This is a genomic window from Kribbella sp. NBC_01510 (assembly GCF_045040325.1).
Taxonomy (GTDB): domain Bacteria; phylum Actinomycetota; class Actinomycetes; order Propionibacteriales; family Kribbellaceae; genus Kribbella.
In genome coordinates this window covers 8066355-8121072 of record NZ_CP109418.1, presented here as the reverse complement: position 1 = coordinate 8121072, position 54718 = coordinate 8066355, and the positions used below count along the sequence as shown (strand labels likewise).

General features: G+C 69.2%; 60 protein-coding genes (2 of these 60 only partly in view). 41 read left to right on the top strand and 19 right to left on the bottom strand.

Annotated elements, in window-relative coordinates; translation table 11 throughout:
* Together OG558_RS39720 and OG558_RS39715 are read right to left on the bottom strand one after the other, a co-directional pair.
* Positions 1–3668, bottom strand: the 5' portion of a protein-coding gene (locus OG558_RS39720; RefSeq protein WP_405067628.1) for a nitrate reductase subunit alpha. 43 nt of this gene lie to the left of the window's left edge; 3668 of the gene's 3711 nt are visible here — the first part of the coding sequence; its start codon is at positions 3666–3668; its stop codon lies beyond the left edge, outside the window.
* Positions 3665–4936 (bottom strand): nitrate/nitrite transporter, encoded by a 1272-nt coding sequence (locus OG558_RS39715; protein ID WP_405067627.1) that lies wholly within the window; start codon positions 4934–4936, stop codon positions 3665–3667. Before OG558_RS39715 ends, OG558_RS39720 begins: the two co-directional genes overlap by 4 nt.
* 220 nt (positions 4937–5156) lie before the next feature.
* Here OG558_RS39715 and OG558_RS39710 point away from each other — a divergent pair, with 220 nt between their 5' ends.
* Positions 5157–6122: an ATP-binding cassette domain-containing protein gene (locus OG558_RS39710; protein WP_405067626.1), complete on the top strand. Its 966-nt coding sequence runs from the start codon at positions 5157–5159 to the stop codon at positions 6120–6122.
* A gap of 59 nt (positions 6123–6181) precedes the next feature.
* Here the strand turns inward: OG558_RS39710 and OG558_RS39705 are convergent, their stop codons facing one another.
* Positions 6182–6379: a hypothetical protein gene (locus tag OG558_RS39705; RefSeq protein ID WP_329478902.1), complete on the bottom strand. Its 198-nt coding sequence runs from the start codon at positions 6377–6379 to the stop codon at positions 6182–6184.
* A gap of 155 nt (positions 6380–6534) precedes the next feature.
* Between OG558_RS39705 and OG558_RS39700 the strand changes: the two genes are divergently transcribed.
* Both OG558_RS39700 and OG558_RS39695 read left to right on the top strand, forming a co-directional pair.
* Positions 6535–6810 (top strand): DUF1876 domain-containing protein, encoded by a 276-nt coding sequence (locus tag OG558_RS39700; RefSeq protein WP_405067625.1) that lies wholly within the window; start codon positions 6535–6537, stop codon positions 6808–6810.
* 121 nt (positions 6811–6931) lie between these two features.
* On the top strand, positions 6932–8884 hold the full coding sequence (locus tag OG558_RS39695; protein WP_405067624.1) for a heparinase II/III family protein: 1953 nt from the start codon (positions 6932–6934) through the stop codon (positions 8882–8884).
* Between the two features lie 398 nt (positions 8885–9282).
* Here OG558_RS39695 and OG558_RS39690 read toward each other — a convergent pair whose 3' ends face one another.
* Both OG558_RS39690 and OG558_RS39685 read right to left on the bottom strand, forming a co-directional pair.
* A complete protein-coding gene (locus OG558_RS39690) occupies positions 9283–9921 on the bottom strand; it encodes a glycerophosphodiester phosphodiesterase (protein ID WP_405067623.1) in 639 nt (212 codons plus the stop codon).
* Positions 9918–10823 carry a hypothetical protein gene (locus OG558_RS39685; protein WP_405067622.1) on the bottom strand — a complete coding sequence of 302 codons (906 nt, stop codon included), beginning with the start codon at positions 10821–10823 and terminating at the stop codon, positions 9918–9920. The genes OG558_RS39690 and OG558_RS39685 overlap by 4 nt, the downstream gene beginning before the upstream one ends.
* Positions 10824–11005: 182 nt before the next feature.
* Between OG558_RS39685 and OG558_RS39680 the strand changes: the two genes are divergently transcribed.
* The 5 genes from OG558_RS39680 (at position 11006) to OG558_RS39660 (ending at position 14427) form a co-directional block, all read left to right on the top strand.
* Positions 11006–11833 (top strand): phosphatase PAP2 family protein, encoded by an 828-nt coding sequence (locus OG558_RS39680; RefSeq protein ID WP_405067621.1) that lies wholly within the window; start codon positions 11006–11008, stop codon positions 11831–11833.
* Positions 11834–11854: 21 nt separating this feature from the next.
* A complete protein-coding gene (locus tag OG558_RS39675; protein ID WP_405067620.1) occupies positions 11855–12277 on the top strand; it encodes an Hsp20/alpha crystallin family protein in 423 nt (140 codons plus the stop codon).
* A gap of 61 nt (positions 12278–12338) precedes the next feature.
* Entirely contained in the window at positions 12339–13586 is a 1248-nt protein-coding gene (locus OG558_RS39670; RefSeq protein WP_405067619.1) for an NAD(P)/FAD-dependent oxidoreductase, read from the top strand.
* Positions 13583–13897 (top strand): TusE/DsrC/DsvC family sulfur relay protein, encoded by a 315-nt coding sequence (locus tag OG558_RS39665; RefSeq protein WP_405067618.1) that lies wholly within the window; start codon positions 13583–13585, stop codon positions 13895–13897. Before OG558_RS39670 ends, OG558_RS39665 begins: the two co-directional genes overlap by 4 nt.
* A gap of 14 nt (positions 13898–13911) precedes the next feature.
* Positions 13912–14427, top strand: coding sequence for a DsrE/DsrF/DrsH-like family protein (locus OG558_RS39660; protein WP_405067617.1), 516 nt, complete (start codon positions 13912–13914; stop codon positions 14425–14427).
* Positions 14428–14439: 12 nt separating this feature from the next.
* On the opposite strand, the gene OG558_RS39655 is transcribed toward OG558_RS39660, so the two are convergent.
* Genes OG558_RS39655 through OG558_RS39645 form a run of 3 tightly spaced genes read right to left on the bottom strand, consistent with a single transcriptional unit; the run spans position 14440 to position 16444 of the window.
* On the bottom strand, positions 14440–14847 hold the full coding sequence (locus OG558_RS39655) for a hypothetical protein (RefSeq protein WP_405067616.1): 408 nt from the start codon (positions 14845–14847) through the stop codon (positions 14440–14442).
* Positions 14848–14852: 5 nt separating this feature from the next.
* Positions 14853–15635, bottom strand: a complete 783-nt coding sequence (locus tag OG558_RS39650) for a universal stress protein (RefSeq protein ID WP_405067615.1) — start codon at positions 15633–15635, stop codon at positions 14853–14855.
* Complete coding sequence (locus OG558_RS39645) at positions 15632–16444, bottom strand: 2-oxo acid dehydrogenase subunit E2 (protein ID WP_405067614.1); 813 nt, start codon at positions 16442–16444, stop codon at positions 15632–15634. Before OG558_RS39645 ends, OG558_RS39650 begins: the two co-directional genes overlap by 4 nt.
* Before the next feature lie 164 nt (positions 16445–16608).
* Here OG558_RS39645 and OG558_RS39640 point away from each other — a divergent pair, with 164 nt between their 5' ends.
* The 7 genes from OG558_RS39640 (at position 16609) to OG558_RS39610 (ending at position 22617) form a co-directional block, all read left to right on the top strand.
* Positions 16609–16947, top strand: coding sequence for a DUF779 domain-containing protein (locus OG558_RS39640; RefSeq protein WP_405067612.1), 339 nt, complete (start codon positions 16609–16611; stop codon positions 16945–16947).
* A 10-nt stretch (positions 16948–16957) separates the two neighbouring features.
* Positions 16958–17974, top strand: a complete 1017-nt coding sequence (locus OG558_RS39635; RefSeq protein ID WP_405067611.1) for a zinc-dependent alcohol dehydrogenase — start codon at positions 16958–16960, stop codon at positions 17972–17974.
* A 12-nt stretch (positions 17975–17986) separates the two neighbouring features.
* The gene (locus tag OG558_RS39630) at positions 17987–19102 is read left to right on the top strand and encodes an NAD(P) transhydrogenase subunit alpha (protein WP_405067610.1); all 1116 of its coding nucleotides are present in this window, start codon (positions 17987–17989) and stop codon (positions 19100–19102) included.
* Entirely contained in the window at positions 19099–19401 is a 303-nt protein-coding gene (locus OG558_RS39625; protein WP_329478869.1) for an NAD(P) transhydrogenase subunit alpha, read from the top strand. Before OG558_RS39630 ends, OG558_RS39625 begins: the two co-directional genes overlap by 4 nt.
* Entirely contained in the window at positions 19398–20804 is a 1407-nt protein-coding gene (locus OG558_RS39620; RefSeq protein WP_405067609.1) for an NAD(P)(+) transhydrogenase (Re/Si-specific) subunit beta, read from the top strand. The genes OG558_RS39625 and OG558_RS39620 overlap by 4 nt, the downstream gene beginning before the upstream one ends.
* Before the next feature lie 10 nt (positions 20805–20814).
* The gene (locus tag OG558_RS39615; RefSeq protein WP_329478864.1) at positions 20815–21783 is read left to right on the top strand and encodes an Acg family FMN-binding oxidoreductase; all 969 of its coding nucleotides are present in this window, start codon (positions 20815–20817) and stop codon (positions 21781–21783) included.
* Positions 21784–22005: 222 nt separating this feature from the next.
* A complete protein-coding gene (locus OG558_RS39610; protein ID WP_405067608.1) occupies positions 22006–22617 on the top strand; it encodes a hypothetical protein in 612 nt (203 codons plus the stop codon).
* 48 nt (positions 22618–22665) lie between these two features.
* Here the strand turns inward: OG558_RS39610 and OG558_RS39605 are convergent, their stop codons facing one another.
* On the bottom strand, positions 22666–22965 hold the full coding sequence (locus OG558_RS39605) for a 2TM domain-containing protein (protein ID WP_329478859.1): 300 nt from the start codon (positions 22963–22965) through the stop codon (positions 22666–22668).
* A gap of 151 nt (positions 22966–23116) precedes the next feature.
* On the opposite strand from OG558_RS39605, the gene OG558_RS39600 reads away from it, so the two are divergent.
* The 20 genes from OG558_RS39600 (at position 23117) to OG558_RS39505 (ending at position 43577) form a co-directional block, all read left to right on the top strand.
* On the top strand, positions 23117–24556 hold the full coding sequence (locus tag OG558_RS39600; RefSeq protein WP_405067607.1) for a DUF4389 domain-containing protein: 1440 nt from the start codon (positions 23117–23119) through the stop codon (positions 24554–24556).
* Positions 24557–24589: 33 nt separating this feature from the next.
* A complete protein-coding gene (gene gap, locus OG558_RS39595; RefSeq protein ID WP_329478855.1) occupies positions 24590–25597 on the top strand; it encodes a type I glyceraldehyde-3-phosphate dehydrogenase in 1008 nt (335 codons plus the stop codon).
* 11 nt (positions 25598–25608) lie between these two features.
* Complete coding sequence (locus OG558_RS39590) at positions 25609–26583, top strand: PEP/pyruvate-binding domain-containing protein (RefSeq protein ID WP_405067606.1); 975 nt, start codon at positions 25609–25611, stop codon at positions 26581–26583.
* 4 nt (positions 26584–26587) lie between these two features.
* Positions 26588–27178 carry a 2-oxoacid:acceptor oxidoreductase family protein gene (locus OG558_RS39585; protein WP_329478851.1) on the top strand — a complete coding sequence of 197 codons (591 nt, stop codon included), beginning with the start codon at positions 26588–26590 and terminating at the stop codon, positions 27176–27178.
* Positions 27162–28334 carry a transketolase C-terminal domain-containing protein gene (locus tag OG558_RS39580; protein WP_405067605.1) on the top strand — a complete coding sequence of 391 codons (1173 nt, stop codon included), beginning with the start codon at positions 27162–27164 and terminating at the stop codon, positions 28332–28334. Before OG558_RS39585 ends, OG558_RS39580 begins: the two co-directional genes overlap by 17 nt.
* A gap of 11 nt (positions 28335–28345) precedes the next feature.
* Positions 28346–29335 (top strand): thiamine pyrophosphate-dependent enzyme, encoded by a 990-nt coding sequence (locus OG558_RS39575; RefSeq protein ID WP_405067604.1) that lies wholly within the window; start codon positions 28346–28348, stop codon positions 29333–29335.
* Entirely contained in the window at positions 29336–30976 is a 1641-nt protein-coding gene (locus OG558_RS39570; protein ID WP_405067603.1) for an NAD(P)-binding protein, read from the top strand.
* A 78-nt stretch (positions 30977–31054) separates the two neighbouring features.
* Positions 31055–32059 (top strand): DUF2157 domain-containing protein, encoded by a 1005-nt coding sequence (locus OG558_RS39565; protein WP_405067601.1) that lies wholly within the window; start codon positions 31055–31057, stop codon positions 32057–32059.
* Positions 32056–32454: an HPF/RaiA family ribosome-associated protein gene (locus OG558_RS39560; protein ID WP_405067600.1), complete on the top strand. Its 399-nt coding sequence runs from the start codon at positions 32056–32058 to the stop codon at positions 32452–32454. Before OG558_RS39565 ends, OG558_RS39560 begins: the two co-directional genes overlap by 4 nt.
* 161 nt (positions 32455–32615) lie before the next feature.
* The gene (locus tag OG558_RS39555; RefSeq protein ID WP_329478839.1) at positions 32616–33509 is read left to right on the top strand and encodes a fructose-bisphosphate aldolase; all 894 of its coding nucleotides are present in this window, start codon (positions 32616–32618) and stop codon (positions 33507–33509) included.
* 13 nt (positions 33510–33522) lie between these two features.
* On the top strand, positions 33523–34371 hold the full coding sequence (locus tag OG558_RS39550) for a universal stress protein (RefSeq protein WP_329478837.1): 849 nt from the start codon (positions 33523–33525) through the stop codon (positions 34369–34371).
* Between the two features lie 111 nt (positions 34372–34482).
* Positions 34483–37215: a cation-translocating P-type ATPase gene (locus OG558_RS39545; protein WP_405067599.1), complete on the top strand. Its 2733-nt coding sequence runs from the start codon at positions 34483–34485 to the stop codon at positions 37213–37215.
* Entirely contained in the window at positions 37212–37826 is a 615-nt protein-coding gene (locus OG558_RS39540; protein ID WP_329478832.1) for a VTT domain-containing protein, read from the top strand. The genes OG558_RS39545 and OG558_RS39540 overlap by 4 nt, the downstream gene beginning before the upstream one ends.
* A 23-nt stretch (positions 37827–37849) precedes the next feature.
* The gene (locus tag OG558_RS39535) at positions 37850–38620 is read left to right on the top strand and encodes an FAD:protein FMN transferase (RefSeq protein WP_405067598.1); all 771 of its coding nucleotides are present in this window, start codon (positions 37850–37852) and stop codon (positions 38618–38620) included.
* A 5-nt stretch (positions 38621–38625) separates the two neighbouring features.
* Positions 38626–39282, top strand: coding sequence for a response regulator transcription factor (locus OG558_RS39530; RefSeq protein ID WP_405067597.1), 657 nt, complete (start codon positions 38626–38628; stop codon positions 39280–39282).
* On the top strand, positions 39279–40511 hold the full coding sequence (locus tag OG558_RS39525; protein ID WP_405067596.1) for a sensor histidine kinase: 1233 nt from the start codon (positions 39279–39281) through the stop codon (positions 40509–40511). Before OG558_RS39530 ends, OG558_RS39525 begins: the two co-directional genes overlap by 4 nt.
* 23 nt (positions 40512–40534) lie before the next feature.
* Positions 40535–41956, top strand: coding sequence for a ferric reductase-like transmembrane domain-containing protein (locus OG558_RS39520; RefSeq protein ID WP_405067595.1), 1422 nt, complete (start codon positions 40535–40537; stop codon positions 41954–41956).
* Positions 41957–41969: 13 nt separating this feature from the next.
* Positions 41970–42566 carry an FMN-binding protein gene (locus OG558_RS39515; protein WP_405067594.1) on the top strand — a complete coding sequence of 199 codons (597 nt, stop codon included), beginning with the start codon at positions 41970–41972 and terminating at the stop codon, positions 42564–42566.
* On the top strand, positions 42566–43012 hold the full coding sequence (locus OG558_RS39510) for an FMN-binding protein (protein ID WP_329478818.1): 447 nt from the start codon (positions 42566–42568) through the stop codon (positions 43010–43012). Before OG558_RS39515 ends, OG558_RS39510 begins: the two co-directional genes overlap by 1 nt.
* 73 nt (positions 43013–43085) lie before the next feature.
* Positions 43086–43577 (top strand): DUF2231 domain-containing protein, encoded by a 492-nt coding sequence (locus OG558_RS39505; RefSeq protein WP_405067593.1) that lies wholly within the window; start codon positions 43086–43088, stop codon positions 43575–43577.
* Positions 43578–43592: 15 nt separating this feature from the next.
* On the opposite strand, the gene OG558_RS39500 is transcribed toward OG558_RS39505, so the two are convergent.
* Genes OG558_RS39500 through OG558_RS39480 form a run of 5 tightly spaced genes read right to left on the bottom strand, consistent with a single transcriptional unit; the run spans position 43593 to position 47051 of the window.
* Complete coding sequence (locus OG558_RS39500; RefSeq protein WP_405067592.1) at positions 43593–44051, bottom strand: DUF1579 family protein; 459 nt, start codon at positions 44049–44051, stop codon at positions 43593–43595.
* Positions 44052–44055: 4 nt separating this feature from the next.
* Entirely contained in the window at positions 44056–44463 is a 408-nt protein-coding gene (locus OG558_RS39495; protein WP_405067591.1) for a hypothetical protein, read from the bottom strand.
* 3 nt (positions 44464–44466) lie between these two features.
* Positions 44467–45270 carry an ABC transporter permease subunit gene (locus tag OG558_RS39490; RefSeq protein WP_405067590.1) on the bottom strand — a complete coding sequence of 268 codons (804 nt, stop codon included), beginning with the start codon at positions 45268–45270 and terminating at the stop codon, positions 44467–44469.
* A gap of 5 nt (positions 45271–45275) precedes the next feature.
* Positions 45276–46178, bottom strand: coding sequence for an ABC transporter ATP-binding protein (locus tag OG558_RS39485; RefSeq protein WP_405067589.1), 903 nt, complete (start codon positions 46176–46178; stop codon positions 45276–45278).
* A gap of 12 nt (positions 46179–46190) precedes the next feature.
* Positions 46191–47051 (bottom strand): universal stress protein, encoded by an 861-nt coding sequence (locus OG558_RS39480; protein ID WP_405067588.1) that lies wholly within the window; start codon positions 47049–47051, stop codon positions 46191–46193.
* 161 nt (positions 47052–47212) lie between these two features.
* Here OG558_RS39480 and OG558_RS39475 point away from each other — a divergent pair, with 161 nt between their 5' ends.
* A complete protein-coding gene (locus tag OG558_RS39475; RefSeq protein WP_329478788.1) occupies positions 47213–48265 on the top strand; it encodes a zinc-dependent alcohol dehydrogenase family protein in 1053 nt (350 codons plus the stop codon).
* A gap of 61 nt (positions 48266–48326) precedes the next feature.
* Here OG558_RS39475 and OG558_RS39470 read toward each other — a convergent pair whose 3' ends face one another.
* Genes OG558_RS39470 through OG558_RS39460 form a run of 3 tightly spaced genes read right to left on the bottom strand, consistent with a single transcriptional unit; the run spans position 48327 to position 50672 of the window.
* On the bottom strand, positions 48327–48803 hold the full coding sequence (locus tag OG558_RS39470; protein ID WP_329478786.1) for a GyrI-like domain-containing protein: 477 nt from the start codon (positions 48801–48803) through the stop codon (positions 48327–48329).
* A gap of 4 nt (positions 48804–48807) precedes the next feature.
* Positions 48808–49683: a universal stress protein gene (locus OG558_RS39465; protein WP_329478784.1), complete on the bottom strand. Its 876-nt coding sequence runs from the start codon at positions 49681–49683 to the stop codon at positions 48808–48810.
* Positions 49684–49703: 20 nt separating this feature from the next.
* Positions 49704–50672 (bottom strand): Acg family FMN-binding oxidoreductase, encoded by a 969-nt coding sequence (locus OG558_RS39460; RefSeq protein WP_329478782.1) that lies wholly within the window; start codon positions 50670–50672, stop codon positions 49704–49706.
* Positions 50673–50884: 212 nt separating this feature from the next.
* Between OG558_RS39460 and OG558_RS39455 the strand changes: the two genes are divergently transcribed.
* From OG558_RS39455 to OG558_RS39435, 5 genes are all read left to right on the top strand, one after another.
* On the top strand, positions 50885–51445 hold the full coding sequence (locus tag OG558_RS39455) for a hypothetical protein (protein ID WP_329478780.1): 561 nt from the start codon (positions 50885–50887) through the stop codon (positions 51443–51445).
* A 5-nt stretch (positions 51446–51450) separates the two neighbouring features.
* Positions 51451–52323: a universal stress protein gene (locus tag OG558_RS39450; RefSeq protein ID WP_405067587.1), complete on the top strand. Its 873-nt coding sequence runs from the start codon at positions 51451–51453 to the stop codon at positions 52321–52323.
* Positions 52324–52435: 112 nt separating this feature from the next.
* Positions 52436–53368: a universal stress protein gene (locus OG558_RS39445; RefSeq protein ID WP_405067586.1), complete on the top strand. Its 933-nt coding sequence runs from the start codon at positions 52436–52438 to the stop codon at positions 53366–53368.
* Positions 53369–53389: 21 nt separating this feature from the next.
* Positions 53390–53959, top strand: a complete 570-nt coding sequence (locus OG558_RS39440) for a flavodoxin family protein (protein ID WP_405067585.1) — start codon at positions 53390–53392, stop codon at positions 53957–53959.
* A 9-nt stretch (positions 53960–53968) separates the two neighbouring features.
* Entirely contained in the window at positions 53969–54217 is a 249-nt protein-coding gene (locus tag OG558_RS39435) for a hypothetical protein (protein WP_405067584.1), read from the top strand.
* A 37-nt stretch (positions 54218–54254) separates the two neighbouring features.
* On the opposite strand, the gene OG558_RS39430 is transcribed toward OG558_RS39435, so the two are convergent.
* Both OG558_RS39430 and OG558_RS39425 read right to left on the bottom strand, forming a co-directional pair.
* The gene (locus OG558_RS39430; RefSeq protein WP_405072276.1) at positions 54255–54434 is read right to left on the bottom strand and encodes a zinc-binding dehydrogenase; all 180 of its coding nucleotides are present in this window, start codon (positions 54432–54434) and stop codon (positions 54255–54257) included.
* A gap of 49 nt (positions 54435–54483) precedes the next feature.
* A protein-coding gene (locus OG558_RS39425) for a helix-turn-helix domain-containing protein (RefSeq protein ID WP_405067583.1) crosses the window boundary here: on the bottom strand, positions 54484–54718 show its 3' portion. It continues 413 nt past the right edge of the window; 235 of the gene's 648 nt are visible here — the last part of the coding sequence; its start codon lies beyond the right edge, outside the window; its stop codon occupies positions 54484–54486.

Here is a 54718-nt window from a genome sequence, read left to right as displayed (position 1 = left end):
TCGTCTCTCTGGTTCCCTGTCGGCCCCAGGTAGTTGAAGGCGAAGGACAGTTGGGCATACCCGCCGATCAGATGTGTCGGCTTGATCAGCAGCCGGGTCAGCGAGTTGTGGATTCCGCCGCGCTTCTTCGACGTCTCCGCGATCGGTACGTCGATCAGCCGGTCCTGCGCGTGATGCATATACACCGTGCCTTCGGGCATCCGGTGCGAGACGATCGCGCGGGCCACGACGACGCCGTTGCGGTTGACCGCCTCGATCCAGTCGTTGTCAGCGATGCCGACCTTGGCGGCGTCCTTGTCGCTCATCCAGATCGTCTGGCCGCCGCGCGACAGCGACAGCATGAACAGGTTGTCCTGGTACTCCGAGTGGATCGACCACTTGCTGTGCGGCGTCAGGTAGCGAACCGTCACGCCGTGCTCGGTGACCGAGCCGATCTCCGGTTCGGCGAACAGCGCGCCCATGTCGAGTGGTGGACGGTACACAGGCAGGTTCTCGCCGAGCTCTGCCATCCAGTCGTGGTCCAGGAAGAAGTGCTGGCGACCGGTGAGCGTGTGCCAGGGCTTGAGTCGTTCGACGTTGATGGTGAACGGCGAGTACCGCCGGCCGCCGGTCTCTGAGCCCGACCACTCCGGAGAGGTGATGACCGGCACCGGAGCGGCCTGGGTGTCGGCGAACGTGATGCGCTTGCCCTCGTGCTCGGCGGCCAGATCGTGCAGGGGTTTGCCGACCCGGGTCTCGAGTGTCTTGAAGCCCTCGGTGGCGAGGCGGCCGTTCGTCGTACCCGAGAGGGCCAGGATCGCCTCGCAGGCGTGGATGTCGCGCTTCAGTGTCGGTCGGCCGTCGGCCGGGCCGCCGCGGACAGCGCCGTTCTTAGCGCGCAGGTAGTCGACCGGCTCGGTCACGTCGTAGGTGACGCCCTTGGTTGTCGCGCCGAGCTTCTCCATCAGCGGGCCGAGGGCGGACATCTTGGCGGCAACGGCACCGTAGTCGCGTTCGACCTCGACGAGCTTCGGCATCGTGACACCGGGGATCGGGTCGCAGTCGCCGGCCTTCCAATCGCGAACGATGCCGTGCGGATTCGCCAGCTCGTCCGGCGTGTCGTGCAGGAGTGGTACGGCGACGACGTCGCGGCGTACGCCGAGATGCTCCTGGGCCAGCTCGCTGAACTTCTCCGCGATCGTCTGCCACGCGTCCCAGTCGGTGCGCGTCTGCCACGGCGGCGCGATCGCGGGGTTGAAGGAGTGGATGAACGGATGCATGTCGGTGGTGTTGAGGTCGTGCTTCTCGTACCACGTCGCCGCCGGCAGGACGACATCGGAGAAGAGCGTCGTACTGGTCTGCCGGAAGTCCAGCGTCAGCAGGAGATCCAGCTTCCCGCGCGGTGCCTCGTCGTGCCACTCCACCTCGCGCGGGCGGCTGCCCGCCGGTGCCTCGCCGGCTCGCAGCGACGAGCCGGCGCCGAGGAGGTGCTCGAGGAAGTACTCGTTGCCCTTGGCCGACGAGCCGAGCAGGTTGGCCCGCCAGATCGACAGGATCCGCGGGAAGTTCTCGGGCGAGTCCGGGTCCTCGCAGGCGAACCGGAGCGCTCCGGTCTTGAGTTGGTCGAGGACGTGCTCGGCGACCGGTCGTCCCGCGGCCTGCGCCTCGTCGGCGAGGTCATGCGGATTGCGGTTGAACGTCGGGTACGACGGCATCCAGCCGAGCCGGGCGCTGAGCGCGATCAGGTCGGCGGTGGTCTTCCCGGCCAGTTGTCCCTGTCCCGTCGTCGCGGCCAATGTGTCCGCACCGAACGGGTCGTAGCGGAACTGGTCGGTGTGCAGGTACCAGTAGGCGGTCTGGATCATCTGCCGTGGCGGCCGTGACCAGTCGAGCCCGAACGCGAGCTGAGCCCAGCCGGTGATCGGGCGGCATTTCTCCTGCCCGACGTAGTGAGCCCAGCCGCCGCCGTTCACACCCTGGCAGCCGGTCAGCGTGGTCAGCGCCAGGAACGCGCGGTAGATGGTGTCGGAGTGGAACCAGTGGTTCGTGCCGGCGCCCATCACGATCATCGAGCGGCCGCGGGAGTCCTCAGCGTTCTGCGCGAACTCGCGCGCGATGCGGGCAGCCGCAGCCGCCGGAACACCGGTGATGCGCTCTTGCCAGGCCGGAGTGTACGGCGCGAGGTCGTCGTACGAACTGGGCCAGTCGCCGGGCAGTCCGGGGCGGGCGACGCCGTACTGGGCGAGCATCAGGTCGTAGACCGTCGCGACGAGGTGTCCGCCGATCCGCCGCGCCGGGACGCCACGGATGAGGTCACCGGCCGCCCCGTCACCGGTGTCGAACCGCGGCAGCCGGAGCAGCACAGGCTCGGCGTCCCCGCCGGCCAGCGACAGCGCCGGATCCACCGGGCCAAGGTCGAGATTCCACTTGCCTTGGCCGGCCTCGCCGAAGCGGTGACCGAGCGAACCGTTCGGTACGACGGGCCGGCCGGTGGCCGAGTCCAGCACCACGGTCTTGAAGTCGGCGTTCTCCTCCGGGAGGTCCGGGAGATCGGCCGCGGTGAGGAACTTGCCCGGCCGGTGCACACCGTTGCCTACGGCATCGAGCCGGACCAGGTAGGGGAGGTCGGTGTAGGTCTTGGCGTAGCGGGTGAAGTACGGCGTCTCGCGATCGACGAAGAACTCCTTCAGGATCACGTGTCCCATCGCCATCGCCAGCGCGCCGTCCGTACCGGGTGCCGCGGGCAACCACTCGTCGGCGAACTTCACGTTGTCCGCGTAGTCCGGTGACACCGCGATGACCTTCTGGCCGCGGTAGCGCGCCTCGGCCATCCAGTGCGCATCCGGCGTTCTGGTGACCGGCAGGTTCGAACCCCACATGATCAGGTAGCCGGCGTCCCACCAGTCTCCGGATTCGGGTACGTCGGTCTGGTCGCCGAACACCTGTGGTGAGGCCACCGGGAGGTCGGCGTACCAGTCGTAGAACGACAGCATCGTGCCGCCGATCAGCGACGTGAACCGGGCGCCCGAGGCGTGCGACACCATCGACATCGCCGGGATCGGCGAGAACCCGGCGATCCGGTCGGGTCCCCACTTCTTCAGCGTGTGCACGTACGCGGCAGCGACGAGCTCGGTGGCCTCGTCCCAGGTCGCCCGGACGAGTCCGCCCTTGCCACGAGCGGACTTGTACTTTTGTGCGAGCGTTGGATTGTCGACAATGTGCTCCCAGGCGGCGACCGGATCGCCGCCGTACTGGGACTTGGCCTCGCGGTACATCTGCAGCAGCACGCCACGGATGTAGGGGTAGCGGATGCGCGTGGGGGAGTAGGTGTACCAGGAGAAGGCGGCGCCGCGTGGGCAGCCGCGGGGCTCGTACTCCGGCTTGTCGGGACCGACGGAGGGGTAGTCGGTCTGCTGCGTCTCCCAGGTGATGATGCCGTCCTTGACGTACACCTTCCATGAGCAGGAGCCGGTGCAGTTCACCCCATGGGTGGAGCGCACGACCTTGTCATGACTCCAGCGATCCCGGTAGAAGTCGTCGGCGCTCCGGCCACCGATCTTGTGCAGGGTGCGCAGGTCGTCGGAGACCACGCCCCTGGTGAAGTAGCGCCGAGTCCGGACCAGGGCCTCGCTGAGCCCGCCATCCAGGCCGATGGCCGAGGCGTCCTTCGAGCCGTCCCCAGTGCTCATGCAGCTCCCTCGCTAGTCGCTGTGCGGTGCTCGTGACGCGTCGGGTCGGCCGTCCTTCTCACGATCGTCAGGGTCAGCAGCAACGTCAAGGCCGCAGTGACCGACAGCAACGTCAGGCCGATGCCGTACGACTGGGTGCGGCCGTAGACGTAGCCCATGATCAGCGGGGGGACGAAGCCACCGAGGCCGCCGGCCGCACCGACGAGGCCGGTCACGCCGCCGACCCGGGCCGGGTCGGTGACCTTCGCGACGAGTGCGAAAGTGGCTCCGCTGCCACCGCCGAGAGCGGCGGCCATGGACAGGAACGCGGCGGTGCCGACGTGCTCGAGCAGGGGCGTGGTGGCGGCGACCGCCGCGCCCCCGGCGACGATCGCGTAGCAGCCGGCGAGAACGGGCACCGGTCCGAACCGGTCCGACAGCCAGCCGCCGAGCGGTCGCATCAGGACGGCGACCACGACGAAGCCGGCCATCCGGTTCGCCGCGTCGGCGGCGCTCAGGTCGTACGCAGTCTTCAGGTACGACGGCAGGTAGACCGAGAAGGCTACATAGCCGCCGAACGCCACGGCGTACAAGATGCAGGCCTGCCAGCTGATCGGGAGCTTGGCGTTCGCCACCAGCCGGGTCACGAACGATCCCTGCGCCGGACGCCGGTTCGGCGCGTCCCGCAGTACCAGCCACGCCAGTACGGCGTACCCGGCCATGACGCAGGCCGTGATCACGAACGGAACCCGGTGGCCGGCATTGCTGTACAGCTTCACGGTGGTCAGCGCGCTGATCGCCGTACCGCCCATGCCCGCGCCGAAGATGCCGACCGCGAGACCTTTGCGCTCCGGCGGGAACCAGGCACTCACGAACGGCACGCCGACCGCGAACGCGGTCCCGCCGATGCCGAGGAAGAAACCGCCGATCAGCAACGCGCCGTACGAATCCAGCCCGAAGAAGCCGATGAACAGGATCGGCACGATGGTCGCGGCGGTGACCAGCGGGAACATCACCCGCCCGCCGAACCGGTCCGTCAGTGCACCGACCGGGATACGGCCGAGCGAGCCGACCAACACTGGTACGGCAACCAGCAGCGCGACATCCGACTCCGACAACCGGCCGAGCGTGCCCTGGGTCCGAAACAACGGTCCGAGCGGACTCAGCAGCGCCCAGGCCCAGAAGTTGACCGCGAACCCCACGGTCGCAACCGCCAGCATCACCCAGGGCGAAGCGGACCGCGGACCGATTGCTCGTCCTGCCACGTCGTCGACGCTGATCTTGTTCATCGCAGGTGCCTCCAAGCCAGTGTCAGGTGTCGATCGTCGCCCAGCGTGGCGCGAGCGGCCCAGGGCCATCGGTCCCAGCGGACGGCGCCGAACGGCCCACTCGAGTGGCTCTGAACGGCTGCCGCGTCGCGGGTCCTCCAGCCACGCGAGTTGGGCCGGACGCCTGTGGTTTGAGTCACAGGCCTCGCCTGAGACTCGAAGTAATCGACGGGAGGCTCTGATGAGCACGGTGTGGCGGTTGGACGAGGCAGTAGCGCTGATGGGTCTGTCGGCGTACGGGGTGCGGTTCTCGGATCTGGTCGTGCGGTACGGCGAGGTCGTCGTGCTGACCGGGCCGAATGGTTCGGGCAAGAGCACGGTGAGCCGCGCGGTTGTCGGCGATCTGGCTGTTGCCGGCTCAGCTCGGGTCCTGGAGATGGACCCCATCGATGACGCGGCCGAGCTGAAGGGACGGATCGGTTACCTGGTCAAGGACCTGGAGACGATGGGGTCGCTGACCTCCCGCGACGTCCTGGACATCTGCGCCGCCGTGCGCGAGTGCGGTACGTCGTACGCCCATGAACTCGCCGCGCGACTGGGACTGGATCTGGATCAGCCGATGGCCGAGCTGTCTCGTGGTCAGCTGCGGCGGCTGGGAATCGTCCAGGCTCTGATGCACAAGCCGGAGCTGGTCGTGCTGGATGACCCGATGACCGAGCTCGACGGACCGGCCCGCGAGGCACTCTCGCCGGTACTCCGTGAAGCAGCCGCCCGCGGTGCCGCCGTGCTGGTCACCACGCAGTCCCCGGCCGACGCCGAGTCCTACGCGGACCGCATCGTGCCGCTGCAGACCCGGCCAGCTGAGGAACTGGCACCGGCCGCGGTTCCGCTGTTCACACCGGCCGAGATGGTCACCGAGCCGACGCCGAGCCCGAGGCGGCGCCGGTCGCCGGCGCCCGACCCGACGCCCATTGCCGAGACGCCGGCTCAGACTCCGGTGCACGCCGGGCCGGCCGCGGCTCCGACTCCGGCTGCCGCCGAGCCGCAGGGCCGGACCGGGATCGAGCCCAGCGCCGTGGACCTCGGGCCGATCCCGGCCCCGCCCTTCAGGAAGGTCTGGCGGCACCGTCAGCGCTGTCGTCTCGGCTCGCCCAACCGCTCGCGGGGTGCAGTCCGCGAGGGCCGGCGGCCGGCCAGGTCGCCGTGACCGTGCTGGTACGCAACCCGGCCGCTGCCCGGGCCCGAGTTCCGGTGAACTGAGCGAAGTCAGTCGCCCGGCGGCGGTTCGGTCGGCTCTGCCGGCGGCTTGTCCGCTTCTTTGTCACGGCGGTGGCTCTCCCGGTAGACCTCGACGCCGAGGTGGCGCACGATGCTCTGGTCGGGGTGTGCCGATCCGGTCGTCCGCCGGCTGGCCACCGTGCGCTTCGCGTCGCGCTGTGTGCGGGCCTTCTCGATGTCTTTCATGGCCGGCTCCCTTCTTGTACTTCCAGCACACGCCGGCTCGCGACCGTACGACAGGGCAGAAGTTCCCGCCGGGGTGGACCGGACGGCCCTGGCGCGCCAGGCGGCACCTGCGGACGATGGCACGAAGGGGTCCATCGATCGGAAGGGCGAGCATCATGATCGCGAGCAGGCACTGGAGCGTCGAGATCTTCATCGACGAGCACGAGGACGAGCGGACCACCCACGCGGAGGCCCGGCTGCACACCAGCGACAACACGCATCTCGTCGGCCGGGGCACGGCCCGCCGGAACCCGGGCGACACCGACATCGCCGAGATCGGCGACGAACTCGCCGTCGCCCGCGCCTTGTCGAGCCTGGCCCACGAACTGCTCGACGCCGCCACCTCCGACATCGAGCAGATCACTCACGAGCACATCCACTTGCACAGCTGACCGCGGGCCGGGTACTGGTCCTGTCCAGAACGGGACCTTCGCCTCTGGGCAGCGATCGCGACCGGCCAGACCCTCAAAACACCGCCGCCGTCCGGCGGCGGTCTGGGGAGGGGCAAGGCTGATGAGATTCAGGAAGACGGCCGCTGTGACCATGGGGATCACCCTTGTGGTGCTGGCGGGGGGAGTGGCGACAGGAGCGACGCGAACGCCCGCCGCCACGCCGGGCATCACGATCGTGCCGGCACCGGTAGGGCCCGAGGAGGCACAGTTCGTGCCGGGGCAGAGCAACGTCGTACCTGCGACCGCGCCGCCGGCCACGGACATCGGGACGAACAAGATCCAGTCGGCGGTGGCGCCGTTCTATGCGTGTTCGGGCTTCAGCGGGATCGACGCCACGAACCCATTGGCGAACCTGTACAAGGATCAGTTCGCGTGGGGGCCGTACCCGCCGACGACGGTGGGCAACGGCGGCGGGAACATCAACTGGTCGGCGAATCCTTACAAGAACGCCAGTTGGTACATGTGGTTCCACTCGCTGCGCTGGCTCGGCAAAGGGATTATCGCGGCGAGCCAGGGTGATCTGACCGCGCTGACGCGGGTGAACACGATCGCCTACGACTGGTACCGCGACAACCCGTATTCGTGGAAGGCCAACGTGGGTGCGTGGGAATCCACGATGCACCGGACGAACGTGCTGATCTGTCTGCGGCAGGCCATCTTGTCCGGGCTGAAGGTGACCACGTTGCCGACCAGGTACGCCTGGCTGAACACCGCGTTGCTGAGTCATGCGAGGTTCTTGACGAACTACTGGAGCGGCGCGTGGAACCATGGCACCGATGAGAGCATCGCGCTGTTCGGTGTCGGCGTCACACTGAGCCGGGCCGATTACAGGAACCTCGCCCAGCAGCGATTGGCGGTCGGCATCACCACGTCGATCGACGCGCAGGGGTCGACGAACGAGCAGTCGACTGGGTACGCGGCGTTCAACTACTCGCTCTGGGGCCGCGCTATCACGGTGCTGCAGAACGGCGGTGTCGATCCCGGTACGACGATGGCGACCCGGCGTGCGTTGCTGGCGAAATGGCTGACGCTGGCGACGAATTCGCTGGGGAAGTTGCATCAGTTGGGTGACACCGAGGTTCAGGCGACGTACCCGTGGCCGGGAACGCCGATGGAGTACGCCGGCTCCCGGGGGACGAAGGGTACGGCGCCGCTGTGGCGGGTCGGGATCTACTCGAACGGCTATGTCTTCGGCCGGACCGGCTGGGGTACCGATGCCGCCAGAGGGTTCGCGGGTGAGTCGACGTACAGCATCAGGTTCGGTCCGGGGCGGGCGTTCCATGGCCACTTCGACCACACCAGCATCACCTACACGGCCCGTGGGCGGGACATCGTCATCGACGGCGGGTACGCGGCGTACAACGCCGGTGCGTACCGAACCTGGGCGGTGAGTCCCTCGGCTCACAGCGTGATGACGACGCCGCTGTCGACGTATCTGAACCCGGTCACGAAGCTGACCGCGTCGTCGGTGAAGGCGAATGCCGAGTCCTATCAGTTCGTCGACGCACCGGGGAGCGGGATCAGCCGGGTCCGTTCGGTGCTGGTGCTGAAGGGCCCGGACCTGATGGTCACTTGGGACCGTGCGTCGGCGAAGACGGCGCAGGCGTTCCAGACGCTGTGGCATCTGCCGCCGGATCAGAAGGCGACCGTGATCTCGCGGACCACCGCGGTGGCGATGGCACCCGGTGACACGACCAAGACGGTCCTGTTCCAGATCCCGTTCAGGCAGGCGCTCCCCGCGGGCGCAACCTTGGTCAAGCAGGCCCAGACGAACCCGATCCAGGGCTGGTCCTACCCGAGCAGTTACGTGCGCAAGTCCGCGCCGACCCTGCTACTCGCGCGGTCCGGCAAGACGGCGTCCATCCTGTCGTTCGTCGTTCCTGTCCGGGCTTCCGGTTCGGTCAGCTACACCACCCGCTGGTCGGGTACAACGTTCATCGTCAACCTCAACGTGGGTGGACAGCGTGCCGTGGTCGCCATCTCCGGCGGCGGCTCGCTCTACCGGGCCGGGTAGAAGGTCCGATCACCTCGGCTGAACCATCAGCCGAGGTGATCGGCCTCGTGCCGGGAGCCGGCGTCCTCGCATCGGGCTCACTCTTCCGGACTGTCTTGGGGCGGGGGATCGAGACGATCGTCCAGGCGGCGACGTCGTCGATCCGGCCGGAGTTCAGCAGGACGAAGAACACCACCCACATTCCGGCCATCCAACCGAACCATCTGTTCGAGCCGCGGCCGCGCCGGCGCACCTCGGGTTCGGTGCCGCTGGTTGCCGGCTTGGACATGATACCTCCCTTCAGCGGGCATGCGAGACGGCGGACAGCGCCGTCCGCACCTCGAGCATCTGCCGCGCGAGAGGCGTCGGCCCGGGCCGATCGTCCTGTTCCAGCGGGCCTTTCGAGAGGCCGACAGCGATCAGGCCACGCCGAGGACGCTCAGGTTCTTCCCGATCATTGCGTCGACGCCGAGGCGGCGCGCGTCAGCCAGGGCGTCATCGGTGTCCACCGGCCAGGTGAAGACGACCTCGGCGCCACGTCGGAGCTCGGTGACGATCGCGGGAGTGAGCAGTCGCCGGTGGACGCAGACGCCGTACGCCGGTCGTCCGCGGAGCCGGGACCGCAGCCGGCGCAGTCCACGGCGGCTGCCGGCCGACAGCACGAGCCGCACGTTCGTCAGGTCGCGGAAGGCGGACAGCATCCACCAGTGCTGCGTGCACACGGTGAAGGTGCCGGTCGGCACGACCTCGGTCAGCACGGTCGCGAGGCGGGCGGCCAGCCGGGGATGGATCCCTTTCAGGTCGAGCAGCAGACGCGGATCCCCGTCGGCCGCGGCCAGCAGTTCGCGGATCTCGAGCAGTCGGACGTCCGTGCGGCGGACCAACTCACCCCGATCCCACAGCCACCACGGACCGAGGGTCTTCCGGTGCCGAACCTCGAGTCGTCCCCGGTAGGCGTGCACGTCCGCCTCGACGAGGTCGGCGCCGAGATCGAGGGCCGACCGGAGGGTTCCGAGATCGTTGCCCGCGCGATGCGCGACGACGAGCTCCGGGGTCACGATGCCGTCGGTCCCGGCTCGGTGAACCAGCCGCGCCAGCGCAGGAACAAGAACGTGCCGCCCAGCAGGAGCGCGGGAATCCAGTAGAGCAATGCGGTGAGTGCGACGGCGCCGAAGGCGGCTGTCCAGGAGACACCGATCGACGCCAGGCCGGCGACCAGGGCGCCGTCGCGTGGACTCGCCCCGTGGACGCCGGGGAGCACACCGGCGATCTGGCTGGCTCCGAAGACCGCGATCAGGTGGAGCGGCGACACGGATCCGCCGACCGCGTCGATGGACCCGACCAGCAGGCCGAGGATCGTGGCCTGGTACCCGATCGACAGGACGACGCCGAGCGCGAACACCTTCGCCGACGGCCAGGGCCAGCGACCGACCAGGAGCGGACGCCGACGTCGTACGACGAGCGCGACCGCGAGGACCACGGCCGCGGCGCCGAGGGCGATCGCGAGCACGGTCCACGGCAGGGTCACCCCGCTGACCACCACGGCGGCGACGAGTCCGACGGCACCGATGAAACGGTCCAGCGCGACCTCGGCGACCCCGCTGGCACGTCGTACGCCGATCTTCTCCAGCCGGTGGACGCGCCACAGATCCGCTCCGGCATGCCACGGTGAGATCAGGCCGAGGACCTCGCTCTCCGCGTAGGCGCGCAGATGCCACCGGCGCGGGCGGCCACTGGTCGAGATCGCGTGCCAGCGCGTCGGGCACAGCACGTACTTGCCGATCGCGAACGGCAGTAAGCCCAACACCGCGGGCAGCAGAACGGTGTGCGGGACGCGGTCGACATTCCACAGCGAGAGCCCCACGGCGGCCACGAGCGCGGCGATGCGCACGCCGCGGTGCATCGCGATCGTGGGGATGAAGCGCGCGATCCTCGCGAGGTGCCTCTGGCCCTTGTCCATGACGGCTTCCTTCCGGGCCCGGGAACGGCGCTGAGACAGGCGCCGCGCCCGACGGTCCCTTGCCAGGACGATAGCCGCCCCGTTCAAGGTCGGCATCGTGACGCCTGTCGTGGACCTTTGCCAGCGAGCGAGGGAGGGATGGCCCTGTGCCGCTCCCGGTCGCCTCGGCAAGGGTGGAACGAGTGGTGGAGGGAGTGCTGATGGTCGCCGAGCGCGAGACATCGATGCTGCGAAGGACCGGTCGTGCGCACCAGATCGCCCGCGAGGTGATCGTGATCGCCGCCGTCATCGTGCTGTACTTCGGTGTCAGGGGCCTGATCGCGACCAGGATCGAGGTCGCCTACCGGAATGCCGAGCGCGTCATCGCCCTCGAGCGATGGACCGGCGTGTTCGTCGAGCCGAAGCTGCAGGCGGCCGTCACCGCGCACAGCTGGATCGCGAACACGGTCAGTTACATCTACATCTATGGGCACTGGCCGGTGCTCCTGGCGACGTTGCTGTGGTTGCTGATCCGGCATCGTGACGCGTACCCGACGTTCCGGAACGCGATGCTGCTCTCCGGGACGATCGGATTGATGATCTTCGCCGTCTTCCCGGTCGCACCGCCACGCTTCCTGACGGCCTACGGCTTCATCGACACGGTCACGGAGGAGACCGAGGCCTACCGGGTGCTGCAGCCGCCGGCGTTCGTGAACCAGTACGCCGCCGTGCCGAGCCTGCACTTCGGCTGGAACCTGTTGATGGGGATCGCCGTCGCCAGTCTGGCCGGTCACCGGATCATGCGTTTGCTCGGCTGGCTGATGCCCGTCCTGATGCTCGCCGCGATCGTCCTGACCGCCAACCACTACCTGTTCGACGGCCTGGTCGGCGGCGTGATCGCCCTGCTGAGTCTCGTCGTCGTGAGCCGGCTCGGCTCCGCCGGTCGCCGGCGGGGGCAGGGCCGAAGGCCTGCGAGGTCCGGTGCATTAGGCCCTGCTGTGCGGCTCCGGCGCGAGGTGTGGTGGAGGTGAAGGCTACGGAAGGGAGACACCATGACGATGATCCAACACAGGGACACCCGGCGTCAGTTCGCCGACCTGTTCGACTGGGCTGAGGGCTTGCCGAGTCTGTTCACCATGCCGGCGATGATGCGCGGCCTCCGGATCGAGGAGTTCACCGACGACGACAAGTACGTCGTCCGGGCGGAGCTGCCCGGCCTGGATCCGGCGAAGGACGTCAAGGTCGAGGTCGCGAACGGGATGCTGACCATCTCCGCGACTCGTCAACAAGAAGAGCACGACGGGACCCGCTCGGAGTTCCACTACGGCACCCTCACCCGCCGGGTGCTGCTGCCGGACGGAGCCGACGAGAAGGCTGTCGTGGCCAAGTACACGGCCGGAATCCTCGAGGTGACCGTTCCGATCTCGGCGAAGCCTGCCGAGGCGCGAACGATCACGATCGAGCACACCGACTGACACCTACCCGGCCCGACCTGGTTCACCAGGCCGGGCCGGCACACGAAGGGATGTGATGGTGATGAGGCGGTTGGTGATTCTCGGTGCCGGTACCGCTGGTACGACGGTGGCCAACAAGCTGAGGCGCCGGTTGGCGAGCGACGAGTGGCGGATCACGGTGATCGACCGCGATCGCGACCACCTGTATCAGCCGGGCCTCTTGTTCATCCCGTTCGGGCGCGATCAGGCCGCGGACGTGCTGCGACCACGGCGGAGCCTGCTCAGGAAGGGTATCCAGTTCATCATCGGTGAGATCTCCGCTGTCGATCCGGAGCAGAAGGCCGTCCGGCTCGCCGATGGGGGAGTGGTCTGCTACGACTACCTCGTCATCGCGACCGGTACCAGCTCGCGGCCGGATCAGACTCCCGGAATGCTCGGGCCGGAGTGGCACCGCAGCATCCATGACTTCTACACCTACGACGGCGCCTTCGCGCTGCGCGAGGCATTGCGGGACTTCCCCGGGGGCAGGCTGGTCGTGCACGTCGTCGAGCAGCCGATCAAGTGCCCGGTGGCTCCGTTGGAGTTCACCTTCCTGGCCGAGGACTACTTCCGCCGCGAGGCCATCCGGGACCAGGTCGAGATCGTCTACGTGACGCCGCTGGACGGCGCCTTCACCAAGCCGATCGCGTCGCGGTACCTCGGACGGTTGCTGGACGAGCGGAAGATCGCGGTGGAGACCGACTTCCTGGTGGAGCGCATCGACGCCGAGCGCAAGACCCTGGTCAGCTACGACGACCGCGAGATCAGCTACGACCTGCTGGTCACCGTGCCACTGAACATGGGCGCGGACTTCATCGGCGCGTCCGGTCTCGGTGACGAGCTCAACTACGTACCGGTCGACAAGCACACCTTGCAGTCCACCGCGCATCCGGACGTCTTCGCCGTTGGCGACGCCAACGATCTCCCGACCTCGAAGGCCGGCTCGGTGGCGCACTTCTCCAGCGAGATCCTGGTCGAGAACTTCTGCCAGTACGTCGAAGGCCGCGCGATGACCCACCGGTTCGACGGGCACGCCAACTGCTTCGTCGAGACCGGCGATGGCAAGGCCCTGCTGATCGATTTCAACTACGACACGGAACCGCTGCCCGGGCACTTCCCGCTGGGATTCGGACCGTTGTCCCTGCTCCGGGAGACGAAAGCGAACCACTGGGGCAAGGTCGCGTTCCGCTGGATCTACTGGCATCTGCTGCTGCCAGGCCGCCGGCTGCCGGTGCCGGCCCGGATGTCCATGACCGGCAAACACCGACCGGACGAGGAGGTCCGACCATGACCGTCGTCAGCGTTGGCGACATCACCATTCATGTCGATTCCGAAGGATTCCTGACGGATTACGGCGAATGGACCGAGGATCTGGCGGTGGAACTCGCGAGCCGGATCGGCATCGAGCTCACCGACGAGCACTGGAAGGCGATCAGGTTCCTGCGTACGGACTACCCGTCGCACGGGGAGACCGCCACCCTGCGCCGGGTGTCGACCTTGGCCGGCATCCCGATCAAGCAGCTGTTCGTCCTGTTCCCCGGCAAACCGGCCAAGAAGATGGCGTACGTCGCCGGCCTGCCGAAGCCCCGCGGTTGTGTGTGAAAGAAGGAAATGTGATGACCACCATCGACAGCATGCCGCTGATCGTTCCTGACTTCGGGGATGAGGCGACGGAAGGCCGCAAGCTCGCGATCATCTGCTCCAAGGGCAACCTGGACATGGCCTACCCCGGCCTGATCCTGGCCAACGCCGCACTGGGCGAAGGTGTGGAGACGCACCTGTTCTTCACCTTCTGGGGCTTCGACATGATCACCAAGTCGCGGATGAACGACCTGAAGTTCACCATGCTCGGCAACACCGCCACCCATATGCCACAAGGACTCGGCGGCCTGCCCGGCATGACCGCGATGGCCACGCACCAGATGAAGAAGCAGATCCACGACATCGGCGTCCCCGACGTACCGGAGTTCCTCGAGCAGATCGTCGCCTCCGGCGGTCATCTCTGGGCCTGCCGGATGTCTGCCGACATGATGCACCTCGACGAGTCCGACCTCTCCGACGACGTCGAAGGCATCATCAGCGCCGCCGACTTCATCGAGAAGACCGACGGCGCCCAGATCATCTTCATCTGAGCGCGTTGAGTGCTACCGGGCGGCCCGGGAGGCGTGGCGGGCTGCCGGGATCGCGAAGCAGAGGGCGGGGACGGACCAGAGCCAGAAACCCCAGCCGAAGCACATCAGGGCCAGATGGAAGGCGATGACCGCCACGTACCCGGCGCGCGGGCTCTTGACCAGGAGTACGGCGATGGTCAGTTCCGCCACAGCGAGGAGCAAGGCCCACAGCGTCGGGTCGGCCATGAAGATGTTCTGCCAGCCGTCGTACACCCAGCCGAACAAGGCGCCGTCGGCGAAGGGGCGGTAGGAGTCGGGGGTGGTCAGGGCCAGGTAGACGTGGACGCAGGCGCCTGAGGCGAACAGGGACACGAAGCCCCAGTGGATCGCGCGCCACACCGGGTTGGAAGTCACGGGTGTGGTGGCGGGATGTGTCGTCATGGGGATCAGCCTCCGGTGGCGGCGGCGGGGATGACGGCGACCGGGCAGTCGGCGTGGTGGAGGACGGTTTGGCTGACCGAGCCGATGAGCATGCCGGCGAAGCCGCCGCGGCCGCGGGCGCCGAGGACGATCAGGTTGGCGTCGGCGGCGAGGCGGAGGATGTGTTCGGCGGGGTGGCCGGTGATCTGGATGAGTTCGGCGTCGTGACCACCGCGCGCGTGCACCGCGTCGCGGAGCTCGGCCTCGGTGATCCGGTGCAGCTGGGTGCCGGCGGGCTGGGCGGCGACGACGCGGACGGCGAGGCCATGGCGCCGGGCGTAGTCCAGGCCGAAGTCGAGTGCGGTCTGACTCGCGGACGAACCGTCGTACCCGATGACCACCCGGATGCCGGCCTCAGTCCCGAGATCCGGTCGTACGACGACCACCGGGCAGCGGGCGTTCGCGGCGAGATCGAGGCCGGTCGAGCCGAGGAGTGCGCCGGCCATCAGGCCGAGGCCACGGCTGCCGATGACCACCAGCTTCGCGTCACCGGACGCCTTCACCAGGATGGTCGATGGCGGGCCGTTCTCGATCCGCGGATCGACGTCGACGGCCGGCGCGAGTTCGCGGGCCAAGGCGAGAGCCTTGTAGACGACGTCACCGGCCTCGGACGCGGAATCACCGGGCTGCATGGCATGGATCAGGCGAAGCTGAGTGCGCAGGGACCTGGCCTCGGCTGTCGCCCACCTGATCGCGATCTGGTCGGCCGGCGACCCGTCGATGCCGGCCACGACTGGCGGGTGTCTCATGCTGATCTCCTTGCCGTCTCCGGCAGACCGATCTCCTCGGCAGCTGTGAGCAGATCGCGCAGGCGCGCGACGAACCGGGCGGCGGGCGCGCCGTCGACCACGTCGTGGTCCACGCTGATGGTCAGCTGGAGGAACTCACGCTCGACCAGCCGGCCCTGGAACAGAATCGGACGCCGTGTGATGCCGCCGATCACGATGCTCAGTGTGTGGAGCTGGAACGCGATGCCCCAGCCGCCACCGGCGCCGAACATTCCGACGGCTGTCACACCGACGGTTCCTGCCAGCGCCCGTTGGCGCTGCGGCAACCGGTGCAGCATCCCGAGCAGACGGATGCGTACGAAGCCGGGGAGGATCAGATAGGCGCGTGCCCACCGTTCCTTGCGGACCGACGGGCTGAGGTGGGGATTCACCTTGACGTCGCGGATCTCGCGGTGCAGCTCCTGCACCGTGCGACTGCCGGCATCGCGCAGGACATGGGTGAACGCGAACGGACTCCCGTCGAGGTCGACCTCGACGGGTAGGCCGACGTCGACCTGATCGAAGATCACGTCCCGGCCGCGCAGGTCGCGGTACGCCTGGACTGTTGGGTCGGCGGCGACCGCACGGGCCACGCACGCGATCACGAAAGCGGTGAACGAGAGATCCTCACCGGTGGTCTCCCGGTGCCGTCGTAACGCTCCGCGGGCCGAGGTCACGTCCACCTCGAACAGGCCGTGAATGGCGTGGCGGCGCTGGGCGGCCCGGCCGGCATCGATCACGAGCCGCCGGGCCCAGGGCACGGGCACGACCTTCGAGTGCAGCTGATGCACGGTCCACCTCCGGAGCCGATCTGCTTCGAGCATGGGCTGCACGCGGCGCCTTCCGCATCGGCCGATCGGTCCGGGCGGACGGGTCTTTAGGCCCTACGGGGGTCGACCGAGCCGGGGTTCGCTCTAGGTGCACGGACTCATCGAGGTAAGGATCGGAGGATCGGATGCCCACTGTCCGTATCACGGCCACCACGGCCGCGCGCCAGGCGATCCGTCACCTGAGCGCCGGTCGTGGCGCTCCAGTGATGTTCGTCCAGTCCGGCGATGGCCGTGCCGGCGGTACGCCGATGTGCTACCCGGATGGCGAGTTCCTGATCGGCCCCGGGGACGTGCTTCTCGGGGAGATCGAGGGCAGCCCGTTCTACATCGACCGGCGGCTGGACCACGCCTGGGGCGAGGTCACGTTCGAGCTTGACGTCGCGCCCGGTGGACCGGAGGGGTTCTCGCTCCCGGCTGGGCTCAGCGGCCATTTCGTCACCCGATCCACAACCTGTGCAACCTGAAAGGACGACCATGAAGGCAGCAGTTGTCACCGACTTCTCCGCACCTCTGGAGATTCGGGAGGTGCCGATTCCCGAGCCCGGACCAGGGGACGTACTCGTCCGGATGGAGACCAGTGGGCTGTGCCACACCGACATCCACGCGGCGCACGGGGACTGGCCGGTCAAGCCGACCCCGCCGTTCGTCCCGGGCCATGAGGGCATCGGTGTGGTGGTGGAGCTGGGCGCCGGTGTGACCGACCGTGCGGTCGGTGACCGGGTCGCGATCGCCTGGCTCGGGTACGCCTGCGGCAAGTGCCGGTACTGCATCGGCGGCTGGGAGACGCTCTGCCTGGAGCAACGAAACTCCGGCTACTCGGTCAACGGCAGCTTCGCCGAGTACGCCGTACTCCCGGCGGCCTTCGCGACACTCGTGCCCGACGAGATCTCCTCGCGTGATGCCGCACCGCTGACGTGCGCCGGAGTCACGACGTACAAGGCGATCAAGGTCGCCGGCGTGGCCCCGGCCGAGACTGTGGCGATCTTCGGCGTCGGCGGACTCGGGCACCTGGCCCTGCAGTACGCGCGGATCGCCGGCGGGATCACCATCGGCGTCGACATCGAGGACTCCAAGCTGAAGATGGCCACCGAACTCGGTGCTGACCATGTGGTGAACGCCGCCAAGACCGATCCCGTCGAGGCGATCCAGGCGCTCGGTGGCGCCGACGTCGCGGTCGCCCTCGCGGCGAACCCGCAGTCGTTCGACCAGGCCTTCCGGTCGCTGCGTCGCGGCGGGCGGCTCGTCTGCGTGGCTCTGCCCGGTGACAACGGCGCGCTCAGCCTGCCGATCTTCGACACCGTGCTGAACGCCAAGACCGTGATCGGCTCGATCGTTGGCACGCGCAACGATCTCGCCGACGTGTTCGCCCTGCACGCGGCCGGCCGGACCCGGGTCATCGCCGTCGACCGCAAGCTCGACGACGTCAACCAGTCCATCGCCGATGTACTCGCGGGTGACATCCCGGCTCGGGTCGTCTTCCAGTTCTCGTGAGGAGCTGAACCCATGAGTGTGCTGATCGGCTGCCCGGCCGAAACCGAACCCCGGGAGAACCGGGTGGCCTTGACACCCGACGTGGCGGCCCGCCTGCACCGCGCCGGTCTCGACGTGATCGTCGAGTCCGGCGCCGGCCGGGGGGCGTGGTTCCATGATGAGGAGTACGTCGCGGCCGGCGCGCGCATCGGGACCGGGGAAGAGGTCTACGCGCAAGCGGACGTCGTGGTGGTGATCCACCCACCGGCGGACCGCACGTTGCTCCGGGCCGGTCAGCTCCTGATCGGGCTCCTCGAGCCACTGCTCACCGCGGGCGACCTCGCGGATACGAAGGTGACTGCAATCAGCTTCGACGGACTGCCCCGCACACTGAGCCGGGCCCAGTCGATGGACGTCCTCACATCACAGGCCAACGTGGCCGGCTACAAGGCCGCAGTGCTGGCCGCGGACACCTTCGGCGGGTTCTTCCCGATGCTGATGACCGCGGCGGGCACGGTCCGCCCGGCGAAGGTCCTGGTGCTCGGCGGGGGAGTCGCCGGCCTTCAGGCCATCGGTACGGCGCGCCGCCTGGGCGCGCTGGTCACGGGGTACGACGTCCGAGCGGCCGCGCGGTCCGATATCGCGTCGACCGGTGCCTCGGTGCTGGACCTCGGTGGCGTCTCGGCGAGTGGCCAGGGCGGCTACGCCCGCGCGCTGACCGCCGAGGAGCAAGCCGATCAGCAGCGCGCCATGATCGCCGCGATCGGCGCCTTCGACATCGTCATCACCACCGCGCAGGTGCCGGGACATCGCCCACCCGAACTGGTTCCGGCGGCTGCGCTCGCGGCGATGGCGTCCGGCTCCGTGGTCGTCGATCTCGCGGCCGGCCCGCTGGGCGGCAACGTGGCGGGCTCGACTCCCGATGGCCGCCACGTCACAGCGAACGGCGTCACGGTGCTCGGGGCCGGCAATCTGCCGGCCCAGGTACCGCGGGCCGCCTCGGCTGCCTGGGCTCGCAACGTCGCCGCGCTGCTCGGCCACCTGATCCACGACGGTTCCGTCGTACTGGATCGCGGCGACGAGATCACCGCCGGTCTGCTGGTCTGTCAGGACGGCCAGATCGTGCAACCGAAGGAGACACTGTCATGACACCTGTGCTGCTGGCGGACCTCACGGTCTTCGTGCTCAGCGTGCTGGTCGGTTTCGAGGTCATCACCAAGGTCCCGGCGACCCTGCACACGCCGCTGATGTCGGGATCCAACGCCATCCACGGCGTGGTCGTGGTCGGGGTGATGATCGTTGCCGCGAGCCTCGACACCACGGTGGGCTACGTGCTGCTGTTCGTTGCGGCCGTCTTCGCCGCCGCGAACGTCGTCGGCGGATACGTCGTCACCGACCGGATGCTCGAAATGTTCCGGACCAAGCCGAAGGCGAGGGCCGGGCGATGACCGTCTTCGACACCACGACCCATCTGCTCTACCTGGCCACAGCGGTCTGCTTCGTGCTCGGCCTGCAGCTGATGAACTCGCCCGCGACCGCGCGGCGCGGCAACCAGTTGTCCGCGCTGGGAATGGCGGTGGCGGTCGGCCTGACGGTCGTCGTACTGGTTCATGACCGGACGATCACGGCCACCGCGGCCATCGTCCTGGCTGCCGGGGTGGCCGTCGGCGCCGGCGCGGGGCTCGTCGCCGCCCGCCGCGTGAAGATGACCGCGATGCCGCAGCTCGTGAGCTTGTTCAACGCCGTCGGCGGTGGTGCGGCTGCGTTGATCGCGTTCGCGGACGCGCTGCCCGGCTCCGCCGGCCGGCCGATCAGCACCACGCTCGCGACCTCCCTGGACGTGCTCATCGGCGGCGTGACCTTCTCCGGCTCGCTGATCGCCGCGGGCAAGTTGGCCGGGTTCGTGCCAGGCCGGCCGCTCACCTTCCGCGGTGGTCGAGTGATCAACCTGCTGCTCGGGCTGATCGCTGTCACGGCCGGCTACCTGTACACCGCGCATCTCGGTGCGGGGACGACGCTCGTCGTGCTGACGGTCGCCGCGCTGGCGCTCGGCGTACTGATGACTCTGCCGATCGGTGGAGCCGACATGCCGGTGGTCATCTCGCTCCTGAACGCGTGCACCGGTACGGCGGTGGCGATGGCCGGATTCGTGATCGGCAGCACTCCGCTGATCATCGCCGGCGCACTGGTCGGCGCGGCCGGTGGCATCCTCACCAAGCTGATGGCAGTCGCGATGAACAGGTCGCTGCTGAGCATCGTCGCCGGCGGATTCGGCACCGGTGACGAGCAGTCCCGGCCACTGGTCGCGGCGACGGGCACGGTACGGTCCGTCACCGCCGACGACGCGGCTCTGCAGTTGGCGTACGCCGCGAAGGTGGTGATCGTGCCGGGGTACGGCCTGGCAGCGGCGCAGGCTCAGCATGAGGTGGTCGAGCTGGCCGAGGCCCTCACCGAGCACGGTGTGGACGTGAGCTACGGGATCCATCCCGTGGCCGGCCGGATGCCCGGTCACATGAATGTCCTGCTGGCCGAGGCGAACGCGCCGTACCCGCAGCTGAAGGACCTCGACGAGATCAATCCCCAGTTCCCGGCGACCGACGTCGTGCTCGTGGTCGGCGCGAACGACGTGACCAACCCGGCCGCGCGCCGGCCCGGCAACGCCGTCTCCGGGATGCCGATCCTGGACGTCGACAAGGCGCGCAGCGTGATCGTCGTCAAGCGCTCGCTCGGCCACGGCTACGCGGGGGTCGACAACGAGCTGTACACCAACCCGAGGACCGCGATGCTCTTCGGTGACGCGAAGGTCGTGCTCACCGCGTTGATCAGCGAACTCCAGGCCTATGTCCACTGAGGTGAGAACGATGGAAGACACGCAGGCAGTGACGGACGCGGATCGGGATGCGATGCTGCGGGCCGCGGTGGCGGCGCCGTCGATGCACAACACCCAGCCGTGGCGGTTCCGGTTCGCCGGGCCGACGGTCGAGGTGCACCGGGATCGGGAGCGCGAACTCCCGGCGGAGGATCCGTCGCGGCGGATGCTGTACGTGTCGCTGGGTGCGTCGATCTTCAATCTGCGAGTGGCCGCGGCGGCGCTCGGGATGGGCTCGGCAGTTCGTCACCTGATGGACCAGCGCCGCCCGGATCTCGTCGCGGTGGTGGAGCTCGATGCGCCGCTGATCGGAGAGATGGCCGGACTGGCGCCGTACCTCGCGCAACGCCGGACGAACCGGGAGCCGTTCAGCGATGTGCGGGTTCCGGACCAGGTCCGTGCGGAACTCGGGCTGAGTGCGCGGGTCGAGGGCGCCGTGCTGCAATGGCTCGATCGGCCGCCGATGCGGTGGTGGTTGCGGATGGCAACGACTGACGCGATGACCGCGGACGACGACGATCGCGGCCGGACGGCGGAGCGGCGCCGGTGGGTCGGTGGCGACCGGGCGGACGACGGCGTGCCGTCGGGCGCGCTCGGCCCCCGGGTCGCGGGCGGCGATCCGGTCGTCCGTGATCTGGCCGCCACCGGGGCCGACGAGCTGCGGCCGGTGGCGGACTTCGAGCGGGCACCACAGTTCGCGGTACTGGCGACCCGGTACGACGGACCGATCGAGTGGCTCCGGGCCGGCCAGGCACTGGAACGGGTGCTGCTCGAGGCGACCGCACAGGGCGTCTCGACATCGCTGCTCAATCAGGCGATCGAGCACGAGGGCCTCCGGTGGCAGATCAACGATCCGCTCGGTCCCTGGCAGCGTCCCCAGGCGGTGATCCGCTTCGGCTACGGTCCACCCGTCCCACCGACTCCCCGCCGTCCGATCGCGGACGTCCTGATCCGCGACTGACAGCGTGCCGGGGGATGGGCCGGGTGGTCCCGGAGGTCGGGACCTTGGGCCCTGACCATGGCGCCGGGGCTGGGCGAATCTTGAAATGCAGGGAAACCACCGGCTCGCCGGGAGCGGACCCAGGAGAGGTGGCCGGAGGCCACGAGATCCGCCGTCATCAAGACGGTTCCGGTCCGGAGAGCCGGTCCCCTGCGTCCAACCGCGCCGTACCAGGGGGTTGTCATGAACACCGGCAAGGAGCGGTCGGGGGAGCTGTGGGTGCTCAGGCAGGCTCGCCGGCTGGGGTTCGGGAAGAATCCGTTGCGCCGCCGGTCGGATCGCATCGAGGCGGTTGTGTTGTGGTGCGGGCTCCTCGTTGCGCTGCTGCTGATCCCGGTCGCCGCCGCGATCGGCACCGGCGTCAGCAACGCCAGTGAGGAGTCGGCCGCCCGGCAGCGAGCGATTCTGCACGAGGTGAAGGCCACGACCCTCGAGGACACCGCGACCGCCGTACCGAGCGCACCCGGCGACGTCATGTCGCGGGCTCAGGTCAGCTACGTCGACGCGAACGGCGTCGCCCGCGAGGGTATGACGAGCGTCGTGATTGGTACGAAGGCCGGAGACGAGGTGACGATCTGGCTCGACCACTCCGGGAACATCGTCCGCACGCCGCGCTCGGGCGCCGACAGCTCGGCCTTCGGTACCTCCGCCGGCTTCCTCATGCTGGCCGGTTCCTGGCTCCTGCTCTGGGGCCTGGTACGACTCGCCCGCGTCCCGCTGGACCGCAGCCGCACACGGGAATGGGAGAACGAATGGCGTGCAGTCGCCCCACGGTGGCTGCACGGCCAGAAATGACGGCGTGAAGGCCTGCCCCGAGGTCGGGGCAGGCCTTCCGCACTGTTGTCACTTACGGCGCGCGATGCGGTCCATCGCGGCCTGGACCGCGGTCTCGCTCGGTTGCGGCCAGAACACGTCCCACGCGTGGAAGACGATTCCGATACCCCAGCCGAAGATCGGGAAGGCGGGCCAGAAGAATTCCGCACCGGTCAGGTACCAGATGACCACCAGGAAGGTGTTCACCGTCAGGTAGGCGAGGACGTGTCCCGCGAGGTCGTGCCGCTTGCGGAGATCCTCGACCGCCTGCTTGCGCAGCGTCTCGTCGTTGTCGGCCGGAAGAGGCCGATCGACGACCTTCTCGTCCATGACTGCCTCCTTACTCATCACTTCCACCGTCTGCCGGTTCCGGCCGTCCGGTCAGGGCACCAAGGCGCGACCTGAGCGGGACCTTCGGCTCTGCAGACCTCGCCACGACGGATCGACGCTGGCAGTGAGGGACGAGTGTGAGGAGGACGTGATGAGTACGACGACGTATCCCGTCCGCGTGGACGGGGCGATGGACGAGCGGCTGAATCGCTGGCTGTGGCTGGTGAAGTGGGTGCTGGTGATCCCGCACCTGTTCGTGCTGGTGGTGTTGTGGATCGGGTTCGTCCTGATGAGCTTCGTGGCGTTCTTCGCCATCCTGTTCACCGGGCGCTACCCGCGCGGAATCTTCGACTTCAACGTCGGAGTTCTACGGTGGACCTGGCGGGTGCAGTTCTATGCGTACGGCGCACTGGGAACCGACAAGTACCCGCCGTTCACCCTGGAGGACGTGCCCGATTACCCGGCGCATCTGGAGATCGCGTATCCGGAGCACCTGTCGCGCGGTCTGGTGCTGGTCAAGTCGTGGCTGCTCGCGATTCCGCACTACCTCGTAGTCGGATTCTTCCTGGGCGGCGGGACCTGGTTCGCCGTGCAGACGGACCGGCAGGGCTGGGCCTCCGGTCTGGTCGGCCTGCTGGTGCTGATCGGCGCTGTGGCCCTGTTGTTCACCGGGCGCTTTCCGCGGCCGGTCTTCGACCTGGTGCTCGGCATGGACCGCTGGGTGTTGCGGGTCGCGGCGTACGCCGGACTGATGGTCGACCAATACCCGCCGTTCCGCCTGGACATGGGCGGTGACGATCCAGGTACCACCAGGCTGGACGAGCCGCAGGACGAGCCGTACCCGGGGCTCTTACCACCGCCACCACGGCGCGAACCCGGGCCGCGGATGTCGGCCGGGCGGACGATCGCGTTGATCGTGGGCGTCCTGGTGACGCTGGCATCGCTGCTGGGGCTCACGGTCGGGGGAGCGATGGCCTGGCTTGATCAGGCGCGCCGTGATTCCGCCGGCTTCGTGACCTCGGACAAGGTGACGCTGAGCACGACCGGCTACGCACTGACGAGTGAACAGGTGACGATCCATGCCGGAGCCGCGTCGGTGCCGCACCGGTGGTTCGGTGATGCCCGGGTGCGCGTCGAGACGGTCAGCGGCGGCCCGGTGTTCGTGGGCCTCGCGTCCGTGACCGACGTACGCCGGTACCTGGCCGGGGTCGCGTACACGACAGTGAAAGCCGTCGGTCCGAACACCACGACGTACGCCGATCACGCCGGCACGGCGCCGTCAGTGGTGCCCACCGACCTGAACATCTGGCGGGTCCAAGCGGCCGGTCCGGGTGAGCAGACGATCACCTGGCCGATCGAGAACGGCGACTGGACGCTCGTGGTGATGGCCCAGGACGGCAGCAGGGCACTGAGCGTGCGCGCCGACGCCGGCGCCACCGCACCTGCGCTGCAGTGGGTGTGGATCGCGATCCTGACGAGCGCGGGTGTCTTCCTCCTGCTCGGCACGCTGACCGTCGTGCTGGCGGTCATCCGGCAGCCGAAGCCGGGACCTTCGACTCTGCAGACGACCCCCGGCCCGCGGGTCGAATGAGAGTGACGGAAACAACCGACTGAAGGGTCGATCATGAGCGTACGGGTTGGGATCAACGGGTTCGGGCGGATCGGGCGGGACTACCTGCGCTGCGTGCTCGAGCGGACGTCGAGCGGCATCGAGGTGGTCGCGATCAACGACGTCGCGGCACCCGCGACACTCGCGCACCTGCTGCGCTACGACTCGACCTATGGACCGCTGAAGGAAGAGGTCGGGCACTCCGACGACACGATCACGGTCGGCGGCCGCACCCTGCGTGCGACCGCCGAGCGGGACCCCGCGCGCCTGGACTGGGCCGCGGTCGGGGCCGACATCGTGATCGAGTCGACCGGCAAGTTCCGGACCCGCGAGGCCACCGGCGCGCACCTGACCGCGGGCGCTCGCAAGGTGATCCTGTCGGTGCCCGGCAAGGACGTCGACGTGACCGTCGTCCTCGGCGTCAACGAGGACGACTACGACCCGGCGATTCACCACGTGATCTCGAACGCCTCGTGTACGACGAACTGCGTCGCGCCGATGGTGTCCGTTCTGCACCGGGCCTTCGGCATCGAGCGTGGACTGATGACGACGATCCACAGCTACACCAACGACCAGGTGCTGCTGGACTCGCCGCACAAGGATCTGCGCCGCGGGCGTTCCGGCGCCACGAACCTGATTCCGACGAGCACCGGCGCGGCCCGTGCGGTCGGCCTGGTCATCCCTGAGCTGGCCGGGAAGATCGACGGCGTCGCGGTGCGCGTCCCCGTCGAGGACGGCTCCCTCACCGACCTGACGGTGCAGCTGTCCGAGGCCGTCACCGTCGAGCAGGTGAACCAGGTCTTCGCGGATGCCGCGGCCGGACCGCTCAAGGGGATCCTGCGCTACACCACGGATCCGATCGTGTCCCACGACATCATCGGCGACCCGGCATCCTGCATCTTCGACGCCCCGCTCACGCAGGTCCAGGACCACCTGGTCAAGGTCTTCGGTTGGTACGACAACGAGTGGGGCTACACCAGCCGTCTGGTCGACATGACCGAGCTCGTCGCCGGTTCGCTGTGACAGGAGGAGCAATGAACAGCGAGAGAGTCGTCTGGCTTCACGGCGACGCAGATCCACAGCAGGTCGGCGTGAAGAACGCTCGATTGGCCGAGCTGACGGACGAGGGCATCCGGATTCCGGAGGGCTTCGCGGTGACCGCCGCGGCGTACCAGGAGTTCGTCCGCGAAGGCCGGCTGGGGCCGGTGATCGCGCAGGAGCTCCGCAGATACCGCGCCGGCCGGGACCTCGTCGTGGTCGCCGCCGCGATCCGGACCGCCTTCCGGGACACATCGCTGCCGCAGGCCGTCAGCGACGAGATCCTCGCCGCCTACGAGGACCTGGGCGGTGACGGTACCGAGGTGGCGGTCCGGAGCAGTCCGGCCGAGACGCAGGACGACATGGCCGACGAGACCTTCCTGCATCTGCGCAGCGGAGCGGATGTGCTCGCGGCCTGCCGCCGGTGCTTCGCGTCGCTGTTCAGTGCCGTTGCCGTTGGCAACCGTGAGCACCGGGGCCCGGACCACCTGGTGGCCGCCATGCCGGTCACCGTGCAGCGGATGGTACGCGCGGATCTGGGGAGCTCCGGCACGGTCCGTGGCGAGAGCACCTTCGTGCGGGTCCGTGCCGCGTGGGGTCTGGGGGAGCCGGTCTCCGGCGATGCCGACCAGTACTCCGTGCATCCGGGCGCGCGCCCGATGATCGTGAAGCACCGCGGCGCCAAGCGAGCCAAGACCGTGTACGCCGGACTCCGCGGCACCGAGGTGGTTCAGACCACCCCCGAGGAACGGTCAGGGCTGGTGTTGACCGATGACGACATCGAGGAACTCGCCCGCTGGTCGGTCATCGCCGACAAGCACTTCAAGCGGCCGATGGAACTCGAATGGGCCAAGGATGGTCGCTCCGGCGGCCTCTACCTGGTCGAGGTCCGCGCGCGGGTGCTGCCCGTGGTGACCATCGACGGTCCCGGTCGAGCGGTTCCGGTGCTTCAGTACACCAGGGAACGGTGACGCGATGTTCGAGGTGCGGATCCATGGCCGAGGTGGCCAGGGCGTGGTGACGACGGCCGAGTTGCTGTCCGTCGCGGCGTTCACCGAGGGGCGGCAGGCCCAGGCGTTCCCGACCTTCGGGTCGGAGCGGACCGGCGCGCCGGTGGTGGGCTTCTGCCGGATCGACGACCGGCCGATCCGCACGCACGAGCCGGTGGCGGAACCGGATGCGGTGATCATCCAGGATGCCGGCCTGATACACCAGACGGAGGTGTTCGCCGGACTTCGTGCCGACGGCTACCTCCTCATCAACACTTCGTGGTCGCTCGTCGAGCTGGGCCTGGATGCGTATGTCCAACGGTTCCGGCCGGAGCGGGTGATGACGATCCCGGCGACCGAGCTGGCCCTGACTCACCTGGGCCGTCCGTTGCCAGGTGCCGTACTGCTGGGCGCCTTCGCCGCGCTGACCGGCCAGGTCCAGCTCGAATCGGTCACGACCGTGGTCGAGGACCGCTTCTCCGGTTCCGTTGCCTCCGGCAACGTCGCCGCCGTGCGCGCCGCCTACGGCCTTGCGCGCAGCCAACTCGAGGAGGCATCCGGTGTTCACACAGATTGAGGGTTCGCGCGGTGTCGCCGAGGCTGTCGCCCGCTGCCGGCCCGAGGTGATCTGCGCGTATCCGATCTCCCCCCAGACGCACATCGTCGAGGCGCTCAGCGTGCTGGTCGCCTCCGGTGAGCTGACGCCGTGCGAGTTCGTCAACGTGGAGTCGGAGTTCGCCGCGATGTCGGTCGCCATCGGCGCGTCGGCGACCGGCGCCCGCGCCTACACCGCGACCGCGAGCCAGGGTCTGTTGTACATGGCGGAGGCGCTCTACAACGCCTCCGGGCTCGGCCTGCCGATCGTGATGACGGTGGCCAACCGCGCGATCGGTGCCCCGATCAACATCTGGAACGACCACAGCGACGCGATGTCGCAGCGCGACTCCGGCTGGATCCAGCTGTACGCCGAGAGCAACCAGGAGGCGCTCGACCTGCACATCCAGGCGTTCCGGATCGCCGAGACGCTGTCGCTGCCCGTGATGGTCTGCATGGACGGGTTCGTCCTCACCCACGCGGTCGAACGCATCGACCTTCCGAGCCAGGAGGTGGTGGACGGCTTCGTGCCCCCGTACGAGCCGCGGCAGCTCCTGGATCCGGACGAGCCGGTGTCGATCGGCGCGATGGTCGGTCCGGACGCGTTCACGGAGGTCCGTTATCTGGCGCACGCCAAGCACTTGCGGGCGCTCGAGGTGATTCCCCAGGTGGCGGCCGAGTTCGCCGCGACCTTCGGCCGGGACTCCGGTGGCCTGGTCCGGGACTACCGCTGCGCGGACGCGGAGACGGTCGTCATCGCCCTCGGCTCGGTCCTGGGGACGGTGAAGGACACCGTGGACGAGCTCCGCGACGAGGGCGTGAGCATCGGTGTGCTGGGCGTGACCTCGTTCCGGCCGTTCCCGTTCGAGGCCGTGCGTACGGCGCTGCGCGGTGTGAAGCGGGTCGTCGTCCTGGAGCGGGCGCTGGCGGTCGGCATGGGCGGGATCGTGGCGGCCGACGTACGGATGGCTTGGCCCGGTGAGCCCTGCACGGTGATCGCCGGCCTCGGCGGTCGTCCGGTCACGAAGAAGTCGCTGCGCGCGTTGTTCGCCGACGCGGTGGCGGACCGGCTGGAGCCGCTGACGTTCCTGGACCTGAAGCGCGACCTGGTCGAGCGCGAACTGCGCCGGACAGGCTGAGAGGACAGATCATGCCAGTACAACGGATCAAGTTCTACCAGACCGGCAGCTTCGCGGTGGGCAACCGCCTGCTGGACCCGGATCAGCAGTCCGTGCAGGCCGACACGCGGCGGACGAACTCGCTGAACTCGGGACACCGCGCCTGCCAGGGCTGTGGTGAGGCACTCGGCGCCCGCTACGTACTCGATGCGGTGATGCGTGCCACCGGCAACCAGATGGTGGCGGTGAACTCGACCGGCTGCCTGGAGGTCTTCTCGACGCCCTTCCCGGAGTCGTCATGGCAGATTCCCTGGCTGCACTCACTGTTCGGCAACGCGCCGGCGGTGGCGACCGGTGTCGCGGCCGCGCTCAAGGCGAAGGGCCGGACCGACGTACGTGTCGTCGGGCAGGGTGGCGACGGCGGGACTGTCGACATCGGGCTGGCCTGTCTGTCCGGAATGTTCGAGCGCAACGACGACGTGTTGTTCATCTGCTACGACAACGGCGGTTACATGAATACCGGCGTCCAGCGGTCCGGTGCGACTCCGCATGGCGCGGCGACCACCACGACCCCGACGGGCAACTCGTTCGGTCAGGGCAAGAATCTTCCGGAGATCGCGATGGCGCACCGGATCCCGTACGTCGCCACGGCGACCGTCGCGGATCTGCGCGACCTGGAGTACAAGGCGAGCCGCGCGATGGAGTTCCACGGCGCGCGCTACCTGCACGTGCTGGTGCCGTGCCCGCTGGGCTGGCGGACCGCCTCCGACGAAACGATCCGCGTCGCCCGGCTGGCCACGGAGACCGGCGTCTTCCCGGTCTTCGAGGCGGTCGACGGCGTGGTGTCCGACGTGACGAAGATCCGCCGGGTCCGTCCGGTCACCGATTACCTGCGACCGCAGGGACGCTTCGCGCATCTGTTCGGCGACACCCCACGCGAGGACATGGTCAACAAGATCCAGGCGGAAGCGGACCGGAACATCCGGATCTTCGGCCTGACCGAACCCGACGAGGTGAGTTAGATGCCCGAGGCAATCAAGCACGGACCGTTGCCGTTCGCGATCACGCTGGACGTGGGCTCGAGCCTGGCGAACAAGACCGGCTCCTGGCGGACGGAACGTCCGGTGTACCTCGATCGGATGCCACCGTGCAACGACGCATGCCCGGCCGGCGAGAACATCCAGGAATGGCTGTCGCACGCCGAGGCGGGCGACTATGAGACCGCCTGGCGGCAGATCATGGTCGACAACCCCTTCCCCGCCGTGATGGGCCGGGTCTGCTACCGGCCGTGCGAGACCGCGTGCAACCGCGCCACGCTGGACGAGCCGGTTGGCATCAACTCCGTCGAGCGATTCCTCGGCGACGAGGCGATCAAGCAGGGCTGGTCCGTCGCGGTCGAGGCGCCGCCCAGCGGCAAGCGGGTGCTGATCGTCGGTGCCGGTCCGTCCGGACTGTCGGCGGCGTACCACCTGGCGCTGTTCGGCCACGAGGTCACGGTCCGGGACAACTCGCCGGAAGCCGGCGGCATGATGCGCTACGGCATTCCGTCGTACCGGCTGCCGCGGGACGTGGTAGACGCCGAGATCCAGCGGATCGTCGACCTGGGCGTGCGGCTCGAGCTGGATACGCCGGTCACCGAACTGAGCGAGGAGCTCGACGAGTTCGACGCCGTCTTCCTGGCCGTCGGGGCGCATGTCGGACGTCGTGCCGACATCCCGGCCGGCGACTCGGCTCGGATCGTCGACGCCGTGTCGTTGCTGGCCGGCCTCGAGAGCGGCGAGGAGCCGCTGCTCGGCCGCCGGGTCGCGGTGTACGGCGGCGGGAACACCGCGATGGACGTCGCGCGCACGGCGCGCCGGCTCGGAGCCAGCGATGCGGTGGTGGTCTACCGGCGAACGCGCGACCGGATGCCCGCTCACGACATCGAGGTCCAGGAGGCGCTCGAGGAAGGTGTTCGGATGCGCTGGTTGTCGACGATCGTCTACGCCGGCGAGGATCGGGTGCTGATCGAGAAGATGCGGCTGGACGACACCGGCTTCCCGCAGCCGACCGGTGAGTTCGAGGAGCTCGACGCGGACTCGGTCGTTCTTGCGCTCGGCCAGCAGGCGGAGCTCTCACTGGTCCAGGATCTCCAGGACGTGCGGATCACCGACGGTGTGGTCGAGGTCGACACCCGGATGATGACCGGCCACGCCGGCCTGTTCGCCGGTGGCGACATGGTCCCGGGTGAGCGCACCGTCACGGTTGCCGTCGGCCACGGTAAGAAGGCTGCCCGGAACATCGATGGCTGGCTTCGCGGTACGACGTACAACCATCCGGACCGGCCCGAGTTGGCGAGTTACGACCGGCTCAACACCTGGTACTACGCGGATGCGTCGGCGACCCTACGGCCCCAGCTCGACGTCGCCCGGCGGATCGCGACCTTCGACGAGGTGACGGGCGGACTGACCGCCGAGAACGCGCTCTTCGAGGCGCGACGCTGCATGTCCTGCGGCAACTGCCTCGAATGCGACAACTGCTTCGGCGTCTGCCCCGACAACGCGATCATCAAGCTCGGCCCCGGTCAGGGCTACGAGATCGACCTGGACTTCTGCAAGGGCTGCGGCCTCTGCGCCGCCGAATGCCCGAGCGGAGCCATCACCATGGTCCGCGACCGCTTCTGACGGTCGAGGTCCGTCGAGCCCGCGGTGACGGGACGTTCGGCCCTGCCCGCTGTTGCGGGGAGAGTCGACAGTGAAGGTATGAGGCAATCGTCGACTGATCACCGGCCGTTGGGGCCGGAGTTGATCGACCGCTGGCTGGGCGAGGGGCTGATCACCAGGGCTCAGGCCGAGCGGATGCGCGCCGACCTCGGTCTGAGCTCGGCGCGGCCGGCACCTGTCGAGCCGGTGGCGCCGTCGTCAGTTCAGGCCGCGCCGATCGTCGGCCCGCCTGAGCGCGATCGCACCTCGCTGATGATCGAGGCGCTCGCGTACCTCGGTGGTGTGATCGTTCTGGTGGCCGCCGGACTTCTCGCCGCCCAGTACTGGGATGCGTTGTCCGAGGTTGCTCAACTCGGCGTTGTCAGCGGGGGAGCGGCGTTGCTGCTGGTCGCCGGACTGGCGGTGCCGAAACACCTCGGAGCCACGAGTATCCGCCTTCGGTCCGTCCTCTGGCTGCTCTCCACCGCCGCCACCGCTGCGTTTCTCGCCCTCTTCGCCGACCTCGTTCTGGACCTGCGCGGCGACGACATCCTGCTCGTGTCCAGTGCGGGAGCAGCCGCGCTTGCGGCCGCACTCTGGTGGCGGCTACCGATCTTTCCGCAGCAGGCCGCGTTCTTCATCGCTCTGATGGTTGCCGCGGCTGCGACAGTCGCGCAGGCGACCGACAACCCACAGGTGCTTGGACTGCCGGTCTGGGTGCTGGGCGTGGTGTGGTTCGCGCTCGGCTGGCGCGGCCTGCTGAAGCCGCGGCGTTGGGTCTTCGCCGCCAGTGCGGCGGGCATGCTGGTCGGGGCGGCTATCACGCTTCCCGCCGATGCAGGCATGGTGCTCGCGCTCTGCACCGTTCTGGCGATCGTTGTCCTGGCCGTGCTGTTCCGCGATCTGCTGCTGCTCGGAGTCGGCGCCTTCGGAGCGCTCAACATCCTGCCGTCGGTGATCACCGAGTGGTTCCCGGGAGAGCTTGCGCCGCCGCTGGTGCTGCTCGGTTTCGGCGGACTACTCGTCGCGGCAGCCGTCTACACAGCCACAAGGGGGAAACCATGAGTCAGCAATCGGCGACCGTGCAACTGACGGTCCAAGGACACGTACCGGACGAAAGCGCCGACTACGCGATCGGCAAGCTGCAGCACGTCGTCAGCCGTACGCCGGACCGCGTCCAGCAGGTCCACGTCGTCCTGAGCCTCGCGGCGAATCCCGCTCACGAGACGCCGGCCGAGGTCGAGGTCGAGGCCGTGGTGGGCGGCGCGTCCGTGCATGTCCACGCGGCGGCAGCGACGCTGGCCGAAGCCGTCGATGAGGCGGCCGACCGGCTCCAGCGGCAGCTCACCGACCTGCGCGAGCGCGGACGTTCCCGGCGCCGGATCGGCGCACCGCGGTCAGCGGCCACGGCCACGTCCGAGCCCGTCGGCGACCTGGCCGAGGAGCAGGAGGACGGCTGACCCCGAACCCGGACGGCCTCCGGACAACCGAGGCCCCGGGTGGTCCTAGGTCCCGGCGCATGCGGGTAGGACGGCTCTGCCGGGGCGGTGCCGACTGGACGAGATTGGAAGTGAGCCTTGGGGCATGGGTCCCGGGAGGCTCGACCAGGAGGTGAACAATCATGCAGACGCGCGCGCCGTTGAGTGAACTCGGACTGAACTGCGGGAAGAAGACTCGGTTGCGGCGGATCCTGTTCGATCATGGGCTGCGGAACGGGACGGCGTTGTTCCTGCCGTACGACCAGGGGCTCGAGCACGGGCCGCGGGACTTCTTCGCGAATCCGCAGGCGTCCGACCCGGCGTACATCGTCAAGCTGGCGATCGCCGGCGACTTCAACGGGATCGCGATCCAGATCGGGCTGGCGGAGAAGTTCTTCTGGGACTACGCCGGCGAGATCCCGCTGATCCTCAAGCTGAACGGCAAGACCGACATCCCGTCGGACGAGGCCGCCCTGTCGCCGGTGCACGCGAGCGTCGAGGACGCCGTGCGGCTCGGTGCGGACGCGGTCGGCTACACCCTTTACGTCGGTTCGCCCGCACAGGAAGCGGATTTCGCGCAGTACCGGCGGATCCGTGCCGACGCGGAGCGGTTCGGGATGCCGTTGATCGTGTGGGCGTACCCGCGCGGCGCGGCGATCGAGTCGAAGGGTGGCACGGACTCGTTCTACGCGGTCGACTACGCCGCCCGGGTCGCGAGTGAACTCGGTGCCGATGTGGTGAAGGTGAACTTCCCGCATCCGGACAAGCGCGACAACGTGAAACCGCCGTACGAGGAGATCTTCAGCTCGCAGCAGGCGATCGACTCGGTGGTGCGGTCCGCGAACCGCACGCTCGTGCTCGTGTCCGGCGGAACGAGGGCCGGCGACGACGCGATGTACCGCAAGGCCGAGCAGGCGATGGACGCCGGCGGTCTGGGACTGATCTTCGGTCGCAACATCTGGCAGCGCGGCTACGACGAATCGCTGGCCTTCGTCGACGGGCTGAAGGAGATCCTCGTCCAGCATCCGAGTCACTGAGGGGAACAGATCGATGGACAAGTACATTCTCGTAGGCGTCGACGACACGCCCGAGAGTCGGCTCGCGCTGCACTGGGCTGTCGAGGCGGCCAAGGGTCGCGGCGCGGCGGTGCGGGTGGTCCGCGCCTATCTGAACGAGCTGAGCCGGTGGCCGGCGCTCGGTGTCGAGGGCTATGTTCCACCTCCGATGCCGATGGAGGAGTACCAGCGCGAGGTCGAAGCCGCGGTGCAGTACGCGCGGGACCGGCTCGGCTACGAGGGCGGATCCGGATGGCTCGCGAACAACGACCCGGCGCACGCGATCCTCACCGAGGCCGGGAACGCCGACATGGTGGTGGTCGGAACCAGGTCACGGAACAAGATGTCGGCCGTCGTCCTCGGTTCGGTGGCGACGTCGGTCGCGGCGAAGGCGCCGTGCCCGGTGGTCGTGGTGCGCGGTGAGCGCCGCACCGGACCGGTCGTCGTAGGCACCGACGGTTCGGCGGAGTCGGAGCAGGCGCTGGCCTTCGGGTTCGAAGAGGCCGCCCGGACCGGGCAGCCACTGAAGGTCGTGTACTGCTGGCATCCGCAGGATCAGCATGCCGATTCGATCGAAAACACCCAAGGACTGCTGAAGAACTGGCTGGCCGAGAGCCTCGCGCCGTACCTGGACAGGTACCCGACCGTGCGGGCGCAGGCCTTGGTGATCGAGGGCCGGGCCGGCGCACAACTCGTCGAACTGTCGGCAACAGCGTCGCTGGTGGTGGTCGGTTCTCGCGGCCGCGGCGGTGTCGCCGGTCTGCTGCTGGGATCCGTCAGCCAGAGCCTCCTGCACCACGCGGACTCGCCGGTCGCGATCGTCCGCCGGCATGAGGAGTCATGATGCGTCACCTGTTGACAGTCGCCGACGTGATGACGACCGAGTTGGTCACCGTCGCCAACGACACGGCTCCTGCCGATACGGCCGGAACGTTCTACTAGGAGCCACGGTTCGGTGACCACTACAGAACTGCCTGCGACAGAACAGGCAACTGATCCGCGCGAGCCCGCCGATCGTCTGTTTCGTGATCTGCGGACGACACCCGACGGCCTGACGGATCGGGAGGCCCAGCGCCGGTTGGAGGCGTACGGGCCGAATGAACTCACCCGGCGACGGGGGAGTGGCTGGGTGGGTGAGCTGGTCCGGCAGCTCACCCACCCGCTGGCCTTGTTGCTGTGGCTCGCCGCCGTCCTCGCGGTGGTCGGCGGTACGGTCGTCCTCGGGGCGGCGATCGTGGTGGTCATCCTGCTCAACGCCGGGCTCGCGTTCGCGCAGGAGCGCCAGGCAGAGCGCGCGGTCGAGGCGCTGGCCGCCTACCTGCCGGTGCTGGCGACGGTGGTCCGCGACGGTGTGACCAAGAGCGTCGAGGCGCGCACCCTGGTGCGTGGCGATGTCGTTGTCGTTGCGGAGGGCAACCGAATCTCGGCCGACGTCCGGCTGTTCGCCGGAGCGGTCGAGATCGACAACTCGACGCTGACCGGCGAGTCGGTGCCGGTGATCCGCTCGGCCGAAGTGACCGATGTCTCGGGCAACCTTCTGGACGCCGGCGATCTCGCCTTCAGTGGCACGAACTGCACCGCTGGCGAGGCCAGAGCGGTCGTGTTCGCGACCGGGATGCACACCGAGCTCGGTCGGATCGCCGCGATGTCGCAACGAGTCACGCGCGAGGACAGCCCGCTGGAGCGTCAGGTCAAGCGGGTGGCATGGCTGATCGCCGCTGTCGCGGTCGGTGCGGGGTTGCTGTTCCTGCTCCTCGGGGTGACTGTGACCGGCCTGTCGGTGCCGGACGCACTCAACTTCGCGATCGGCCTGCTGGTGGCGAACGTCCCCGAGGGCCTGCTCCCGACGATCACGCTGGCGCTCGCGGTCGGCGTACGGGTGCTGGCCCGGGCCGGTGCCGTGGTGAAGCGCCTGTCGGCGGTGGAGACGCTGGGGTCGACGACGGTGATCTGTACGGACAAGACCGGCACGCTGACGCAGAACCGGATGCACGTGACGGACGTGTGGACACCTTCGGGGCCGGTCGCTCTGCGGCCGGCGACCACCGGCGCTGTCCGGCGGCTGGCCGAGGCGCTCGCCCTGTGTTCCAACGCTTCCCACGATCAGACCGGCGCCGACAGCGGTGATCCGACCGAGGTGGCCTTGCTGCGGGCGGCGGCCGAGCTCGGCGCGGACCTGGATGTCGGGTCGCGGGCGAAGGGCCGGATCGCCCACTTCGCCTTCGACCCTTCGGTGCGGCTGATGTCGACCGTCGACCGCGCCGGCGACGCGATGACCGCGCATGTGAAGGGTGCGCCGGAGGAGGTCCTGGCCCGGTCGACGCAGTTCGCGACGACGTCCGGGACCGAGCTGCTGACCGATGCCGCCCGGGCAGAGTTCGGCCGGACGTTCGCGGAGTTCGAGAGCCGCGGTCTGCGGGTGATCGGCGTCGCGGACCGAGCTGTCGATCCGGCAGCGGTGCCGGCCGTGCGGGTCGAGGCAGAGCGCGACCTGGTGTTCCTGGGGGTGGTGGCGATGCTCGACCCGCCGCGGCCCGAGGTCGCCGCCGCCGTCCGGCGCTGTCAGGCGGCGGGCATCCGGCTGATCGTGGTCACCGGCGACAACGGCCTGACCGCGGCTGAGATCGCCCGGCAGGTCGGCATCGGTCGCGAGGGTACGACGGTCGTGACCGGAGCGGAGCTGGACCGGATGACCGAAGCCGAACTGGACCGGTTGCTCGCGGAGGGCAACGAGCTGATCTTCGCCCGGAGTTCCCCCGAGGCGAAGCTGCGGATCGCCGACGCGTTGCGGGCCGAGGGCAACGTGGTCGCGATGACCGGAGACGGCGTCAACGACGCTCCCGCGCTGCGCCGGGCGGACATCGGGGTCGCGATGGGAGCCTCGGGCACCGATGTCGCGCGCGAGGCGGCGACGATGGTGCTGACCGACGACGACTTCGCCAGCATCGTCACCGCGGTCGAGTCCGGCCGCCAGGTCTACGACAACGTCCGCAAGTTCATCGTCTACATCTTCGCCCACGCGACTCCGGAGGTCGTCCCGTTCCTGATCTACGCCCTTTCCGGCGGCCGTATCCCGCTGCCGCTGACGGTGCTGCAGATCCTGGCGATCGACCTCGGGACCGAGACACTGCCGGCCCTCGCCCTCGGACGCGAGCCGGCCGAACCCGGCCTGATGGATCGCCCGCCGCGGCGCCGCGGCGACGGCGTGATCAACGCAACGATGCTGGCCCGGGCTTGGGGGCTCCTGGGCGGCTTGTCGGCACTGCTGGTGATGGGAGCCTTCTTCTGGACACTGCTGGCCGGCGGCTGGCGCCTCGGCGATCCGACCGGCACCGGTGATCCGTTCCATCACCTCTGGCTGCAGGCGACCACGATGTCGTTCCTCGGCATCATCGCCTGCCAGATCGGCACCGCCTTCGCCGCCCGCACGCAGTACGCCTCCCTCCGCACCATCGGAGTCACCTCGAACCACCTGCTGCTGTGGGGGATCCTGTTCGAACTCGTCTTCGCGGCTGTGATCGTCGGCGTACCCCTGCTGGCGTCGATCTTCGGCATGGCCGTCCCACCGGCCTCCTACCTGCTGCCGCTGCTCGCCTTCCCCTTCATCGTCTGGGGCGCGGACGAACTGTGGCGGCTGATCCGTCGCCGGCGCCGGTCGGCACACGGGCTCGGGATGTCGTCATCATGAACGCGATCTTCGACTGGCTCGCCGGACTGCCCGCGTGGCTGGTGATCGCGGCGGTGCTTCTGTTGCCCGCACTCGAGGCGTCGACGTTCCTCGGGCTGGTCGTCCCCGGCGAGACCGCGGTGATCATCGGCGGGGTGGTGGCGCACGCGGGCGGTCTGCCGTTGTGGGCGGTGATGGTCGCGGCAGCCGTCGGTGCGATCGCCGGAGACCAGGTGGGGTTCCTGGTCGGGCGCCGGTACGGTCCCGGCCTGCTCGGTCGGCTACCGCGCCGGCTGCGGCACGAGGAGAAGATCGGGCCTGCGCTCGACCTGATCGCCCGGCGCGGCGCGGTAGCTGTGCTGATCGGCCGCTGGACCGCGGCCTTCCGGGCGCTCGTGCCGGGGATCGCGGGGATGAGCCGGATGGGGCGCGTGGCGTTCACCGTCGCGAACGTCATCGGTGGAGTGATCTGGGCCGTCCTGGTCGCCGGCGGAGGCTACCTGGCCGGGGCGTCGTACCACGCCCTCGAACAGCGCCTCGGACTCGCCAGCGGCGTGCTGCTCGGCCTGTTCGTCTCGGGCCTGGTCGTGGGGCTGATCGTCCGCCGGCGGCGCCGTCGGCGGATTCGTTGAGCTCCACGTCGTACCGTTGCCGCATGACGGCGAGGCGGAGCTGGGTCGAGCAGATCATGGGTCTGCCGATCAGCGTTCTGGCCCGCGGGGAGCAGGCGGACTCCGAGCGGGCGGATGCGGCGGTGCGGGAGGTCTTCGCGGAGCTGGTCGAGGCCGATCGGGTGTTCTCGCCGTACAAGCCTGACAGCGCGGTCAGTCGGCTGGCGCGCGGCGAGGTGGGCTGGGACGACGTGGATCCGGTGGTGCGCGAGGTGGCCGAGCGCTGCGAGCGCGTCCGCGACCTGACCGGCGGGCTGTTCGATCCGGAGCTGCCCGGTGGCGGATGGGATCCGTCGGGGCTGGTGAAAGGCTGGGCGGTCGAGCGCACCGGGGAGCGACTGCGGGCCGTCTCCGAATTGGACTGGTGCCTGAACGCCGGAGGCGACGTACTGGTGCTGTGCCCGAGCAACCATCCGTTCACGATCGGGATCCAGGACCCGCGTGATCCGGGGCGTGTGGTGGCCGCCGTGGCCCGGACCGATGGAGCGGTGGCGACGAGCGGTACGGCGGCCAGAGGCGCGCACCTGTACGACCCACGGACCGGCGCGCCTGTGGTGTCCCGATGGCTGTCGGTGTCGGTGAGCGGTCCGTCGCTGGAGTACGCCGACGTGCTCGCGACCGCCGCGTTCGTGGCGGGAGAGGAGTGGCCGGCAGTGCTCGACGCGCTGCCCGGCTACGAGGGCCTGGGCATCCTTGCTGACGGCAACCTCCTGGCGACACCCGGCTGGCCCGCGGGCGGATCGGCGGCAGAATGACCGCGATGAAACGCATCCTGTTGATCGAGGACGACGCCGATCTGGCCGGTCTCCTCGACCGGGTGCTCGCCGACGAGGGGTACGCCGTGACGCGGGCGGGCGACGGTCAGACCGGACTGCACCTGGCGTTGACGCGGTCGTTCGATGCGATGATCGTCGACCGTGGCCTGCCCGCCGTCGAAGGCCTGGACCTGATCGCCCGGCTGCGCAGCCGCGGCGTCGTCACGCCGATCCTGGTGCTGTCGGCGCGGAACAGCACCGAGGACCGGGTCGAAGGCCTGGACGCCGGCGCCGAGGACTATCTGGCGAAGCCGTTCGAGCTCACGGAGTTGCTGGCGCGGCTCCGGGCCCTGCTGCGCCGCCACCTCGACCACGCCGGTCAGCTGGCCGTTCCGGGCGGCTCCCTGGACGTCGCCAGCCGCACGGTCCGGCAGGCAGGCGGCGGCACGGTCGAGCTGTCCGAACGCGAGGCGGCGTTGCTGGCGCTGCTCGCGGCGCGGCCAGGTGTCGTGTTCAGTCGCGGCGAGCTTCTCGATCGGGTCTTCGACGACGCGGAGTCCGAGACCGTGGTGGACACCTACGTCCACTACTGCCGGCGCAAGCTCGGGCGCGGAGTGATCAGCACCGTGCGGGGCCTCGGCTACCGGTTGGGCAGCACATGAGCGGGCGGCCGATCGGTGACGAGGTCCTCGTCCGCAGGGCCGCTCGTGGCGTTGCCGTCCAGGTCGCGGCTCTGGTCGCCGTGGCGATGCTGCTGCTGATCGCCCTGGTCACGGTCGTCGTGGTTCGCGGTCAGGCGGGTTCGGCCGACGATCTGCTCCGGTCCGCCGTGGCGACCGCCGATGACGTCGGCGATCCGCCGGCCGGCACGTGGCTGGCCATCACCGGTGCGGCCGGTACGACCGTCACGCCGGGGCTGCCGGACGAGCTGCTCCCCGAGCTGGCCGCGCTGCGCGGCGATGCAACCCGTGGCGTTCGGCTGACTACAGTGGAGAACGACGACGGCGAGTACCGCATCGCCACCGGCATCCGCAAAGGCGAGCCTGTGCAGGCTGTGCTCAATCTGGCGACGGCACATCAGGAGCGCGTCCGCCTGCTCCAGGCGATGGGATTCGCGTCGGCGCTCGGTCTGTTGTTCGCCGCGCTGCTGGGCGTCCTGATCGGCCGTCGCGCAGTCCGGCCGCTGGCCCAGGCGCTCACCCTGCAGCGGGCGTTCGTGGCCGATGCGGGCCACGAACTGCGCACGCCGCTGACGTTGCTGAGCACGCGCGCACAGGTGCTCGATCGCACGCTGCGTCGCAACAGCTCGAGTGGCGAGATCCTGCGCGACTCCGGCGGGGTCGTCGAGGACGCGAAGCGGCTCGGCGAGGTCGTCGACGACCTCCTGGCCGCCGCCGACCCCCGCGGCGCCGAGGGCCACGAACCGGTCGATCTCGCCCAGATCGCGGCGGAGGTCGCGGACAGCGCGGGAGCCCATGCCGAGCAGGCCGGCGTCTGGCTGCGGTGGCATGCGGACGAGGGCAACCTGCTGGTCCTCGGCGCGGCCAGCGCGATCCGCCGCGCGACCATCGCGCTGGTCGACAACGCGATCGACCACACACCGGCCGACGGCGAAGTGCGGATCGCCGTACGGCGGCATCGGCGGGACGTGATCCTGTCCGTCAGCGACACCGGTACCGGGATCGGGCCGGAGGAGGCACAACGGGTGCTGCGCCGGTTCGACACGGGCGGTCATCGTGCGGGCCGGGCGCATTACGGACTCGGCCTCGCGCTCAGCCACGATGTCGCGAACCGGCATGGCGGCCAGCTCCGGCTGGCGCCGAGCGAGGTCGGCGCGACGTTCGAGCTGGTCCTGCCCGCGATCGAGGATCCTGGGCAAAGGAAGGACTAAGATTCAGCGGGCATCGTCGGAGTATGACCAACGGCGGTGTTGTCCCGGCGATGAGCCGGCGTCGCATCGCGCATGTCCGGCGGAGGTCTCCCCGTACGCCGGCCTGGTGGCGCGACGCCGTCGGCGTCCTGTGCTGGGCCAGTGTGCTGGTCGTGGTCGCCCTGTGGTTGTCGGGGCGAGGCGCTCAGCTGCTCGCGGCCGGGCCGGCGGATCTGCTGACGTCGCTCGGTCGGCTGTCCGGCCTGGTGGCCGCGGACCTGTTGCTGGTGCAGGTGTTCCTGATGGCCCGGGTGCCTATGATCGAGCGCAGCTACGGCCAGGACGAGTTGGCCCGCAGGCACCGGCTGGTCGGCTTCTGGTCCTTCAACCTGCTGATGGTCCACGTCGCCTTGATCCTCGGGGGATACACGCTCCGGGACCACAACAATCTGCTGCGCGAGACGTGGAACGTCGTCACGACGTACGGCGGGATGCTCCTCGCGGTCGCGGGAAGTATCGCGCTGACGCTCGTCGTCGTCACCTCGGTCCGGGTGGCTCGCCGGGCCTTGCGCTACGAGTCGTGGCATTTGCTGCACCTGTACGCGTACGTCGGGGTGGGCCTGTCGGTGCCGCACGAGATCTGGACCGGCGCGGACTTCACGACCTCGGCGTTGGCGCGGGTGTACTGGTGGTCCGCGTACGCCGTCGCACTCGCCGCGATCCTGGTCTACCGCGTCGCCTTGCCGGTCTGGCGGACGCTCCGGCACGGGCTCACGGTCCGCGAGGTCGTCCGCGAGGGTCCCGGCGTGGTGACAGTTCTACTGGCCGGTCGTGGCCTGCACCGGATGCCGGTCCAGGCCGGTCAGTACTTCGTCTTCCGGTTCCTCGACGGCCCGGGATGGTCGCGCGGCAATCCGTACTCGCTGTCGGCCTCGCCCGCGCCGGACCGCCTGCGGGTGACTGCCAAGGCGGCCGGTGACGGGAGCAGCCGGCTGGCCGGGTTGCGGCCGGGCACCAAGGTCGCGATCGAAGGCCCGTACGGGCGGCTGACCGGCGAGCGGCGGGTCACCCACAAGGTCGCGATGTTCGCCTGCGGCATCGGCATCACACCGCTGCGGGCCTTGCTGGAGGAGCTCGCGTACGAACCGGGCGACGCCGTCCTGGTGTATCGCGCGCACGATCTCGACGACCTGGTGTTCCGCGACGAGCTCGAGCAGCTGGCCCACCGCCGCGGGATCGCGATGCACTACGTCCTCGGCCGGCGGATCCGGAACCGGAAGTCCTGGCTGCCGGAGAGCGCCGCGGCGTGGACCGACGAGGACGCCATGCAGCAGCTCGTCCCCGGCATCAGCCAGTACGACGTCTACGTCTGCGGCCCTGACCTGTGGATGGACGCGGTGTGCGCGGCGGCCACCGGAATCGGCCTGCCGCCGAACCAGCTGCATCAGGAGCGGTTCTCATGGTGAGAGGAGTACGTGCGTGAGGCGCGGGATCAAACTGGTCATGTCGGCCGCGACCCTGGTGGTCGTCGGCGTCGCACTGCGGGCGAGCGCCCAGCCGCACTCGTCGGCCGCGGTGGTGTCGTCCGCTCCGGCCGGGCGGTCCCGGCACGCGCCGACTCGTCCGACACCGCTGCCTCCCAATCGGTCCGGCACCCGGACGGCGCCGCCGAGCCGCCCGAGTCCCACCGACGACGACTCGGATCGCCCAAGCCCTCCCGCGACACGCCCGAGCTCCGCCACGCCGCGCCCGAGCGCGTCGCCGACACGCCCGAGTCCTTCGAAGGCCTCGGCTGTGACCGTCGCCGGTGATCTGGTCCAGACGCAGTACGGACCGGTACAGGTCGAGATCACGATGCGGAGCGGGCAGATCACCCGGGCCCGTGCACTCGCCCGGCCGAGCGGGGACGGCCAGACGGACTCGATCAACAGCTACGCGATCCCACAACTGGTCCAGGAGACCCTTGCCGCGCAGAGCGCGCGGATCGACACCGTGTCCGGGGCGACCTTCACCTCCGAGGGATACCGGCAGTCGCTGCAGTCGGCGCTCGACGCGGCACATCGAGCCGGTGCGTGATGAGGACCCACTCGGAGCGGCTGCGACGCAACGCGGCGGTCGTCGGGGCGACCGGCGTACTGCTCGGTCTGCTGTTCCTCTACCCGACGAGCACGAATCGGACCGACTCGCCGACCTCCGCCGCGGTCAAGCCCGGGGTCGTCAGCACGGGACCGGCGACCGGCGTCCTGACGGTGAACGGCAGCTCGGAGGGCACCCGGTACGGTCCGGTGCAGGTCCGCGTGACGATCCGTTCGCGCCGCCTGGTCGCTGTGACCGCACTCGTCTATCCGTCGTCGGGAGGGCGCGACCAGGAGATCAGCGCGTACGCGCTGCCGCAGCTCGAGCACGAGGCGATCGCGGCCCAGAGCGCGCAGATCGACACCGTGTCGGGCGCGACCTTCACCTCGGACGGATACCGGCGCTCGCTGCAGTCCGCCCTGGACGCGGCCCACCTGCAGGGCTGAAGTCCTCCAAGAAAACACCAAGAACGGTCTGCCAGCGTGGCGACTCCAGATCAGCACGATCCGAAGGAACCTGATGCAGACAGTCAATGGTCTCCCTGCCCATGTGCTCCTCGTCCACGCCATCGTCGTGCTCCTGCCGTTGTCGGCAGCGTTGCTCGCACTGACCGCGATCTGGCCGGCAGCCAGGCGCCGATTGGCCGGTCCGAACGCGATCCTGGCGCTGTTGGTCGTCGTACTGGTGCCGATCACGACCAGCGCGGGAGAGTTCCTCGAGCACCGTTTGGCGCCCAACGCGCTCATCCACCAGCACGCCGAACTCGGCGACACCGCAATCTATGCGGCCATCGGAGTCGCCGTACTGGCACTGATCGTCTGGTGGCGGCAACGGGAAGGCCGCGGCGCGACCCCGGCGAAGCGCGCCTATCTCGCACCAGCCTCGAGCGCTGTGACCGCGGTCGTGACCGTGGCCGCCGTCGTCGTCTCGGCCGCGGCGGTCTACGACGTCGTCAGAATCGGCGACTCCGGCGCGAAGGCGAGCTGGAGCGGGTGGGCCCAGGGCTCCTGACCGCGCCGGTCGTGCTCACTTGGTGGTGGTGCAGAGGTACCTCTCGATGAGGTTGAAGGGGCCGCCCTGGACGGAGACTTCGTTGCGCCAGATCATCGTGTGGTCGTCGACGAGATGCCAGGAGAGGCGGAGGCGGACGGGTGGGCGCCCGATGCTCTCGAAGGTGAGCAGGTCGCCGTTGATCCGGCCGGACAGGATCTCCAGGTGGCCGTAGTTGTCGGCGACCGAGGCGCGGTACTCGCCCGCCTGTGGATCCCAGCCTGCGACCCAGTGCAGCTGCCAGTGGAGGACGAAGGTCCCTTCGGTGAGGAACTGGTCCTGCCGGTAGTCGCCGACGATCCACAGTCCGTTCTGGATGGTGTGATGGCGGCCTTCACCGGTCGCGGTCATGGCAGGACTCTCCGGGCCCATGCCGCCGGCCTGGATGGTGCCGGTCCAGCGCACATTGCGATGGAACCGGGCGAGCTGGACCATCTCGTCACCGGGCTGTACCGGCAGCGGAATTCGTGTTACCGGCGTCGATGTCATCGTGTGCCTCCCGAGATGCTGCTGATGTGAAGGTGAGGTGTTCGGCGAGCTGGGCGGAGCACAACGCGAGGGTTGTGGCGATGGCGATGGTCAGGAGCAGAGTGGATGGAGACAGGGCAAGGTTCAGGGTTGCGGCGGCGACTGCGGCGACAGCGAGGATGGTGGACTGCCAGCTGACGGCGTCCGGACGCTCCCCGTCGGAGCAGAGGATGATGATCACTCCGCTCAGCAGGAGTGTCACGCAGGTCATTCCACGAGCGGTGATGAAGTTGCTGGAGGCAAGGAACAGCAGGTAGAGCACCACCAGTACGGCGATCAGGGTCGAGGCCACGAGGTCGCGGCGGCCGAGCGTGGGCATGGCTCAGCCGCCGTGGGCGGTCGAGATGTCGCGGCCGTCGAGGGCGGGCAGCGCGATCGCGACGAGGAAGGCCGAGCCGGCCAGCAGCCAGAGGTAGCTGAGTTGGAGGCCGGCACCGAGCGGTCCACCGTTGAACGCCTGGTGGATGGGGGAGTAGGGCTGCCAGGACTCGAAGCGCGGCAGGATGAGTCCGACGGCGTAGACGACGTACGCGGCGGTGGCGGCGGCCGCGGCGATCCCGATCGCGGCGGAGCGGCGTCCGGTGAGCGCGCCGGCGGCCAGGGCCAGTACGCCGTACTCCACGCCGAGCAACGTCATCGCGAGCGCGCCACTCGCGGCGGCTGGAACGCTGATGCCAAGGCCGAAGATCAGGCTGCCGAGCGTGGTGGCGACGAACAGCGCGAACCCGAGGACGGCGATCGACAGCGCCAGCGCGAGCGCCTTGTCCACAACGATCCGGAAGCCGGACACGGGCGTGACCAGCAGCAGCTCGAGGGTCCCGCGTTCCTCTTCGCCGGCCAGGGCACGGGCGCCGTGGCCGATGCCGTAGACCAGGAAGAGCCCGGGCAGCATCAGCGTGAACAACTCGGCGTTGAGGAAACCGGCGCCCGTGGTCATCGCGTCGAGGTCGAAGAACTTGCGCAGTTCCTCCGGGAACGACTGGTACAGCTCGGTCAGGTTCGGCATGTCCCGGACCGACGGCCACAGGGCGCTCTCGAGCAGCACGAGTGCCACGATCGCGATCGACCAGCCGATCAGGCCGCGGCGGGCGTCGTACATCGACTTCAGGAAGACGTTGCGGAACATGGCGCTCACTCCCGCCCGGTGTAGTAGTCGAGGAACGCGGCCTCCAGGTCGGCCTCATGGCTGACGACGTTGGTCACCTCGTACGGCCCGACCGACCTGATCAGCTCCGCGGTCGATCCGGTGACGACGACATGCGCGGTGCGGCCGTCGATCGTGAGCTCCTGCACACCTGGTACGGCGTGGATGCGGTCCGCCGGCGGGGTAGCGGCGAAGGTGAGATCGAGGCGGCGGCGGGCCTTGTCCCGCAATGCTTGGACGGACTGCGTCGTCACCAGCCGGCCGGCTCGCAGGATCGCGACAGTGTCGGCGACGGCGTCGATCTCGGACAGGACGTGCGAGGAGAGGAAGACGGTCCGGCCGGCGCCCCGGGTCTCCCGGAGCAGGTCGCGGAACTCGCGCTGCATGAGCGGGTCGAGTCCGGTCGTGGGCTCATCCAGGATCAGCAGGTCGGGCTCGTGCATGAACGCCTGGACGATGCCGACCTTCTGCCGGTTGCCGCGGGACAACATACCGATCCGGACACTCAGGTCGAGGTCGAATCGCTTGGCCAGCAGTTCGATCCGGTCCCGGTCCACACCGCCGTACAGATGGGCGAAGTAGTCCAGGTACTGCGCGCCGGTCAGGTCCGGGTAGGCGACGAAATCGCCGGGCAGGTAGCCGATCCGCCGCTGGATGACGTCGTACTGGTCGTTGGCGTCGAACCCGAAGACGACCGCGGAGCCGGACGTCGGGCGGATCAACCCGGCGAGCAGGCGGATCGTGGTGGTCTTGCCGGCGCCGTTCGGCCCGAGATAGCCGAGGATGACGCCGGCCGGGACGTCCAGGTCGAGCCCGTCGAGCGCGGTCCGGCGGCCGAACCGCTTGGTCAGTCGCCGGGCTTTGATGACGATGTCCCCATTGAGTGTCATGGCAACGAATCCTCAGCTGTGATGGATGACGGCGACCGGGCAGTGCGAGTGGTGGAGCAGGCCGCGGGCCACGGATCCCAGCCGCAGCTCGGAGAACGCGGTGTGGCCGAGCCCTCCGACCACCACCAGGTCGGCGAGCTCGGACTCGTGCGCGAGCACCCGCACCGGATGATCGGCGACGGCACGATGGTCGACAACGACCTCGGGGTACTTGGCTTGCCAGTCGTCCAGCTTCCGGGCCAGGAGTTCGTCGGTTGCGTCGGCCCAGGTCGGCCGGCTCGGGTCGGTCCAGACACTGGGATCGGGGTAGCTCTCGCGGATCTCGACAGCGTGGACACCGACGAGTTCGGCGTTCGTCGCGTCGGCCAGCTCGAAGCCGAAGCGCAGCGCGTCCTGGCCTTCCAGTGATCCGTCGACGCCGACCACGATCCGCCGGTGTGCGGGCGCCGCCGGATCCCAGGTGTCGGGTACGACGACCAGCGGCACCTTGGTGCTGAGCGCCGTACACGCCTGGGATGTCGATCCGAGCACGAGCTCCGCGAAGCCGCCCATGCCGCGGCGGCCGACGACGAGGGCCTGGGCACGCTCGGACAGCTCGAGGAGGATCTTGGCCGGGTGGCCGTGGCGCACTTCCAGTGACCCGGTCGTGAATCCGATCCGCTCGAGCTCCTGGAGGGCGTCTTCCAGCACCTCGCTGCCGTCGTCCGGTCCGGTCGGCCGTGTGCTCGTGGGGAGCTGCGGCTGATCGTCCAGGACGTAGACGGCGTGCAACCGCGCCTGCCGCAGGGTGGCGTACGCCGCCGCCCAGCCGAGCGCGATCAGGCCGTCGCGTGATCCGTCGATCCCGACCAGTACAGGCTGTTCCGCTGACATGGGACACCTCTCGGTTCGTACTCCTGCAGTTCCAGTCAAGCCGTGCGCGGGCGCTGGAGGGAGGGCCGAAGGTCCCGCCTGCAGGTGTAGTTCGGCCGCAGTCAGGACCGGTGCGGAGGGCCATTGTCGAGAGTGGAAAGTCTCGTCTAGGGAGGTCTGTGATGAAGGCATTGGTCTACAACGGTCCAGGGCAGCGGAGCTGGCGCGAGGTGCCGGATCCGGTGATCCAGGATCCCGAGGACGCGATCGTCCGCGTCGACGCGGTCACCATCTGCGGCACCGATCTGCACATCCTGAAGGGTGATGTGCCGACGGTCGAGCCGGGCCGGATCCTCGGTCACGAGGCGGTCGGCACGATCACCGCTGTCGGCAGCGGCGTCCGTGGCGTGGCGATCGGTGACCGGGTGCTGATCTCCTGCATCACGTCCTGCGGCCGGTGCGAGTACTGCCGGCAGGGTCACTACGGTCAGTGCCTCGGTGGTGGCGGCTGGATTCTCGGTCACCTGATCGACGGCACCCAGGCCGAGCAGGTCCGGGTTCCGTTCGCCGATCGGTCGGTGTACAAGCTGCCGGACAACGTCAGTGACGAGGCGGCGGTGCTGCTGGCCGACATCCTGCCGACGTCGTTCGAGGTCGGCGTACTCAACGGCAAGGTCTCGCCGGGTGACACGGTCGTGATCGTGGGAGCCGGGCCGATCGGCCTCGCGGCGATCGCCACCAGCAAGCTGTTCAGCCCGTCGCGGATCATCGTGGTCGACGCCGCCGACTCGCGGCGCAAGGCCGCGCTCGAGCGGGGCGCGGATCTCGCGCTCGACCCGGACGACGACGTGGAGAAGACGGTTCGTGAGCTCACCGGTGGACTCGGTGCCGACGTCGCGATCGAGGCGGTCGGGATCCCGGACACCTTCGAGCTGTGCACCCGGGTCGTCCGGGCCGGCGGGACGGTCGCGAACGTCGGTGTGCACGGTGCGCCGGCGACCCTTCACCTGGAGGATCTCTGGATCAAGAACGTCACCATCACGACCGGCCTGGTGGACACGTCGTCGACGCCGCGGTTGCTGTCCATGCTCGCGGCGGGCCGGCTGGAACTGCCCGAGCTGATCACGCACCGGTTCGGCCTCGACGAGATGCAGGACGCGTACGACGTCTTCTCGCGGCCGGCGGTGACCGGTGCCCTGAAGGTCGCACTGTTCAGCGAAGCCGGAGTCGAGTAACAGCACAACAGCCGCGGTCCGCGACCTGGCGTCGCGGACCGCGGTTGTTGCCGTTCGGGGGTCAGACGTCAGCAGCCGAGAAGGTGATCGGCTGGACGACCTCGATGCGACCGCCCAGATCGTCACAGGTGGGCAGGTCGTGGTAGATCTCCCAGCTGTCTCCGTCGCGGTCGGCGCCCTCGAGCTGCAGCCAGTCGTCGATGGCTTGGCGCGCCGGGCCGATCTTCTCGTGCGCCCCCTTGTACTTCTCGACGACTGCCGGGCCGGCCGGCAGAGTGGACGGACGGACCAGGCCGGAGCCCGCGATCGGAGCCGCCACCGGGAAGCCGGCCTCTACCTCGATGAGATCGTCGTGCACCCGGTGGCCGCGGGCGAACGGGTATCCGGACGGTGGGATGCCGCGGCGAAACAGGTACGTCGCGACCTCCGCACAGGCCCGGGGCACGAAGTCGGTCAACTGCGCCGGGACGAGGACCGTGCGCCGGACGGCTGTCGCCTGCTCGGCGAGTATCCGTGGCTGCGGTGCGGAGCTGGACATGGCGTCAGCGGACGATGGCGACGGGGGACTGGGCGTGGTGCAGGACGCTCTGGCCGACCGAGCCGATGAGCAGACCGGTGAAGCCGCCCCGGCCGCGCGAGCCGACGACCACCAGGTCGGCCGAGTTCGCCCGGCGAACGAGCGCCTGGGCCGCCGATCCGCTCACGAGTTCGGTCCGCCACTGCACATCCGGATGATCCGCCGCCGCCCCGGCCACGGACTCGGCGACGAGCAGCCGGGCTTCCTCCTCGATCTTCTGCGCGTCGAACGCAAGCATCGAAGCCCCGTCGGCGTAGTTCAGCAACGACGTGGTCCAGGCGTGCAGCGCGACGATCTGAGCGCCTAAGGCCTCGGCCTGGTCGAAGGCGAAGTCGATCGCCTTGGCCGACGCCTTGGATCCGTCGACTCCGACGACCACGGTCGGCCCCTCGTGGGCGTGCGCGCGCAGGTCGTGCGGGATCACGATGACCGGGCACGGAGCGTGCGTGGTCACCTGGACCGCGACAGACCCGACCAGCAGTCCGCTCCAGCCGCCGAGGCCGCGCGAGCCGAGGACAACGAGGCGGGCGTGTTCGGCCCCCTCGAGCAGGGCTGGTACTGCGGCTCCGCCGACGAGGCTCGTTTCGACCTGCAGTTCGGGGTGCTGCAGACGGACGCTTTCGGCAACCGAGTCGAGCCCCTTCTGACGCGCCGTTCGCAAGGCGTCGAGCGGAACTACGTGACCCGGCGAGGGACGCACGGTGACGATGAGCTCGAACGCCTCCAGGATCCGGAGCGGAGCCAGCTCGCGGACGGCTTCGGCGACGGCCCAGCGCAGAGCGCTCTGGCTGCTCGGCGAGCCGTCGTAGCCGACGACGATCGGAGCGGGTTGTGACGACATAGTGTTGGCCTCCTGTGTTCTCAGAACCATTGGTCGAAGGAATCGCGCCAGTTCCGGCGGAACGTGCCGCCGTTGGACTGCGCGGGGTAGCCGATCCGGATCACCATCTGCGGCCAGAAGCAGTCGCCGATCAGGTCCCGGACCTGGAGCCGCGGGGCGGTGCGCTCGAGCACTTGATTGAGGAACGAAGCGGTGAGGTCGTACGACGTGGCCACGAGCAGGACCCGCTGCAAAGCGTGGCCGGCGCGCACCCAGGCGGCGGTGTCCTCGTTCCGGGTGCTGAGCACGGCGATGGACGGGTGGCTCTCGTAGACGGCCTGGCTGCGATGACTGCTGTCGAAGCCGGCGGACAGGTCGCGGACGAAGCCCGGGCGGGTGGGGAGCGGACCGAGCGCGCTGTCCTGGATCCCGTCGCCCGATCGGTCTCCGCCGATCCAGCGCTGACGTTCGTGCAGCCGATCCTCGTCGTGCAGGTCGTCGGCGTCGGTGCGCCGAACGATGGTGCCGAGCTGTGTCAGCTCGCTCGGGCCGAGCCAGTGCAGCTGAGCACGTTCGGCCCGCGCCGCCCCGTCGAGCTTCCGCAGCACCTTCGGTGAGACTGCGTGCTCCAGGAGCGGACCGCGATACGTGTGCCTGCGACGGATCTCGCCGTACAGACTGCTGAGGCCGGGCACCCGAGTCTCGCGGTCGGCGAGGAAGATGCGGGCGGCGATCTCCGGGTACTGCGGATCCGGGTTCGCCGCCACGCGGGACTCGTGGCCGAGCATCGCGGCCGCCACCCGGAGGTTGAACACCGCCGCTCCGATGCCGATCCGCGCGGCGCGACCGGCAGGATCCGCGGCGGGCAGCGTGCGCTCCTCGTCGAGCAGTACGTCGACCACCGGCCCGTGGACCTCGAACCGCCACGGCTGCGTGTTGTGGATCGACGGCGCCTGCACCGCGGCCGTCAGCAGGATGCCGACCTCGTCGTCGGTCAGTACAGCGTTCATCTGAACTCCGTTCTCACCGGCACGCGGGCAATGCCCAGCCGGAGCTGGTCCTTCCGCTCCCAGCGTGCGCGGGTGTCGAGCGGCGTCACAGCGGCATACGTCCCGAGATGACAGGCCCTTCGGCGGGTGGCGGTGAGGTGACAACGGCCCTGACCGGCGGCGGGGGCGAGATCCACGATCGAGGTGTCCGCATCGAGTGAGAGGAACAGACCATGACCACCACGCCGCACCGCCGCGACCTACCGACTCCGGCGATGGAACCCGACGGCGATCAGTACCCGATCATCACCACGGCGGCCGGGCGTGCGCTCGCCGTCCTCCGGATCGCGTTCGGCCTCGAATTCCTCTGGGCGTTCCTCGACAAGGTGTTCGGCCTCGGCTACGCCACCCCGTCCGGCAAGGGCTGGATCGACGGTGGCGACCCGACCGCCGGCTTCCTGGGCAAGGGCACCAGTGGCCCGATGAGCGACTTCTACCACTCGCTGGTCGGTGACTGGTGGGTCACTCCGCTGTTCATGATCGGCCTGGCCGGAATCGGTCTCGCGCTGACTCTAGGCATCGGAATGCGGATCGCCGCCGTCTGCGGCTCGCTGCTGTACCTGCTGATGTGGTCCGCGAACCTGCCGCCGCAGACCAACCCGGTGCTCGACGATCACATCCTCGGCGCCATCACCCTCGTCGTCCTCGCGCTCGTTGCCGCCGGCAACGTGTGGGGGTTCGGCCGCTGGTGGGGCAAGCTCGACATCGTCCGCCGGTACCCGTGGCTGCGGTGAGCACAATGACCGCCAAACCGGTCATCCACGTGGGGGTCGACGGCTCCTGGCGTGACACCGGTGCCCTGGAGTGGGCCCTGCTCGAGTCGCTGCTCCGGCACGAGCCTCTCCAGGCGGTGCATGTGATCGAGGATCGGCCCCGGCATGCACCGGGCTGGCAAGCGGACGTCGTGGACGACTCCTCGTTGGAGCTCGTCGGCGAGGTGCAGAAGTACCTGGACGAGAGCCCCGGCTCGCTCGACCACGAGGCTGATCTCGTGGTCGGGCCACCGGCCCGGACGCTGACCGAAGTCGCGGCCGGCAGCCGGATGCTGGTGGTCGGCCGCCGGGGGATGGGGACGTTCCAGCGACTGCTGGTCGGCTCCACCTCGGAGGTGGTCGCGGCCACCGCGCAGGTCCCGGTCGTGATCGTGCCCGAGCACTGGAAGCCCGGCGACCACTCCGGTCCGGTGCTGGTCGCGGTCGACGACTCCGACAACAACCCGGCGATCATCGAGTTCGCCATCGAGGAAGCGACCGAGCGTGGCCTGGCCGTGCGGCTGGTCCATGTCTGGGACCTTCCAGCCATGTACAGCTGGGACGCGATGAACGTCGCCGGCGTCAGGGCCGAATGGACCGAGAACGCCGAGCGCCACTTCGAGAACGTGACAGCCGAGTGGCGGCAGAGGTATCCCGGACTGACGATCCATGCGGATGTCCGCCGCGGCCACCCGGTCGACGGCGTCGTCACGGCGGCAACCGAATGGGACGCCCAGCTCCTGGTCATCGGCACCCGCCACCACGCCAGGCTGACGTCCTTCCTGCTCGGATCCGTGACCCGTGGTGTGCTCCACCACGCGACGTGCCCGCTGGCCGTCGTACCGACGACGAGTAGTTGATGGCCGAAGGTCCTCCACAGATCCGTCCATCCGGCGGGAGCGGACGGCCCGCACGACCCTGTCGGAGCCGCCGAGGTCGGCGCAGGCTCGAAGTGACAAGAGAGGTGAAGAGATGAGTACTTGGACACGTACCGGGCCGATTGTGGTCGAGGTCGACGGAACCGCGGAGAATCTGCGGATCGTGGACTACGCGGCCGCAGAGGCACTTCGGAGCGGGGCCGAGCTGGTGCTGGTGGCACCGTATTCGGCACACGGTTCGTTCTCGCCGATGATGCCCGGGTATGCGCCGAAGACGCCGGCCGAGCTCGCGGATGACGCGTTGCGGGCGGCTGTCGCGCATGTGCGGCATCGGGACGGCTACGCGATGGCGCTGGCCGCGGTCGCCGGCGAGGGGTCGCGGGTGCGGGTTCTCGCGCACGCCGCGCGGAAGGCGCGGATGCTGGTGGTCGGCAGGGCACGCAGCCGTGGTCCACAACGCCTGATGAACACGCACACGAGTCTGACGCTGGCGAGTCGGGCCGGCTGCCCGGTGGTCGTCGTACCGGCGTCGTGGAAGCCGTCGCTGGTGGACCGGAAGGTTGCCGTTGGCATCGATGGTACGGCGCTGTCGTCGGAGGCACTAGAGTTCGCCTTCGCTGTCGCCGCCGGCCGGGAGGCCGACCTGGTCGTCGTGCACGCGGGTCTGCCCGCGGAGCACGCCTGGAACGACGAAGACCCCGAACACTCGTGGATCAGCCGGGCGGATCACCTGCTGTCGGAGACGCTCGCCCCGTGGACGAGCCGGTTCCCGGACGTGAAGGTGACGCGGTTCCTGAGCAGCCGTCAGCCGTCTGCCGCACTGGTGCACGAAAGTTGCGAGGTGGGCCTGGTCGTGGTCGGTTCACACACTGGTCCGCTGCCGGTCGACCCGGTGGCGCGCCGTTCGGTGGCCGCGATGACCTGCCCGGTCGCGATCGTGCCGCATCACGTGACCGCGGCCGAGCGCGAGCCCGCGGAGCAGCAGCGCGACGCCCTGCGCGGCGAGCTCGTCGTACCGACGTACTGACCCTGATCGGAGGCCTTGATCATGTCCGAGACCGTACGTGCGCTCGTGGTGTACGAGTCGATGTTCGGAAACACCGAGCGGATCGCGCGAGCGATCCGTGACGGGCTGCAGCAGAGTGTCCCGGCCGAGATCGTCCCGGCGTACCGGGCGCCGACCGTGGTCCCCGCCGACGTACGACTGCTGGTCGTCGGGGGACCGACGCACGCGTTCTCGATGAGCCGTCCGTCCACCCGGCAGGAGGCGCGGAAGCAGGACGACGTGGTGATGCCGATCGAGGTCGGGATCCGCGAGTGGCTCGACGCCCTGGCGACCGATACGCGGTCCAGCACCGGACGCCGGTCGAAGCACCTCGAGGTGGCGACATTCGACACGCGGATCGCCAAGGTCCGCCGGCTGCCCGGGTCGGCCGCACGGTCGGCCGCGAAGCTGCTGCGGAAGCTGGGGTTCCGGCTGATCTCTCCGTCGACGAGCTTCTTCGTGGACGAGTCGACCGGGCCGATCCGCGAGGTCGAGATCGAGCGCGCCCGGCAGTGGGGCGACGAGCTCGGCCGGCTGCTCACCACCTCCGCGACGGCGGCCCTGAGGCGCTGAGGAGGACCGATGATGCAGATGGGTTATGGCACAGGTATGGGCATGGGCTGGATCCTGTTCGCGGGGATCCTGTGGGTGCTCGTCGCCGCTGCGGCCGTGTGGGTCGCCGTCCGGCTGGTCCACCAGTCGCGTCCGAGGCCCACCAGCCTCCCGTCCCCGCTCGACATCCTCGAGCGCCGCTTCGCCGCCGGCAAGCTCACCCGCGACGACTTCGACGAAGCCCGCGCCCGCTTGCGGGAACACGAGCTGGATCGGTGATTCACGCAGGACCAGATGCGACGGTCGCTGATGCGCATCACCTGGACGGGTTGAGAGGTTCGACCACCAGGACGAGCTTCCCGCGCGCGTGACCGTCCTCGCTGACGCGGTGCGCCGCCGCCGCGATCTCGCCGAGCGGGAAGGTCTGCGCGACCGGGAGCGAGAACTGCCCGGACTCGATCAGCTCGCCGATCTCGGCGAGCGCGTGCACCGCGATCCGGACCTCGCCGCGGCGCCGAGGAGCTGCCGTTGCTGGTGGCAGGTGCTCACCAGGAGCGAATGCGGCGGCCAGTGATGCGGTGCGGTTCGATGGCCATGTAGGACTCGCGGGTTCCGCCGGCCCAGGGCTCGACCCGGCCGCGGGCGGCGTCGAGTTCTTCGCGCGTGACCGGGCGGACCATGCCGTGCACCAGGACGCTCCAGCCGTCGTGCAAGGCCTCGTCGGTGAAGTCGATCTCGAAGGCGATCGGGGCCAGGTCGAACTGCGCGACCGCGCTGTCG

Coding starts and splice junctions, on each gene's coding strand:
- OG558_RS39625 (WP_329478869.1), top strand. CDS start 19,099: ATGACACCTGTGCTGCTGGCGGACCTCACGGTCTTCGTGCTCAGCGTG.
- OG558_RS39560 (WP_405067600.1), top strand. CDS start 32,056: ATGAGTCAGCAATCGGCGACCGTGCAACTGACGGTCCAAGGACACGTA.
- OG558_RS39450 (WP_405067587.1), top strand. CDS start 51,451: ATGACCGCCAAACCGGTCATCCACGTGGGGGTCGACGGCTCCTGGCGT.
- OG558_RS39465 (WP_329478784.1), bottom strand. CDS start 49,683: ATGTCGTCACAACCCGCTCCGATCGTCGTCGGCTACGACGGCTCGCCG.
- OG558_RS39705 (WP_329478902.1), bottom strand. CDS start 6,379: ATGAAAGACATCGAGAAGGCCCGCACACAGCGCGACGCGAAGCGCACG.
- OG558_RS39525 (WP_405067596.1), top strand. CDS start 39,279: ATGAGCGGGCGGCCGATCGGTGACGAGGTCCTCGTCCGCAGGGCCGCT.
- OG558_RS39520 (WP_405067595.1), top strand. CDS start 40,535: ATGACCAACGGCGGTGTTGTCCCGGCGATGAGCCGGCGTCGCATCGCG.
- OG558_RS39710 (WP_405067626.1), top strand. CDS start 5,157: ATGAGCACGGTGTGGCGGTTGGACGAGGCAGTAGCGCTGATGGGTCTG.
- OG558_RS39615 (WP_329478864.1), top strand. CDS start 20,815: ATGGAAGACACGCAGGCAGTGACGGACGCGGATCGGGATGCGATGCTG.
- OG558_RS39695 (WP_405067624.1), top strand. CDS start 6,932: ATGAGATTCAGGAAGACGGCCGCTGTGACCATGGGGATCACCCTTGTG.
- OG558_RS39715 (WP_405067627.1), bottom strand. CDS start 4,936: ATGAACAAGATCAGCGTCGACGACGTGGCAGGACGAGCAATCGGTCCG.
- OG558_RS39535 (WP_405067598.1), top strand. CDS start 37,850: ATGACGGCGAGGCGGAGCTGGGTCGAGCAGATCATGGGTCTGCCGATC.
- OG558_RS39445 (WP_405067586.1), top strand. CDS start 52,436: ATGAGTACTTGGACACGTACCGGGCCGATTGTGGTCGAGGTCGACGGA.
- OG558_RS39590 (WP_405067606.1), top strand. CDS start 25,609: ATGAACAGCGAGAGAGTCGTCTGGCTTCACGGCGACGCAGATCCACAG.
- OG558_RS39665 (WP_405067618.1), top strand. CDS start 13,583: ATGACCGTCGTCAGCGTTGGCGACATCACCATTCATGTCGATTCCGAA.
- OG558_RS39605 (WP_329478859.1), bottom strand. CDS start 22,965: ATGGACGAGAAGGTCGTCGATCGGCCTCTTCCGGCCGACAACGACGAG.
- OG558_RS39660 (WP_405067617.1), top strand. CDS start 13,912: ATGACCACCATCGACAGCATGCCGCTGATCGTTCCTGACTTCGGGGAT.
- OG558_RS39550 (WP_329478837.1), top strand. CDS start 33,523: ATGGACAAGTACATTCTCGTAGGCGTCGACGACACGCCCGAGAGTCGG.
- OG558_RS39500 (WP_405067592.1), bottom strand. CDS start 44,051: ATGGTCCAGCTCGCCCGGTTCCATCGCAATGTGCGCTGGACCGGCACC.
- OG558_RS39510 (WP_329478818.1), top strand. CDS start 42,566: ATGAGGACCCACTCGGAGCGGCTGCGACGCAACGCGGCGGTCGTCGGG.
- OG558_RS39585 (WP_329478851.1), top strand. CDS start 26,588: ATGTTCGAGGTGCGGATCCATGGCCGAGGTGGCCAGGGCGTGGTGACG.
- OG558_RS39685 (WP_405067622.1), bottom strand. CDS start 10,823: ATGGACAAGGGCCAGAGGCACCTCGCGAGGATCGCGCGCTTCATCCCC.
- OG558_RS39575 (WP_405067604.1), top strand. CDS start 28,346: ATGCCAGTACAACGGATCAAGTTCTACCAGACCGGCAGCTTCGCGGTG.
- OG558_RS39610 (WP_405067608.1), top strand. CDS start 22,006: ATGAACACCGGCAAGGAGCGGTCGGGGGAGCTGTGGGTGCTCAGGCAG.
- OG558_RS39650 (WP_405067615.1), bottom strand. CDS start 15,635: ATGAGACACCCGCCAGTCGTGGCCGGCATCGACGGGTCGCCGGCCGAC.
- OG558_RS39455 (WP_329478780.1), top strand. CDS start 50,885: ATGACCACCACGCCGCACCGCCGCGACCTACCGACTCCGGCGATGGAA.
- OG558_RS39490 (WP_405067590.1), bottom strand. CDS start 45,270: ATGTTCCGCAACGTCTTCCTGAAGTCGATGTACGACGCCCGCCGCGGC.
- OG558_RS39555 (WP_329478839.1), top strand. CDS start 32,616: ATGCAGACGCGCGCGCCGTTGAGTGAACTCGGACTGAACTGCGGGAAG.
- OG558_RS39670 (WP_405067619.1), top strand. CDS start 12,339: ATGAGGCGGTTGGTGATTCTCGGTGCCGGTACCGCTGGTACGACGGTG.
- OG558_RS39565 (WP_405067601.1), top strand. CDS start 31,055: ATGAGGCAATCGTCGACTGATCACCGGCCGTTGGGGCCGGAGTTGATC.
- OG558_RS39505 (WP_405067593.1), top strand. CDS start 43,086: ATGCAGACAGTCAATGGTCTCCCTGCCCATGTGCTCCTCGTCCACGCC.
- OG558_RS39700 (WP_405067625.1), top strand. CDS start 6,535: ATGATCGCGAGCAGGCACTGGAGCGTCGAGATCTTCATCGACGAGCAC.
- OG558_RS39435 (WP_405067584.1), top strand. CDS start 53,969: ATGATGCAGATGGGTTATGGCACAGGTATGGGCATGGGCTGGATCCTG.
- OG558_RS39540 (WP_329478832.1), top strand. CDS start 37,212: ATGAACGCGATCTTCGACTGGCTCGCCGGACTGCCCGCGTGGCTGGTG.
- OG558_RS39600 (WP_405067607.1), top strand. CDS start 23,117: ATGAGTACGACGACGTATCCCGTCCGCGTGGACGGGGCGATGGACGAG.
- OG558_RS39480 (WP_405067588.1), bottom strand. CDS start 47,051: ATGTCAGCGGAACAGCCTGTACTGGTCGGGATCGACGGATCACGCGAC.
- OG558_RS39570 (WP_405067603.1), top strand. CDS start 29,336: ATGCCCGAGGCAATCAAGCACGGACCGTTGCCGTTCGCGATCACGCTG.
- OG558_RS39630 (WP_405067610.1), top strand. CDS start 17,987: ATGAGTGTGCTGATCGGCTGCCCGGCCGAAACCGAACCCCGGGAGAAC.
- OG558_RS39460 (WP_329478782.1), bottom strand. CDS start 50,672: ATGAACGCTGTACTGACCGACGACGAGGTCGGCATCCTGCTGACGGCC.
- OG558_RS39620 (WP_405067609.1), top strand. CDS start 19,398: ATGACCGTCTTCGACACCACGACCCATCTGCTCTACCTGGCCACAGCG.
- OG558_RS39530 (WP_405067597.1), top strand. CDS start 38,626: ATGAAACGCATCCTGTTGATCGAGGACGACGCCGATCTGGCCGGTCTC.
- OG558_RS39635 (WP_405067611.1), top strand. CDS start 16,958: ATGAAGGCAGCAGTTGTCACCGACTTCTCCGCACCTCTGGAGATTCGG.
- OG558_RS39470 (WP_329478786.1), bottom strand. CDS start 48,803: ATGTCCAGCTCCGCACCGCAGCCACGGATACTCGCCGAGCAGGCGACA.
- OG558_RS39495 (WP_405067591.1), bottom strand. CDS start 44,463: ATGCCCACGCTCGGCCGCCGCGACCTCGTGGCCTCGACCCTGATCGCC.
- OG558_RS39485 (WP_405067589.1), bottom strand. CDS start 46,178: ATGACACTCAATGGGGACATCGTCATCAAAGCCCGGCGACTGACCAAG.
- OG558_RS39655 (WP_405067616.1), bottom strand. CDS start 14,847: ATGACGACACATCCCGCCACCACACCCGTGACTTCCAACCCGGTGTGG.
- gap (WP_329478855.1), top strand. CDS start 24,590: ATGAGCGTACGGGTTGGGATCAACGGGTTCGGGCGGATCGGGCGGGAC.
- OG558_RS39675 (WP_405067620.1), top strand. CDS start 11,855: ATGACGATGATCCAACACAGGGACACCCGGCGTCAGTTCGCCGACCTG.
- OG558_RS39640 (WP_405067612.1), top strand. CDS start 16,609: ATGCCCACTGTCCGTATCACGGCCACCACGGCCGCGCGCCAGGCGATC.
- OG558_RS39440 (WP_405067585.1), top strand. CDS start 53,390: ATGTCCGAGACCGTACGTGCGCTCGTGGTGTACGAGTCGATGTTCGGA.
- OG558_RS39475 (WP_329478788.1), top strand. CDS start 47,213: ATGAAGGCATTGGTCTACAACGGTCCAGGGCAGCGGAGCTGGCGCGAG.